The organism is Bradyrhizobium sp. STM 3566, assembly GCF_045571445.1.
Taxonomy (GTDB): domain Bacteria; phylum Pseudomonadota; class Alphaproteobacteria; order Rhizobiales; family Xanthobacteraceae; genus Bradyrhizobium; species Bradyrhizobium vignae.
On the sequence record NZ_CP120692.1, the window covers coordinates 4,458,880 to 4,515,236 of the forward strand.

Consider the following 56,357-nt stretch of genomic DNA (forward strand, 5'->3'; position numbering starts at 1 on the left):
GCGCTGACCAGCGCGCGGAGCTCGATGGCGCGCGGATCCGCGTCGATCACCTGCAGATTCACCACCGCACCGTCCCAGAGTTTTGACTCCTTCACCGCGCTTTCCAGCCAGCGCCGGATGCGCGGCACGTCGGCGCGATAATCGACGTGGAGCGCGATCACGCCGATCAGGGATGCGGTGTCGCGCGTCCAGTTCTGGAACGGCTTTTCGATGAAATAGGACAGCGGCACCACCATGCGGCGCCAGTCCCACAGCCGGATCACGACATAGGTCGAGGCGATGTCCTCGACCCAGCCCCATTCGTTCTCGATGATCACGGCGTCCTCGATGCGGATCGGCTGGGTGATCGCGATCTGCAAGCCCGCGATCAGATTGCTCAGCAGCGGCCGCGCGGCAAGACCGACGATGATGCCGGCCGCGCCGGCGGAGGCGAACAGGCTGACGCCATATTGCCTCACCGAGTCGAACGTCATCAGCGCGGTCGACGCCGTGATGATGACGATGATGGTGTCGGTGACGCGCTTGAATACGCGCACTTGCGTGACGTGCTTGCGCGCGATGAAGTTCTCTGTGACGTCGCGAAAGTTCTGCAGATAGCGCGCCGCGCTCATGTCGACGATCCGGATGGAGATCCAGCCGGTCAGGGCGATGAAGAACACGACGAACAGGCGCGTCAGCGGGGTGCGGATCATGTCGTCGAGCGGCGCAAGCGGCAGCACCAGCGCGACCGCGGCAAGGCAGAGCGCCATTTGCGCCGGGCCTGCCGTACGCTGGATGAACACACGCAAGAGCGGAAGACGGGTTCCGAAGGTGCGGTTGAGCAGCCAGGCCGCGACCCGGTGCGCGAACAGCGCGACGATGATCGCACCGGCAACCAGACTGAGACCGATGAACCATGACGGTATCCAACCAAACATCCCGTCGATGTCGGCCATGAGACCCTGCCAATTCATGAGTGTCCCCGTAATGCATTCCGTCAGCGTTCAACGCGTTGCGGCGAGCTTCGCTCCCCGGCCTCGCGCAACGCGGCATCCCACTGGTGCAACCGTCGCCGGAATGCGCTAGCTTGGCTACCCATGACTCGACGCACCGGCAGCGCTGATCTTCCTCTTCACACCGGACGAGTTCCGCCGTGGCTGGCGAGCCGCATGTCCTCGCTGGGGGCGATCGTCACCCAAGCGATCGTGCATCATTACGGCCGCGATGCGTTTCTCCAGCGCCTGTCGCATCCGTTCTGGTTCCAGTCGTTCGGCGCCGTGATGGGGATGGACTGGCACTCTTCCGGCATCACCACCTCCGTGATCGGCGCATTGAAGCGTGGGCTCGGACCGCTTCAGGACGAGCTCGGGATTTACGTCTGTGGCGGCCGAGGTCAGCATTCGCGCAAGACGCCGGATGAGCTGTTGCAACTCGGCGACCGCGTCGGATTCGACGGCATCAAGCTGACCCGTGCCAGCCGCCTGGTGGCCAAGGTCGACAGCGCCGCGGTCCAGGACGGCTTTGACCTCTACCTCCACGGCTTCTTCGTTACCGCCGACGGCAAATGGACGGTGGTGCAGCAGGGCATGAATGGCGACAAGCGGCAGGCGCGACGCTATCACTGGCATTCCGAGGCGCTGAAGAGCTTTGTCGATACGCCGCACAGCGCAATTGACGGGCCGCAACAGGGGGAGATCGTCAATCTCACCGATCATCGCGCCGATATTTCCCGGGCGGCGCAGGTCGAGCTGCTCTCCGATCTCGGCCCCGACCGCATCATCTCCGAATTCGAACGGCTCATGGAGGCCGAGTCCACGCCGGCACAAGGCACGCTGCCGCACCTGATCATGCCCGCACATCACGACGTCCGTCCCAAGGACGTGTTCGCGCGCCGCCTGCACGGCACGCTCGCCGCCGCGGCCGAGCGTGGCCCGGTCGATTTTCCGGAGCTGCTGCTGACGCCTGGCGTCGGAGCGCGCACCGTGCGCTCGCTCGCGATGGTCGCGGAGGTCGTACACGGCGCGCCCTATCGCTTCGGAGATCCCGCGCGCTTCTCGCTCGCCCATGGCGGCAAGGACCGACATCCCTACCCCGTTCCGATCAAGGTCTATGACGAGACCATTCGGGTGCTGAAGGGCGCGATCCAGAACGCGAAGCTCGGACGCGAGGAGGAGATGCAGGCGATCAAGCGCCTCGACGATCAGGCGCGACGGCTGGAGCGCACCGCACAGGGCCCTTCGGTTGCGGATTTCATCGCGGGTGAACGTGCGGCCTCACCGGATCTGGACGGCCGCTCGGTGTTCGGCTGGGAGCGCGATCTTATGCCCACAAAAAAGCGGACCGGCTGAACACCGGTCCGCAAGTTGGCGGGAGGAACCCCTCTCAGGTCTCGTCGGTCTCCGGCTCCTCCTCGAGCCGATTGGCCGCGTGATCCTGATACTGCTCGGTCTGGATGAACTTGCTGTCCATGCCACGAATGTCCGAATGCTGGGCCTTGTCGCGGTTGGACAGGACCATGTTGTCGCCGATCTTGTCCTTGGGGACTTCGGCCATGGCGCCAGTACCGTCGCCCTTGCCATGCATGCCGGATCTGAAATGCGTCTTGCTGCCATGCCCACCTGGCATCGGTCTCTCCTCTTCTTGCAGTGGTCCAGCTCTGAAGGCTCAGTGCTTCTGTTGCGCTGGCGTCGGCTTCGGCGGCTTATGGCCGCGCTGACCGGGGTTGTTGTGCTTGTTGTGGTCGCTTTCCTGGTTGAGACCGCCGCGGCTCACCGCAAACTCGCTTTGACGCGCCTCCGGGTTGGCCCGATGAACGGGCGTGTCGCGGCGGTCATGACCGGCAGCCTGCTCGAGTTCTCGCGCATCGGGAACATCAGGCTTGCGCTCAAGGATGCGCACTTGCTGCTCATGGGTCTTCTTGCCCTGCATCGTGGGCCTCCAATCTTACCGTCCCCTTCGGGGCGAACCACTCCGCGCGACATCCTTGTCGATACCGCCACCGATGTTCACGTCGTTCTCGACGTCGCCTTCGATGGTGTTCTCGCCAAAGGTGTCCTCGAGATCGTCAGACGAGATGCCCGCCATCTTCGTCCCCTTCGATCCGCCGATCAGGGGATTGTCGCGCATGTCCTTTTCAGTCGGCGCGTACAGCTTGGGTTGCTTGTTGGTCATGTCACCTGCCTCCGCCCTTTCCGGCCTCATCGTGCCTATGATGGGAATCGCGCTCTCCCCCACCGCCGGAAATCCGGCTGTGGCTGCGCTGCGGATCATCCGCCGGCGGCTTCTTCACCTCCAGTGGCGACTTGGCGTTCTCATGCGACGCGCCGGGTCCGCCCTGGCGAATGCTGTTTGGTGTCTTGGTGGATGTCGACATGAATGTCATCCTCCTCAACGATCTTGCTGATAGCCTTGATTGGTCGTGTTCTGCTTGATGTTGCCTTGCTGTCCCTGCTGGTCCGGATTCTGCACACGCCGCTGACCGTGCGGCGTCTGGTCTGCGCGGACCTGCTTGCTGTCACCAGTTCCCTTGGGGCTCTGGTTGGCATCTGGGACGGGTGGCATCTTGCTGGCCATGGGACCTCCTCGTGGAAAGCGACGCCGTGGCGCCGTCAGTGCCGCTCCCGCGCAGCGGGTGCGGAGATGTCCTTCAACGCGTCTTGCGCGCACTCGTCATCTGTCCTGCTGATGTCTGCTAGTGCAACGACACCGACCAGGCGCTTCTGACGATTGATCACCGGGAGACGCCGGATCTGGTGCGTGGCCATGACCTGCGAAGCGCCTTCGACATCGTCGTCTTCGAAGCAATAACAGACGCCCTCGGACATTACTTCGCGTACGGACGTGTTGCCCGCCGCGCGTTCCTCCGCCACCGCGCGCGTGACGATGTCCCTGTCCGTGATCATGCCGATGAGGCGATCGTTCTCGCCCACCGGCAAGGCTCCGACGTCGTCGTCGCGCATCCAGCGGGAGGCTTCCCGTATGGTCATGTTGGGATCGGCAATGTGGACGGATGATGTCATGATCTCGTGAACTTGCATGCTGGATCTCCGGTCATCTTTCGGGGTATCCGTCTGCTAACGCCGGCCTCGTGGGGAGGTTTCTGTCGGCCTAGTGCGACATACTCCTCTGATCCGTCGTGCCGGGTTCCGCGCTCCAGATCGCCCGCACGTCCTCCGGCAAAGCTTCCCTGACCTTTTCGATCTGGCCCGCGGTCAAGTGCCAGGAGAGAACATTGAACACCGCACGTGCGGCATCCTCCGTATCGACCGGTCGCCCGAACTTCAGTTTCTCCGCGATCAGCTGAAGAAACTCTTCCAGCGATCGCACCCGGTTCGGCATCGCCGATGGCCGGAACTGATCATAGTACGCGCCGCGGACCAGCAGCGGCAGCTGTGATCCCAGATGCGCCGCAAGCTCCACCGGCAGGCGATCACGTATCGCGTGCAGCACGGCCGTCGTTACGCGCCACGACTGCTGATCGTCCAAACCGATTTGCTCGCTGATCTCGTTGAGCCAGAGATGCGTCGTCTGCGCCGTCTTGTCGAACACCGGAATCGCACTGGAACTCATTGTAAACCTCCGCTTCCGGATTTCGAGGTTTGGATCACAACAGGTGCGATCACGCACCGTTCCTGGCCGAGGCGCAAACTTCAGATGAAATTTGCACTCGGAACGAGCGCGATTCCGGAGTTGCGGCTCGTCAAGCGGCCCGCTGGGCAGACATCGCCGTCATAGCGTCGTCCAGAACCGGAAGCTTCTCGATCGCGCGAAGTCCCGGCCTGCGACGCCACCGAATTTGCGAAGGCTCGACAGCGAGCCGGAGTTTCGGCCAACGCACGAACAGCGCTTCCAGCGCGCAGGCCGCCTCGATGCGCGCGAGCTGATGGCCGAGGCAGAAATGGATACCCGTGCCGAACGAGATATGGCGGTTCGGCTTACGTTCGAGATCGAGGCTCTCGGGACGATCATGCATCGCCGGATCCATGTTCGCGGCGGCGAGCATCACCATGACGCGGTCGCCCTTCTTCAGGCGCACGCCTTCGACCTCGACGTCGCGCCGCACATAGCGCGGCTTGGAGAATTGCACCGGCGAGACGAAGCGCAGGAACTCCTCGACCGCAAGCCCGACGCGACTCCAGTCCTGTTCCAGCCAGTCGCGCAGCTCGGAATTCCTCAGCAGCTCGTAGACGGAACCGCTGATGAGATGCGTTGTGGTTTCCGATCCCGCCGCGAGCAACAGAAACACCATCGAGACCATTTCATCTGGCGTGATCTGGCTGCCTTCGCGCTCGACCTGGATCAGCTCGGCAATCAGGCCCTCGCCGCCCTGCACGCGCGCGATCTGCAGCTGCGGAACGCGAACAGCAAGCGGAAGAAGCTGAGGACATTCGTCAGCGACGACATCGCGTTCGCCCAGGCGATGAACTTTGGACGATCGGCCAGCGGCAAACCCAGCAGCTCCGAGATAACGGCGAGCGGCAGGATTCGCGCGTAGCGCTGGACGAGATCGGCCGGTCGCTCCTTCGCGAATAGCCGATCGGCGAGACCTTCGGCGATGGCACGAATTCGCGGCTCCATCGCGACAATCGCGCGGCGGCGAAAAGCTTCATCCACAATGCTACGCAGCCGCGTGTGATCCGGCTCGTCCATCGTCAGCATGTTGTTGGCGATGGTCCTGACGTATCTCGGCATCCACCAGCGCAAACCCGCGACGTCGCCATCCTCCTTGCGCAGCGTGAAGGTCGCGCTGTCCTTCAGGACCTGCGCGGCGGCGTCATGTGTCGTGGTAATCCAGACATCGCCAATGAGAGGAAATCGTGTCGCGACCACGGGGCCGGACATGCGTAGTGTCGCAATCACCTTGGGCGCATCGCGAAAGAAGGCCTCGCTGGTGAAATCGAGGCGCACGACCATGGCATCACCGGACTAATTGCTGCGATCTCACCCAGATGGCGGGTGGCTCGGCCGGAGCAAGGGGACATACCTGCGTCCCTACGGCGCAGATGCCGAGAAACCGGTTAACCCCGCCCGGGTGAACGCTGCCCGCTTTTGCGCTGTTGCTGCGTGTAGGCGTCCCAATGGCTCCAGCTGCCATTGCTGAGGCTTTGCAGATCGGTTGCGAGCGGACGGCGCGTGCGCTTGTCGTGATCGGCGATCGCGCGCTCCGACTGCGCGATCTTCCGCTTGAGCTCCGCGATCGACTTCTGGGTCTGTCCGTTCCGCTTCGATGAGGCGATCTCCCCCATCGTGAAGCGCGCGGTCTCCAGCGCCTTCAACTCGGCGCGATTCTTCTTCAACTGAACCCGGTGCCAGGCGATATTGCTGTCGCTGTCCGCAACCATGTGGGAACTCCGCTGATTCGCTCCCACATAGTATCAAGCGCCGAATCGGCGCCGCAACGCCCGCCAGAGGGCGAAAATGCGGTCTCTTTCGGGCTTAGCGCTCGGCGAAAGCCTTTTCGACCACGAACTGAGCGGGCTCGCCGTGGTTGCCTTCGACAAAGCCGCGCTCGGTCAGGAGCACGCGGGTATCCGCGACCAGCGCCGGGCTGCCGCAGATCATGACGCGGTCCCGGGCGGCTTCCAGCACCGGCAGGCCGATATCGGTGAACAGCTTGCCTGACGTGATGAGGTCGGTGATGCGGCCGCGGTTGCGGAAGGGATCGCGCGTCACGGTCGGATAGTAGATCAGCTGATTGCGGATGTACTCGCCGAGCAGCTCGTCCTTCGGCAAATGCTCGGTGATCATCTCGCCATAGGCGAGCTCCTTCACGTGCCGGCAGCCGTGCAGCAGCACGACCTTTTCGAAGCGCTCGTAGGTCTCGGGGTCCTTGATCACGCTCAGGAACGGCGCGAGACCAGTGCCGGTGCCGATGAGATAGAGGTTGCGTCCCTCTTCCAGGTTGTCGATCACCAGCGTGCCGGTGGCCTTGCGGCTGACGATGATCTCGTCGCCTTCTTTCAGGTGCTGGAGGCGCGAGGTCAGCGGACCGTCCGGCACCTTGATCGAGAAGAACTCCAGCGTGTCCTCGTAATTGGCGCTGGCGACGCTGTAGGCCCGCAGCAGCGGCTTCTCGCCGACCTTGAGCCCGATCATGGTGAACTCGCCGTTGCGGAAGCGGAAGGTCGGGCTGCGGGTGGTCTTGAAGGAGAACAGCGTATCGGTCCAGTGGTGGACGCTCAAAACGCTTTCCTGATTGAAATTGCTCATTTCACCCTTCCGTTTCGCTTCTGTGCGGTTCCGAGGCGGCCAGCTATGCGTCGTTTGTACACGATCATTTGTATACTAATGAATAATCCGGCTTGATCCCGCGGTCAAGGCTGCCCAAGATCGGAAGCGTTGCAGTTAGGAATAAGGAGCCCTTTCCATGGCGCATGACGCACCCCAGGCCGCCGGACCCTCGAAGCTCGTGATCCGAAATATCGGCCTGATCCTGTCCGGCGCCTTGGAAAAGCCGATCCTGGACGGCGACACCATCGTCGCCGAGAATGGCAAGATCAGCGCGATCGGCCGCTTCGAGGACGTCAACACCGAAGGCGCGACCACCATCGTCGACGCTAACGGCACCACGGCGGCGCCTGGACTGATCGACAGTCACGTTCACCCTGTCGCCGGCGACTGGACGCCGCGCCAGAACCAGATCAACTGGATCGACAGTTACCTCCATGGCGGCGTCACCACCATGATCTCCGCCGGCGAAGTCCACATGCCCGGCCGTCCCCGCGACGTCGTCGGCCTCAAGGCCATGGCCGTGTTCGCCCAGCGCGCGTTCTGGACCCTGCGTCCCGGCGGCGTGAAGGTTCACGCCGGCGCGCCGGTGATCGAATGCGAGATGGTCGAGGAAGACTTCAAGGAGATGGCCGCCAACGGCGTCAAGCTGCTCGGCGAGGTCGGCCTCGGCGGCGTGAAGGACGGCCCGACCGCACGAAAAATGGTCGGTTGGGCGCGCAAATACGGCATCCAGAGCACGATCCACACCGGCGGCCCCTCGATCCCTGGCTCCGGCCTGATCGACAAGGACGTGGTGCTGGAGGCCGACACCGACGTGGTCGGCCACATCAATGGCGGCCACACAGCCCTGCCTGATGACCAGATCCGCTGCATCTGCGAGGGCTGCAAGCGCGGCCTCGAACTGGTGCACAACGGCAATGAGCGCTCGGCCCTGTTCACGCTGCGCACCGCGCGCGAGATGGGCGACCTGCACCGCGTCATCCTCGGCACCGACGCCCCCGCCGGCTCCGGCGTGCAGCCGCTCGGCATCTTGCGCATGGTGTCGATGCTGTCCTCGCTCGGCGAGCTTCCGGCCGAGATCGCCTTTTGTCTCGCCACCGGCAACACCGCCCGGATGCGCGCGCTCGATTGCGGCCTCATTGAAGTCGGCCGTTCCGCCGACTTCGTCATCATGGACAAGGCGCAGCACTCGCCCGGCAAGAACATTCTGGAGAGCGTCCAGCTCGGCGACCTCCCCGGCATCGGTATGACCATCATCGACGGCATCGTGCGCACCCAGCGCAGCCGCAACACGCCGCCTGCCGGCAAGGTGCCGGAGGTGGTGGCGAAGTGACGGCACGTGCCGTCATTCCGGGGCACGCGTGAGCGCGAACCCGGAAATCTCGCGCAACAATCTCCGGATTCCGGGTTCACGCGCTCTGCGCGTGTCCCGGAATGACGGTGTCATTCACCTCAACTTATTGAGCAGCGCCATCAGCGTCTCGCGCTCCTTGGCGTCGAGCGGCGCCAGAGTTTCCCGCGTGATCGCCAGCGCATTCGGCGCCAACTTCTCCGCAAGCTGCAGTCCCGCGCGGGTCAGGCTGACCAGCAGGCGCCGTCCGTCATCGGGATCCTGGCTGGTCTCGGTCAGGCCGCGCGCGGTGAGACGATCGATCACGCCCTTGATGGTCGCGACGTCCATCGCCGTCAGGCGTCCGAGCTGATTCTGCGAGCACGGGCCGGTCTCGGCGAGCTTCGACAGTGCTGCCCATTGCGTCGGCGTGAGGTTGGTGCCGATGTCGCGGGCGAAGATCGAGCTGTGACGCTGCCAGACCTGGCGCAGGATGAAGCCGACCTGCTCGTCGAGCACGTAAGGCGGTTTCGACGGTTTGACGTTCTTCTTCGCCGCCACGCTTCTCGCCATCCGTTCGCAGCCCTTCCCCTTGCCTCACAACGACAGATGCGCGTCGCGGATATCCGGACGCGCGTCGAGCTCGGCCATGGTGCCGCCGAAGCAGATGCGGCCGCGCTCGATGATGTAGGCGCGGTCCGAAATCAGTCGCGCGAAATGCAGATTCTGCTCGGAGACGACGATGCTGACGCCCTCCTTCTTCATGGTCAGGATGGCATCGACCATCTGCTCCACGATCTTCGGCGACAGGCCTTCCGACGGCTCGTCCAGCAGCACAAGCGAGGGATTGCCCATCAGCGTGCGCGCGATCGTCAGCATCTGCTGCTCGCCGCCACTCATGCGCCCGCCCGGGCGGTTCTTCATCTCGCCGAGATTTGGAAACAGCGCGAACAGTTTTTCGCGCGTCCAGTGCGGCGCGTTCGGCCGCTTCGGCTGGCGGCCGACTTCGAGGTTTTCCTCAACCGTGAGGTCGGTGAAGATGCGCCGCTCCTCCGGCACGTAGCCGAGGCCTTCGCGCACGATCTCATGGGTCGGCTTCGCCGAGACGTCCTTGCCTTCAAACATGACGCGCCCGGAGCGCTGCGCCACGAGGCCGACGATCGAGCGGAACGTCGTCGACTTGCCGGCGCCGTTACGTCCCAGCAGCGCCACCACCTCGCCCTCCCCGACCTCGAAGCCGATGTCGAACAGGATGTGCGCCGGGCCGTAGTGGCTGTTGAGGTCCTGCACAGTGAGCTTCATGTCGAGGCTCCCTCGCGATGGCGGGCATCGTAGACCAGGCCTTCCCCGAGATAGACCGCCTGCACCTGCGGATTGCCGCGCACCTCGGCCGGCGAGCCCTCGGCGATCAACGTGCCGCGGTTGAGCACGATGATACGGTCGGCATGCTCGAACACCACGTCCATGTCGTGCTCGGTGAAGAGCACGCCGATCGATTTTTCGCGCGCGATGCGCGCGGTCAGCCGCATCAGATCGACCCTCTCGCGCGGCGCCATGCCGGCGGTCGGCTCGTCCATCAGCAGCAATTTCGGCTGGTTGGCGAGCGCGACCGCAAGCTCGAGCCGCTTGAGGTCGCCATAGGCAAGCTCGCCGCAGGGACGGTCTGCGTAACCGCCCATGCCGACCAGTTCGAGCAGGCGGCCAGCCTCGCCGCGGTCGAACTTCGGCGCCGAGCCGAAGAGATTGAACAGCTGTTTCCCGTGCGAGATCAGCGCGACCTGCACGTTCTCGCGCACGGTCATCGTGGCGAAGGTCGCAGTGATCTGGAACGTGCGCCCGACCCCGAGCCGCCACACCTCACGCGGCTTCCGGCCTGTGATTTCCTCGCCGCGCAGGCGGACGTGCCCCGAGTCCGGTTTGTTCTGGCCGTTGAGCATGTCGAAGCAGGTGCTCTTGCCCGCGCCGTTCGGCCCGATCAGCGCCAGGATCTCGCCGGCCTGCAGCGAGAAGGACACACCGCGCACGGCATGGATGCCGCCATAGGATTTGGTCAGGCCTTCGACCGCGAGAAGTGGGGGTGCAACGCTCATTCGGCGGACTCGATCGGCTTGGCAAGCAAGGGGGATCCCGGCGGCGAGGACTTCCTGCGGCGCTGCGCCAGCATCTCCAGCATGCCGACGATGCCCTTGGGAAAGACGACGACGATCAGCATGATGAAGCCTCCGAGCACGAGCTTCGACAGATCGGTCTGGCTCACCAGCCAGATGTTCAAAGCCTTGTAGACGATCGCGCCGATCACCGCGCCAGACACCGTCTCGACGCCGCCGAGCAGCACCATGACCAGTGCATCGACCGACAGCGAGATACCGAGATTGTCGGGAAACACACTGCCCTTGAGGTAGGCGAACAACGCGCCGCCAATGCCGGCGGTCGTGCCCGCGATGACGAAGGCGGTCCACTGAATGCGCTTGGCATTGATGCCGATCGCCTCGCTGCGCAGAACCGAGTCGCGCGTGGCACGAAGCGCGTAGCCGAACGGCGAGAACACCATGGCCCGCAACGCGATCGTGACGAGCGCCGCGACGCCGAGCGCCAGCCAGTAGAAATGCGACGGGCTCGCCGCCCAGCTCGACGGCCAAAGGCCCAGAATGCCATTATCGCCGCCTGTTACGTTCACCCACTGGAACGCGATCGACCACACGATCTGCGCGAAAGCGAGCGTCAGCATCGCGAAATAGACGCCGGAGAGCTGCACCGCGAAGAAGCCGAACACCGCCGCGCCCAGACAGCCGAGCAACGGGCCGAGCAACAGGCACACGATCATCGGCAGCCCCGCCATCTTGGCGAGGAAGGCGATGCCATAGGCGCCGAGCCCGAAATAGGCTGCGTGACCGAACGACGCGAGCCCGCCGACCGACATCAGGAAGTGCAGGCTGACGGCAAAGATCACGAAGATCGCGATCTCCGACCCGACCGTTAGCGCGTAATTGCCGGCGAACAGCGGCAGCGTCGCCGCGATGGCCAGCGCTGCCAGTGAGGCGAGCCGCTCGTTCGACATCAGTGGCCGCCAGGGATTGACCGTGAGACCCGGCGTCTTGCGCGCCGCCGCCTCCGGTTTGCCGAACAGTCCCCAGGGACGCACGATCAGCACGACTGCCATCACCAGGAAGACCAGGATGATGGAGATCTTCGGGAAGATCAGGATGCCGAAGGCATTGAGTTCGGACACCAGCACCGCCGCAACGAAGGCGCCGACGATGCTGCCGAGGCCGCCGATCACGACGACGACGAAGACCTCGACGATGATGCGCAAATCCATGGCGTGATGCACGGCATCGCGCGGGATCTGGAGCGCACCGCCAAGAGCGGCGAGGAAGACGCCGACGGCAAACACTGATGTGAACAGCCACTTTTGATTGACACCGAGCGCGGCAACCATGTCGCGGTCCTGCGTCGCCGCGCGCACCAAGACGCCCCAGCGCGTGCGCTGGAACAAGAGCCAGAGGATGCCGAGCACCACGGGGCCAAGCACGATCAGGAACAGGTCGTAGCTCGGGATGTTTTGGCCGAAGAAGTCGATGGCGCCCTTGAACCCCGGCGCGCGGCGGCCGACGAGATCGTCGGGCCCCCAGATCAGCACGACGAGATCCTCGACCATCAAGGTCAGGCCGAAGGTCGCGAGCAGCTGGAACAGTTCAGGCGCGTGATAGATGCGCCGGAGCAGCACCATCTCGACGATGACGCCGATCAGCGCCACGGCGAGCGCGGCCAGAACGATGCTGCCCCAGAAGCCGAACGCGCCCGACAGCCGCTCGGTCAGCGTGAAGGCGACGTAGGCGCCTATCATGTAGAAGGCGCCATGCGCGAAATTCACGATCCGCGTCACGCCGAAGATGATCGACAGGCCAGACGCCACCAGGAACAGCGACGCTGCGCTGGCGAGACCGGTCAGAAACTGTACGACGTAAAAGGCCATCGGCGGTCCGGGTTGGTGTTGCGTGCCGCGGCACGCGGGTCTTGGTTCACCTCTCCCCGCTTGCGGGGAGAGGTCGAATTGCGCGACGCGCAAATTCGGGGGAGGTGGAGTCTCCGCGAGTCCCTCTGTCACCTCCCTCGCGGAGGCTCCCTCTCACCCCACCCTCTCCCCGCAAGCAGGTCGAGGGAAAAGAGATCAATCCTTCGGCCGCAGCTTCTCGATTTCGGCGTCGCTGGGCAGGTAGTCCGCACCCTTCTTGTAGGACGAATCCACCATCACGCCCTTGCCGTCCTTCAGCGCGGTCTTGCCGACGAAAGCGCCCAGCGTCGACTGGTGATCGATCTTGCGGAAGGTGATCTCGCCGAACGGCGAGCCCATCGACAGCCCTTCCGCCGCGGCGATCAGCTTCTCGGGATCTGTCGAGCTCGCCTTCGCGAGAATCGCGGCTGCCGACTTGATGGTCTGGTAGCCGACGATCGAGCCGAGACGCGGATAGTCGTTGTACTTGGCCTGATAGGCCTTGAGGAACGCATCATGCTCGGGCGTCTTGATCGAGTACCAGGGATAGCCGGTGACGATCCAGCCCTCCGGCGTCTCGTCCTTGAGCGGATCGAGATATTCCGGCTCGCCGGTCAGGAAGGAGACGACCTCGCGCCCCTTGAACAGGCCGCGGGTGTTGCCTTCGCGCACGAGCTTGACGAGATCGGCGCCGAAGGTGACGTTGAGGATCGCTTCGGGATTGGCGGCGGCGACCGCCTGCACCACCGGGCCGGCGTCGATCTTGCCCTGCGGCGGCCATTGCTCGTCGACCCACTGGATGTCCGGGCGCTTCTCCGACATCAGCTTCTTGAACACGGCAACGGCCGACTGGCCATATTCATAGTTCGGCGCGATCGTCGCCCAGCGTTTCGCCGGCAGCTTGGCGGCCGCCTCGACCAACATCGCGGCCTGCATGTAGTTGGAGGGACGCAGGCGGAAGGTGTATTTGTTGCCCTTGGACCAGGTGATGGCGTCCGTCAGCGGCTCGGCCGCGAGGAAGAACACCTTCTTCTGGTTGGCGAAGTCCGAGACCGCAAGGCCGATGTTCGACAGGAACGTGCCCGCGAGCATGGCAACGCCCTCGCTCGAGACGAGTTCGTTGGCCGCGGTCTGCGCATCCGCCGGCTTGCCGCCATCATCCTTCGAAACGACGACGAGCTTCTTGCCATTGATGCCGCCCGCCGCGTTGACCTCTTCGACGGCAAGCTGCCAGCCCTTGCGATAGGGCTCGGTGAAGGCCGGCAACAGCGAATAGCTGTTGATCTCGCCGATCTTGATGTCCTGCGCCAGGGCCGAATGAGCCATGCCGCTCGTCAGAAGCGCGAAGGCCGCGCCGACGATAGTATTTCTTGCTCGCATCCCAACCTCCAGTTTGAACTCTTTACGTATCTTATCTCAAGCCGTCTTCGCCCTTGATCTCCGCAACCGTCAGTCCGCCGACGCGCGGCAGCGGACGGCCGCTGTCGGTGACGGCGACTGCGACCATGATCTCGTTGGCACGCGGCGCGTCGTTGATCTGCACCTCCATGCCGTCGAAATGACTGCGCACGAAGGCCGCGTCCTTGTGACCGAGCGGAATGTCCAGCGTCGTGCCCGGCCCGCTGCGCTTCTTCGACGAGGGGATCAGAGCCGCGCCTTTGCCCAGCACTTTGCGCACCGGCGCGCCCATCTTGGGGTGGAGGATGGCGGCGGCATGCTCAAGCTCGCCGTTCTCGCCGACGGCCGCCGCCTTGCCGTAGCTCTGCGCCTTGGCGCCATCGATGCCGAGTGCGGCCACCGCGCGCTTAGACAAGAGTTCGCCCAGCTCCTCACCGATCGCAATCAGCGGCGAGAGATCCTCGACATATTTCCCGGCAAAGGGGTTTTCGATCACGGCAATCGCCGCCGCGCGCCGGGTCGGCGGCGAGACCTGCCGTCCCATCTCCATCTGCGTCTCTTCGACGACGGTGACGATCTTGCGGATGATCGCGCTCATGTTTCGCTTCCCCGTTCAGGCACAGACCGCGCTCTCCAGCACAAGCGGGCGCGTTCGTTGCTCTTCTATATCCTTGGTTCCGATGACAAGCATATCACCACAGAGCCGCAGCACGGCACCCTCGATCAATCCGCGATCGAACAAATGCCGTGCACATTCCGCGCCAGATTCCAGCGCGGCGGCGATATCATTCGGCGACAATTCACCGACGTCGCGGGTGACAAGACGGCCGCCGAGATCGCTGTCGGGCTGAAGCTCGTTCGCGGGCTGCCGAACAATGGCCGGATGCCCGGGCAGATCGACCGCGTTGGCGATCACGGTCGCTGCCGCATCGGCCTGCGAAGCGGTTGCCGCCAGCACCGTCACCGCATCGGCAATGCCGAGCGAAAAGCTCCGGCCGTGGCGCCCGCTGGTGGCGACGCCCCGCACCGGGTCATCCGCATCGATCTTCATCGTCCGCATCACGCCGTCGCGGTCAGGCCGATCCATCAAGCCGACCGAAAAATGCTCACCGGCGCCGAGATGAAAAGCGATGTCGCCACCGTTGTTGGCGTAAGCCCGATCCAACGTCGCAGCGTTCAGCATTGCGCTCAGAATCTCCTCCGCCACGCTGCCGGCAACGGCCGCCATCGGCGTGATGAAGCAATTAGCGGCATAGGGCGCCACCGCGGCGTGCATCCGCCGCGCCACAACGCCCGTCAGCGACGTCCGATCCTCAGCGGCGGACCGCAATTGCGGTAGCTCCGCGCAAAGCTCGTCGAGCAATCCGGTGAACCGCAGCGTCGCGGCCTCATAAGCCGCCCGCACCTCGTCCGTGCGTCCCCTCGCCTCCACGATCAGATCGATCGGACCATCCTGCAAATGCAGTCGCCGCCCATCAGACAGCAATGCGATTTGCGGGCGCCGTGTCATGCCCGCGGACCCGGAATCGGGTTCTGCCAGGACAGCTGGCGCACGTCCTCGCCGTTCTGCACTTCGGACAATGGCTTGACATAATCCATGTGCCCGCCGAGAGCGGCATAATCCGTCAGCTTCATCGTGAACTCGATCGGTGCAACCAGCGCCGGCGTCGGCACATAGCCGAACGCGCCGGAAGGCATCTGCGTCACATCGACCATGTAGGTGATCCCGCCGCCGGGCCAGACATAAACCGGCGCGCCGCCGCTGGTGACGCGCGTCAGCGCATCCTTCACCGAACGCGTCAGCCGCACCGGGTTGTCGGTGACGCCGGCGCGCAGCGAGCCGCCGGCGCCGGCCATGAACAGCACCGTGCACAGCGCCGGCTCACAATTTTCCTGGATGCGCTCGACCGAGAATTTCAAATCGGCCGGCATTTCAGTCTCGACCGGCTTCAAGGCCTCGTCGAGCACGTAATAGGACGAATGCTCCCCGGTCGTGGAGACCATCAGCATGGTCAGCCCGGGCTTTGCTTCCTTGGCATCGAACGGCCCGAGGATCGACAAGGGATCAGAGACGTTGGTGCCGCCCCAGCCCGTGCCGGGATCGGCGACCTGGAAATAGCGGCCGGGCGTCGAGCGCCGCCCCTTCATCTTGATGCCGGTGTCGGGAATGTCGAGCAGCTTGCCGGCCTGGTGCTCGCTGAGGACGCCGGTGATGTGGTCGTCGACCACGACGACCTCGTCGACCTTGCCGTGCCACTGTTTTGCGAACATGCCGATCGTCGCCGAGCCGCAGCCGACGCGCATGCGCTCTTCCTTGACGCCGTTGACGATCGGCGGTTGCCCGGCCTGCACCACCACGGTCGCGCCGCCGTCGATGGTCAGCTCCACCGCCTTGCAATTGGCGAGGTCCATCAGCGTGTCGCAGGTGACCCGCCCCTCCTTCTTGGAGCCGCCGGTCAGATGATGCACGCCGCCGAGCGACAGCATCTGCGAGCCGTATTCGCTGGTGGTGACATGGCCGACCGCCTCGCCCTGCGCGCGGACAGTCGCGGTCTCCGGCCCGAGATACCGGTCGGTGTCGATCTTCACCTTGATGCCGCAATAGGAGAAGATGCCTTCGGTGACGACGGTCACCATGTCGACGCCATCGACCTCCGCGGAGACGATGAACGGCGCCGGCTTGTAGTCGGGATAGGTCGTGCCCGCGCCGATCGCCGTCACAAAAGTCGAGGGCTCGTGGACGATCTTGCCGTCCCAGTCTTCCGTGCGGCTGAACGGAACCAGCTTGCCGCCATGCGAGACGGTGCGTTCCAGGATCACGTGAGGATCGACCCGGACAAGCTTGCCGTCGTGATTGGCATAGCGGTCACAGGCGCCCGCCGCGCCCGGTTTGATGTAGCACATCACCGGACAAGCATCGCAGCGGATCTTGTCGATGACGGCGCTCGTCGTTTCAGTCACCATGTCGGAGCCGGCGGACACTGCAGTTATCATTCGTATACGAACGATGTTGCGCGCGGTCCCCCGGGCCTGTCAAGCGGCGGTGCAGCGCAAAAGATGCCGCTGCCGCATAAAACCTCATTTGCCTATCCGCCCTGTCCACAAAGAAGGCAATCGCGTTGCAGTGCGGCATGCACGGCTTGCACGTTTGTGTACAAACGGTATCGTCCAGGCATCGAATTTCATGCGGGCTTGGGAACGAGGATGACGCAGACACCGATCCGCCTCACTGTGAACGGCAGGATCCACGAGGTCACGGCAGAGCGGGACACGCCGCTGCTCTATGTGCTGCGCAATGACCTCGCGCTCAACGGCCCCAAATATGGCTGCGGTCTCGGCGAATGCGGCACCTGCACTGTCCTGATCGACGGCGCGGCGGCGCGCTCCTGCGTGATTCCGATCGGCGGCTGCGCCGGCCGCGACGTCGTGACGCTCGAGGGCCTCGGCACCCGCGACAAGCCGGACGTCGTGCAGCAGGCCTTCATCGACGAGCAGGCCGCGCAATGCGGCTACTGCCTCAACGGCATGATCATGACCACCAAGGCGTTGCTCGCCATCAATCCGCGGCCGACCGAGCAGGAGGCGCTGGCGGCGTTACGATACAATCTCTGCCGCTGCGGCACGCATGTCGAAATCCTGCGCGCCGTGATGCGCGCATCGGGTCAGCTCGCCGAGGCCGCAGATTGATGGCCGCCCCTGTTTGGAATGGAGCTGAGCGGCCATCGGGTTCGCTCATCGTCGCCCGCACTGTGGACGAGATCACATCCGAGACCTTCGTCCGCATCACCGCAGACGGTTCGGTCACCGCCTATAACGGCCATGTCGATCTCGGCACCGGCATTCGCACCGCGCTCGGCCAGATCGTCGCCGAGGAGCTCGACGTCTCCTTCGCGCGCGTCGTGGTCGTGCTCGGCGATACGGCCGTGGTGCCGAACCAGGGCGCGACGATCGCCAGCGAGACCATCCAGATCACCGCGGTTCCCTTGCGGAAGGCCGCCGCACAAGCGCGACACTTCTTGATCGCGCACGCGGCCGAGCGGCTGGAGCTGCCGGCCGCCGATCTCAGAATCGAGGACGGCCTCGTGCGCGGCCACGACAACCGCAGCGTCAGCTATGGCGAGCTGATCGGCGGCGAAACGATTCGTCTCGAGCTTGCCGAAGATGTCATGGTGAAGGCCGTTGGCGATTACGCCATCGTCGGCCAGTCCGTGCCGCGCGTCGATCTACCCGCGAAAGCCGCAGCCGAGCTGACCTTCGTGCACGACGTCCGGGTATCAGGCATGCTGCATGGTCGTGTGGTGCGGCCGCCCTATGCCGGCGTCGATGCCGGACCGTTCGTCGGCACCAGCCTCATCGCGGTGGATGAGTCCTCGGTGCGCGACATCCCCGGGCTCGTGGCGGTGGTACGCATCGGCGATTTCGTCGGCGTCGTCGCCGAGCGCGAGGAGAATGCGATCCGCGCGGCAGAGCAGCTCAAGGTCGCCTGGAAACCGACACCCACCCTGACCGACCTCGCCGATGTGGAGACCGCGCTTCGCGCCAATCCGTCGACGCCGCGCACGCTGATCGACAAGGGCGAGGTCGAAAAGGCGATATCAGGCGCGGCCAAGCCGATGCGGCGCACTTACGTCTGGCCGTATCAGATGCACGCCTCGATCGGCCCGTCCTGTGCGGTCGCTGATTATAGGGATGGCAATATCCGCGTCTGGTCGGGCACGCAGAACCCGCACGTGCTGCGCAGCGATCTGGCGCTGCTGATCGAGCGCCCCGAGAGCGAGATCGAGGTCATCCGCCTGGAGGCCGCCGGCTGCTACGGCCGCAACTGCGCCGACGATGTCACCGCCGACGCGCTGCTGCTATCGCGCGCCGTCGGCCGTCCCGTCCGCGTACAATTGACGCGCGAGCAGGAGCACGCCTGGGAGCCCAAGGGCACCGCGCAGCTCATCGACGTCAATGGCGGGCTCGATGCCGACGGCGGCATCGCCGCTTACGATCTCGCCACGCGCTATCCCTCGAACGCCGCACCGACGCTGGCGCTGATGCTGACCGGCCGCATCTCGCCCGATCCCGCCGTGCTCCAGATGGGCGACCGCACCGCGATCCCGCCTTACGATTACGACCACATGCGCGTTGTCGCCCACGACATGGCGCCGATCGTGCGCGCCTCCTGGTTCCGCGGCGTCTCGGCGTTGCCCAATACCTTCGCCCATGAATCCTATATCGACGAGGCTGCAACCGAAGCCGGCGTCGATCCCATCGAATACCGCCTGCGCTATCTGAAAGATCAGCGCGCCGTCGATCTCGTCAATGCGGTCGCCGAACGCGCCGGCTGGACGCCGCGGCCGGTGCGCGAGGAGAAGGACGGCGAGATCGTGCACGGCCGCGGCTTTGCCTATGCGCTCTACGTCCACAGCAAGTTTCCCGGTTATGGCGCGGCGTGGTCGGCCTGGGTCGCCGACGTCGCAGTGAACAAGACGACCGGCGAGGTCAGCGTGACACGCGTCGTGGCGGGACAGGATTCCGGGTTGATGATCAACCCCGATGGCGTGCGCCACCAGATCCACGGTAACGTCATCCAGTCCACCAGCCGCGCGCTGATGGAAGAGGTCTCGTTCGAGCGCGGCGCGGTGGCGGCGCGCGAATGGGGCGCCTATCCAATCATTCCATTTCCCGACGTGCCCAAGATCGACGTCCTGATGCTGCCGCGTCAGGACCAGCCGCCGCTCGGCGTCGGCGAGTCCGCCTCGGTGCCGAGCGCGGCAGCGATTGCCAATGCAATCTTCGATGCCACCGGCGTGCGCTTCCGCGAGCCGCCGTTCACGCCTGAGCGAATCCTGAAAGGCCTGCACGGCGATGCGCCGGCGACGCCACAGGCGCTGCCCACCTCCGCTGCGTCGCGGCCGGCTCGCATCTGGCAAAATCCGTTCGCCAAACGCGCCGGCATCGTCGCGGCCGTCACAGCCGTCTGCACCGCCGCGATCGGCATCGGCGCGGCGCTTATGCCGGGACGTACCATTGCGCCGATCGCGCGGCCCGATGCGTCGGTCTATTCCGCGGCGACGATCGCGCGCGGCCAGCAGCTCGCCGCGCTCGGCAATTGTGCGGAGTGCCACACCAACATTGGCGGCGTGCTCAATGCCGGCGGTCGTGCGCTTCAGACGCCGTTCGGCACGATCTACGCGACCAATATCACGCCCGACGTCGAGACCGGCATCGGCGCCTGGTCCTACCCCGCCTTCGAGCGCGCGATGCGCGACGGCTTGCATCGCGACGGGCGCCAGCTCTATCCCGCCTTCCCCTATACGCATTTTTCCAAGACCAGCGACGCCGACCTCCAAGCGCTCTACGCTTACCTGATGGCGCAGCCTGCGGTGCGCGCGACAACACCCGCCAACACGCTCGCCTTCCCGTTCAATCTGCGCCCGCTGCTGGCGGGTTGGAACGCGCTGTTCCACCAGACGCGCGAGTTCAAGCCAGATCCCGCCAGGTCGGAAGCTTGGAATCGCGGCGCTTATCTCGTGGAAGGCCTCGGCCATTGCAGCGCCTGCCATTCGCCGCGCAACGCGCTCGGCGCCGAGCAGCGCGAGGCCTATCTCGCCGGCGGCTTCGCCGAGGGCTGGGAAGCGCCGGCGCTGACCTCGCTCTCGCACGCGCCGATCCCGTGGAGCGAGGATGAGCTCTACGCCTATTTGCGCACCGGCCATTCACGCTATCACGGCGTCGCCGCCGGCCCGATGGCACCGATCGTCAGGGACCTCAAGACCCTGCCCGATGAGGACATCCGCGCGATGGCGGTCTATCTCAATTCATTCAACGACAGCGCAGCCGAGACGCCGGATGCGCTTGCGGCACGGCTGGAAAGCGCAACGCAGGTCACCGTCGCCTCTTCAACCGGCGCGCGCCTCTATCAAGGCGCCTGCGCCGTGTGCCATGAGGTCGGCGGCCTGCCGCTGTTCGGCAGCCGGCCCTCGCTCGCGCTCAACAGCAATCTGCACAGCGCGACATCGGACAATCTCGTGCAGGTGATCCTGCACGGCATCGCCGAGCCAGCGTCGAGCGACCTCGGCTACATGCCGGCATTCAGGAACAGCTTGAGCGACGCACAGGTCGAGGAGCTCGTCACCTTCCTCCGCAGGCAGTTCGCGCCGGACAAGCCGGCATGGACCGGCGTGCGCGAGACGATCGCGCGCGTGCGAGCGTATCCGCACTAAGGCGATACGAAAAAAGCATGGCACGAGGCTCGCCTGCGGCCATCCTTCGAGACGCCCGCCTGCGGCGGGCCTTCAGGACGAGGTCGCGTTTTGCGGCGAGATATCAGACCCTCATGGTGAGGAGCCCGCCAAAGCGGGCGTCTCGAACCATGCAGGCCGAGCTCGTTCGGCACGCCCAATGTGTGCGATAAAGGAACGGAAAGAGCGATGCTGTCGGCAAGATTGCTCTAACCGTGCTTCTTCACCTCCACCGGTGGCGTACCGTGGGTGTGGAACGACTCGATCGTCTTCAATCCCCAGGCCTGGCCCTTCTTGCGCTCCTCCTCGGTCCAGACGATCGGCTTCCAGTCCGGCGCGAGGATGAGCCGCGCGCCGGCATTGGCGACTTCGACGCGATTGCCGCCGGGCTCGTAGACATAGAGGAAGAAAGTCTGCTGGATCGCGTGCTTGTGCGGGCCGGTCTCGATATGCACGCCGTTCTCCAGGAAGATGTCGGCCGCGCGAAGAATCTCCTCGCGGCTGTCGAGCGCGTAGGTGACATGGTGGAAGCGGCCGGGCACGCCCGAATGGTCGAGCGAATAGGCGAAGTCGTAGCTTTTGTTCGACATCGTCAGCCACATCGCCGCCTCGCGGCCATCATTGAGCACGATCTGCTCGGTGAGACGGCATCCGAGATAGTTCTCGAAGAACTCGCGGTTGGCCTTGATGTCGACGGCAAGGCAGTTGAGATGGTCGAGCCGGCGGACATTGACGCCGCGCGCGGGAAAGCGCTGCGCCTGGTTCTTCAGCGCTGGCCTCAGCTCCGGCGGCGCCTGATACCATTCGGTCTCGTAATAGAGCTCCACGATGTGGCCATCGGGGTCGCGGCAGCGGAAGGTCGGCCCCTGCCCCATGTCGCCGTCGATCCAGCCGATATCGAAACCGGAGCCCTTCAGCGCGGCAACCCGACGTTCCAGCGCTTGCTGACTGCGCGCGCGCAGCGCCATGTGGCCCATGCCCGACGTCTTCGACGCCGAGAGCTTGAGCGAATAGCGCTCATAGTCGTCCCAGCCGCGCAGGTAGACCGACTCGCCCTTCTGTCCGCTCACGGTCATGCCCATCACGTCGACGAAGAATTTCAGGCTCTCGTCCGGCTTGGGCGTCAACAGCTCCATATGGCCGAGATGAGCGAGATCGAGGATCGGTTCGGGCTGCATGATTTCCTCCTGGGACCTGGCGCGATCTGCCGTACCGGACGGCGCGATTGGACGCAGGGCGCAACGTCGCCCACCCGCGCCAATGGCAGTGAACTCATTTGTACTAGTGTACAAATAATTAGGTCTCGTCAACAAATCCCCGCGAGGCCCAGCTGCAAATGGCGGGCGGGCCCGGCCGGACCGGCGGGTGCTCCGAACCGCCTGCCCGAATGGTAAAATCTTCCTTAAGGTTGGCCCTCGATCCGTTGACCTGGAAAAAACAGCATCTTCCGTCAATTTCAGCCGCAAATGTGCATCAGGAACAAACCTATCGGCTGAATTGTCGCGGATTTGACGGAGCGAGCGCGCCCGGCGTTTAACCGTTTGTGCAGCGACGGCCGCGCATAGTCAGGGCAAATCCCTTGCTCTTGCCAGGTTCATCAATCGTGACATCCTTTGGACGCGTGATTTCGGTTCGCGGATCGCTCGCCCGGGTCGGGCTTCTGGCGGAAGGCCGGATGCCGATCTCGGAGGTGCGGGCGACCGTCGGCCGCTTCGTCAGCATTCGCTGCGCCAGCTCGGTCATCGTTGCCATGATCACCGAGGTCTCCTGCGAGAATCTGTCGAGCTCCGACAACTATATCGCCATCGCTTCGGTCGACCTGCTCGGCGAGATCCTCAATGCCGGCGACAAGCCGAAATTCCAGCGCGGCGTCACCAATTATCCGACCATCGGCGATGCCGTCGACCTGATCACGAGCCAGGAGCTGCGCACGATCTACGCACCGACCGGCTCGGACCAGATCAATGTCGGCTTCCTTCAGCAGGACCGCTCGGTCATCGCCTATGTCGACGTCGAGGAAATGCTGTCCAAGCATTTTGCGGTGCTGGGGTCGACCGGCGTCGGTAAATCGACCGGCGTCTCGCTCCTGCTCAACGAGATCCTGAAAGCGCGGCCGAACCTGCGCATCTTCCTGCTCGACGTGCACAACGAGTATGGCCGCTGCTTCGGCGACCGCGCGCTGGTGCTCAACCCGCGGAACCTGAAGCTGCCGTTCTGGCTGTTCAACTTCGAGGAAATCGTCGACGTGCTGTTCGGCGGCCGTGCCGGCGTGCCCGAGGAGCTCGACATCCTCGCCGAGGTGATCCCGCTCGCCAAGGGCGTCTACACCCAGTACCAGAACGCAGACCGCATCGGCCTCAAGCGCATCGATCCCAAGCAGGTCGGCTACACTGTCGACACGCCGGTCCCTTATCGCCTGGTCGACCTGCTATCGCTGATCGACGAGCGTATGGGCAAGCTCGAGAACCGTTCCTCGCGCATCATCTATCACAAGCTGATTTCGCGCATCGAGGCCGTGCGCAACGATCCGCGCTACGCCTTCATGTTCGACAACGCCAATGTCGGCGGCGACACCATGGCCGAGGTGATCAGCCATCTGTTCCGCCTGCCCGCCAACGGCAAGCCGATGACGGTGATGCAGCTCGCCGGCTTCCCGGCCGAAGTCATCGATTCCGTCGTCTCGGTGCTGTGCCGCATGGCCTTCGATTTCGGCCTGTGGAGCGATGGCGTCTCGCCGCTGCTGTTCGTCTGCGAAGAGGCGCACCGCTACGCCTCCGCCGACCGCAACATCGGCTTCGGGCCGACCCGCAAGGCGGTGTCGCGCATCGCCAAGGAGGGTCGCAAATACGGCGTCTATCTCGGCCTCATCACCCAGCGCCCCGCCGAGCTCGACGCCACCATCATCTCCCAGTGCAACACGCTGTTCACGATGCGTCTTGCCAACGACCGCGACCAGGCGCTGCTGCGCGCCGCGGTGTCGGACGCCGCCGCGAATCTCTTATCCTTCGTGCCCTCGCTCGGCACCCGCGAGGTGCTGGCGTTCGGCGAAGGCGTCGCTCTGCCGACGCGGCTGCGCTTCAAGGAGGTGCCGCCGCACCAATTGCCGCGCGGCGAGGCCACCATCTCCAGCGTGCCGTCGGTCACCTCCGGCCACGACATGCATTTCGTCGGCGCGGTGCTCGAACGCTGGCGCGGCGCCACCTCGCAGCGCGACGTGCCGAACGATCCCGTATTCTCGGCTCCGCCGGCGAAGACGCTCTCGAGCGTCGAGGCTCCGATGCTGCAACCCTCGATGGGCCTCGATCCGGACCGCTTCTCGCTGCTGAAGAAGCCGTTGCGGTAAGGTAATTCTCTTTCGCCAACCTCGTCATTGCGAGCGCAGCGAAGCAAATCCAGCGTCCGTCAGCGGCAAGATTCTGGATTTGCTTCGCTGCGCTCGCAAGGACGGACCAAGGGGCGACAGCGCTGGGCCAAGTTGAGCACGGGGCCCGCATCGACTATGGTTGCCGGCTCCAAGCCGGAATCCATGCCATGACAAAAACCGCCGCGCAACGCTTCCCCGCTCCCGCTCTCGACTCGCTCCCCGGCGACATCCGCACGCGTCTTCTCGCCGTGCAGGAGAAGAGCGGCTTCGTGCCGAATGTGTTCCTGACGCTGGCCTATCGTCCCGACGAGTTCCGCGCCTTCTTCGCCTATCACGATGCGCTGATGGAGAAGGACGGCGGCCTGACCAAGGCCGAGCGCGAAATGATCGTGGTGGCGACTTCGGCGGCGAACCAGTGCCAGTATTGCGTGATCGCGCATGGTGCGATCCTGCGCATCCGCGCCAAGAATCCGCTCATCGCCGACCAGGTCGCGGTGAACTACCGCAAGGCCGACATCACGCCGCGGCAGAAGGCAATGCTCGACTTCGCGATGAAGGTCTCGGCTGACGCGCAGCGGATCTCCGAGGGCGACTTCGCCGCGCTCGCGCCGCACGGCTTCAGCGACGACGACATCTGGGACATCGCCGCGATCTCGGCCTTCTTCGCGCTGTCGAACCGGCTGGCGAATTTCACCGGCATGCGTCCAAACGAGGAGTTCTATCTGATGGGACGGTTGCCGAAGACCTGACTGGCAAGACATGACCGAGCTCGATTGGCCCGAAATCCTGCTGCGCCTCGGCGCAGCGACGCTCGCCGGCAGTGCGATCGGTCTGAATCGCGATCTGCAGGGTAAGCCGATCGGCCTGAAGACGCTCGGCATTGTCGGGCTCTCCACCGCGGCCGTCGTGCTGCTCGCTGTCGAGTTCGCTGAGCCCGGCAGAATCAACGATGCGGCAAGCCGGGTGATCCAGGGTATCCTGACCGGGATCGGCTTTCTCGGGGCCGGCGTCATCGTCCACGAGAGCCGAGGTTTTCGCGTGAGCGGCCTGACCAGTGCGGCCTGCACCTTTCTCGCCGCCTGCCTCGGCATTGCCTGCGGCGCCGGACACTGGAAGATCGTCCTGGTCGCACTGGCGTTCGCCTTCGTGCTGCTCACAGTCGGCCGCCGCATCGAGCGCTGGCTGCACCGCGCTCTCGGTGGAAATGAGGATCCGCACCGGCCAGAGGCAAAGCCGCATACGCCCCCCCGGGGCAGCGGCTAAAATCGCAGCCGGCGGCCCCAAAGCGGCTTCAGCAGTTCGAGCGTCGTGAGCACCAGCGATCCCGCACCGAGAGTTAGCGCTTCGGCATCAACTCGAGCGTGATGTGATGCGCCGTGGTGGTACGGTACGGCGCCACTGCCCTAATCATCGTCTGCCGGACCGCACCAGCCGGGCAGATAGACCGCAGCCTTGCTTCTGGCCGCGGCCAGCGCCTTCTCGAGCGCCTTGTCGAAATTGGCTTCCACCGCCTTGCGCGAGACCTGCCGACGCAGGAAGTCGGCCCACAGGAATTCGGAGAAGGGCGTGGTGTCCTTGGCGAAGCCGCCCATGCGGCGCAACTCGCCGGCAAGGCTGCGGAACGGATCGTCCTTGAGGTCGGCGACCGATTTCGGCAGGTCGCGGAATGACCGCCGCTCGCCCTTGGCGTCGTAAGGATAGACCCATCGCTTGTTGTCCATGACGCCCCAGAACGCTTCGCGCTCGACCATCCTGAGGTCGCCGACGATCGTCACCAGCACCTCCTTGACGCCTTCATCGTGCAGCGCGCGGCCGAGATGATGATGGTCGATCACGTAGTAGCGCAAGTCGGGGCCGTAGACGACGGGGATCATGTGCTTGCCGAGCAGGTCGGCCTGCTTCGTCTTGTTGCGCTCGCGCCAGCGCTTGCGCTTCTCCTTGACCTCGCGCATGCCGACCGTCATCTGTGTCGGCCGGAGCGACAGGATCGGGACAGGATGCACTCGCGGCTCGCGCGTATTGGTCATGATCGAAAGGTCCTCGCATGGTTGCAGCTGATGGTCCGGGTTCTCGCGACTATGCCATGGGCCCTCGCGGTACAAAATCCGTTCGGGAAGGACGCGGAGATCACAAGTCGACCGATAGAGCGAGGGTACGAACCTCGTGGCCGTCATTGGGCCTGTCGTTGCAGCGCAACCCGCCCGCCCCCAGCTCGACGGCCGGTTCCCCGATCGCTCCACGCCAGCCCTGCGCACAAATAGTGCAGACGAACAAATGCACGCGAGCATTGAGAAGATTTTCTGCAACGCGCTGCTCACGTGTGCTATCTAAATCGGTGCTTCGGAGTGATCCCCGCCCCCATGAACAATCAGCGGCCCATAAGCTCTGATGACGAGCACCGGGTGCTCCAGTTCAGGCCGCGCACCCCGCCTTTCAAGGCGGCCCAGCCCGGCAGCGGCACCGTGCAACCGCTGCGCGTCGCACCTGAACGGCTGGACCTGTCGCGCTACGAGCAGCCCCGCGCCGAGCCCGACAATTTCCGCCAACGCATGCTTGCCAACATCGCGGCGCTGGCCTTCACCATCGCGCTGACCGCGATCGGGATCTGGCTCGCCGTCAGCATCGCCGACCTGCGTCGGACCCAGGATTGCGTGCTGATGGGCCGCCGCGACTGCGTCAAGATCACGACGCCGCATATTTAGGACCGGCCCGGCGCCGGCGCCTCGCCGAATGGGTCCCCAGCCGGCATCCCCAACCCTGTCCCTCGCTATCCCATGGGCCCGCCCGGCTCCATTGAACTCAGGGCGGCGCTCCGATATACGGGCTTTCGACCCGGCCAGAGGGGGGTTTGAGGGCGTCATCAGGGGCGCGATGCCCGCCCACCGTGCCACTCTGGACAATCTGAAAAATACCCGCAATATATCAAAGGCTTAGTGATGTCTTCCACATTCGATCAGGTCGCCACGATCATCGCTGAAACCTGCGACATCCCGCGCGACACGATCACGCCGGATAGCCATGCCATCGATGACCTCGGCATCGACAGCCTCGATTTCCTTGATATCGCGTTCGCGATCGACAAGCAGTTCGGCATCAAGCTGCCGCTGGAAAAGTGGACTCAAGAGGTCAACGACGGCAAAGCGACCACCGAGCAGTATTTCGTGCTGAAGAATCTGTGCGCCCGCATCGACGAACTGGTTGCGGCCAAGGGCACGAGCGCCTAAGGGCGCGGTCATGCAACTCGAATACTTCCACATGATCGATCGCATCGTCGACCTCAAGGTCGACGAGAAGACGATCGTCGTCGAAGCGCAGGTTCCGAAGGAAAGCACCATCTTCGAGGGACACTTCCCGGGCTATCCCTTGATGCCCGGCGTGCTCCTGATCGAATCGATGGCGCAGGCCTCGGGCTGGCTTCAGCTCGGCGTGTTCAAGTTCGAACGCATGCCGATCTTGGCCGCCGTGAAGGAAGCCAAGGTCCGCGGCTCGGTCTTCCCCGGCGATCTCATGAGCATCGAGGCGAGCCTCACCCATGAAGGCTCCGGCTATGCCATGACCGAGGCCAAGATCAGGGTCGGCGGCAAGCTGCGCGCGAATTCGGCGCTCACCTTCACGCTGATCCCCTTCCCCAATGCGGATATGCGCTCCCACATGGACGCGATCGCCAAGCGCGTCGGATTTCCGCAACAGGCCGTATCGCCATGACTGACACTCCCGCTTCGAAGCCGGGCCAGACCGAGGTCTGGATCACCGGCATTGGGCTCGCCACCTCGCTCGGCGAGGGCCTGGACGCCAACTGGGCCGCGCTTCAGGAGAAGCGCATCAATGTCGACGAGAAGGGCTTTGCACCCTACGTGGTGCATCCGCTGATGCCAGTTGCCTTCGACAACCAGATCCCGAAGAAGGGCGACCAGCGCCAGATGGAAGCCTGGCAGCGAATCGGCACCTATGCCGCCGGTCTTGCGCTCGATTCTGCCGGCATCAAGGGCAACAAGGACATCCTGTCGAAGATCGACATGGTGATCGCCGCCGGCGGTGGCGAGCGCGATCTCAACGTCGACAGCGGCGTGCTGACGGCCGAGGCCAAGGGCGCCAACGCGCCCGGCTTCCTCAACGAGCGGCTGATGAGCGATCTCAGGCCGACGCTGTTCCTGGCCCAGCTTTCGAACCTGCTCGCCGGCAACATCGCCATCGTGCACGGCCTGGGGGGCACATCGCGTACCTTCATGGGCGAAGAGGTCGCCGGCGCCGATGCGGCCCGCATCGCGCTTGCGCGCATCGCCTCGGGCGAGAGCGACATCGCGCTGGTCGGCGGCTCGCACAATGGCGAGCGCAAGGACTTGCTCGTCCTCTATGAATTCGGCGACTTCAATCTGAAGGACAAGTTCGCACCGGTGTGGGCGCGCAAGGACCATCCCGGCTTTGCGCTCGGCTCGGCCGGCGCGTTCCTGGTGCTGGAATCGCGGGCGCATGCGGAAGCGCGCGGCGCCAAGCCGTTCGCCAAGCTCACGAGCGTCGTTGCCGACCTCGCCCGCCGCAAACAGCCCGGCGACATGGCCGCGACGCTGGAGAAGCTTTGGGGAAAGCTGCCCAAGCGCGAGGGTAAGAGCGCGATCATATCGGGAGCGACCGGCGCCGAGCCCGCGACCTCGGAAGAACGCGGTTTCCTGAAGAATCATGCCGACCTCCCGGTCCGCTCGACCGGCACGGTGTTCGGCCACGCCATGGAGACGCAATTCCCGCTCGGAATCGCGCTCGCTGCGCTGTCGATCTCGCGTGGTGCTCTATTCCCGCCGAACGATTCAACCGGGACCGAGATTGAAATGCAGGGCGCGCCTACCCAGATCGTGGTGGTGGGAGCCGGACACTGGCGCGGCGAAGGCATGGCGCTGGTCGAGGCGGTTTAGTTAGCTCAAGCGGGGATCGACATGACTGCACCACGCGACAAACTCGGGCGTCCCGTCGTCGTCGTCACCGGCATGGGCATCATGACCTCGCTCGGTGCCGGCAAGGCCGACAATTGGGCGAAGCTCGTCGCCGGCGAATCCGGCATCCGCACCATCACCCGCTTTCCGATCGACGGGCTCAAGACCACGATGGCCGGCACGGTCGATTTCGTCAGCGTCGATCCGTTCTCCTCCACCGCCCTGTCCGAACGGATGGCCGAGCTGGTGACGCAGGAAGCGCTGGAGCAGGCCGGCATCGGCGCGAAGGCCGATTTCCCGGGTCCCCTTTTCCTTGCGGTTGCACCGGTCGAGGTCGAATGGCCGCAGCGTCGCGAACTCGGTCGCGCCGTCGGCCAGCTCGACATCACCTATGACGATTTGCTGCGCATTTCCGGCGGCGGCAAGTTCAGCGCCTACCATCATCGCTTCATGTTCGGCTCGGTCGCAGCCCATCTCGCCGAGACGTTCGGCACCAAGGGCTCGCCGATCTCGCTGTCGACGGCCTGCGCCTCGGGCGCGACCTCGATCCAGCTCGGCGTCGAGGCGATCCGCCGCGGCGAGACGGACGCCGCGCTGTGCGTCGCGACCGACGGCACCGTCAACCCGGAAGCGCTGGTGCGCTTCTCGCTGCTCTCGGCGCTGTCGACCCAGAACGATCCGCCGCAGGCGGCTTCCCGCCCCTTCTCCAAGAACCGCGATGGCTTTGTGATGGCCGAAGGCGCCGGCGCCCTGGTGCTCGAGAGCTACGAGGCGGCGACTGCGCGCGGCGCAAAGATCCTCGGCGTGATCGCTGGCTGCGGTGAGCTCACCGATTCCTTCCATCGCACCCGCTCCTCGCCCGACGGCAAGCCGATCATCGGCTGCATGAACAAGACGCTGGCCGATGCGGGCATGACGCCGGACCAGATCGACCACATCAACGCGCACGGCACCTCGACGCCCGAAAACGACAAGATGGAGTTCAACACGACATCGGCCGTGTTCGGCGAGCTTGCGCAGAAGATTCCGGTCACCTCCAACAAGTCGATGGTCGGCCACACCATCTCGGCCGCCGGCGCGGTGGAGGCGATCTTCTCGCTGCTCACGCTGGAGCATCAGCGCATTCCGCCGACGATCAACTACGAGACGCCGGATCCCACGATCCTGTTCAACGTCGTCGGCAACAAGGCGCGCGATGCCCGCGTCACCGCGGTGATGTCGAACTCGTTCGGCTTCGGCGGCCAGAACGCCTCGTTGATCCTGACCCGCGAACCGGCCTGACCGGACGCATGGCGCTGCTGACTGCGAGCACGAAGGCCCGCGCGCGGGAGGCTGCCAAGTCGCTCGGCGGAAGTCTGATCGGCGCGGCGACCGTCGCGATGCTGCGCACCACGCGCTATTTCGATCCGGTCAAGACCTCGGATTTTTTCGCGCGCGCCGTGAAGCTGATCGGCCCGCGCCTGCGCGAGCACCGCATCGGCCGCGCCAATCTCACCGCCGCCTTTCCGGAGAAATCGCCGGAGGAGATCGAACAGATCCTGATGGGCGTCTGGGACAATCTCGGCCGCGTCGGCGCCGAGTTCGCCCATATCGATCATGTCTGGGACTACGACCGCGATGTCCCGGAGAAGAGTCGGATCGAAATTTCTCCGCGCAGCATCGAGCTGTTCGACCAGATCCGCGAAGACGGCAAGCCGGCCCTGATCTTCGCCGCGCATCTGGCCAATTGGGAATTGCCGGCGCTCGCCGCCGTCGCGCACGAACTGGATACCGCGATTCTCTATCGCCGCCCGAACATCGCTTCCGCCGACCGCATCATCCAGGAGATGCGCCAGGTCAACATGGGCACGCTGATCCCGGCCGGCCGCGATGCGCCGCTGCGGCTCGCGCAGGCGCTCAAGGACGGCAAGCACGTCGCGATGCTGATCGACCAGTATCTGACCGCAGGTGTCGAGGTCACCTTCTTCGGCCGCAAGACCCGCGCCAACCCGATGCTGGCGCGCCTCTTACGCCAGATCGAATGCCCGATCCACGGCGTGCGCATCATCCGCCTGCCCGGCGGCCGCTTCCGCGGCGAGCTGACCGAGGAGATCCCGCCGGTGCGCGACGCCGAGGGCAGGATCGACATCCAGGGCACGACCCAGGCGATCACGAGCGTCGTGGAAGGCTGGGTCCGCGAGCATCCCGAGCAGTGGTTGTGGCTGCATCGAAGGTGGCGGTAGACGCTGGTGCTATTTGCTCAGCGGCCGCATTCGGACTCGGCCGGGCTCGATCACAGAAAAATGGCCCACCCAATCGTCACGGGCCAAGATTAGGTCGGCGAGGACTTGCCAATCCGCCCGGGTGCCGGCGGAGGGATGCGTAATAATACGATACCGCATGCGGCCGGTAGCGGTGACGCTTTGGCCAATTCCCCAAAGTCCTCATCGAAGGTGAGCAGGATCCGTTGTTCGTGCGAAGCCTGCGCCAATACTTCGCGATCGCTGCTACCAGGCGCCGAAGCTCTGATCCAGATGACGTCGTGACCTGATGCGCGAAGTGCATCGACCGCGGAGCCAGGAAAATTCTCGTCCGCGAGGAAACGCATCTCAAGCTGCGGTCGGGTGAACCCGTTCGGCGCTAAGGGAATCGCGCGCGTAAGCCAGACAGGCGAGAATGTCCTCGCGCGAAAGGCCTGGATAGTTGGCCAAAATGTCGGCTTCGCTCCAACCGTCTGCCATCAGTCCGATGATGAACTCGACCGCAATGCGGGTCCCGCTAATCACGGGCTTCCCAGCAAGGACATCAGGTGCGAGCGAGATGCGAGAATGCTCAGTCATCACTTGGGCTCAATCGCTGCGTTCGAGGCCCATACTAGCTCAAATTTCCATCATGCGCGATTGAGAAATTCGAGGCGCTCATACGCCCTACTGCTCCGGCAGTCCCGCATCCACCTCGGCCTGCACGACACGCTCCCAGGCCTCGACACACACCGGGCTCGCGTTCTTCATCGGCGGCGAGACGCTTTGTCTGGTCGTGCCGGGCCGCAGCTTCAATCCCTCGGCGATCGCCGCCCTCGCCTCCTCGAGGCGGCCCGTTCTCAGGTAGGCGGCCCCAAGCAGGAAGTGCGAGCGGCCGGTCCCGGGCGCGATGGCGATCGAACGCTGTAGCCAGGGCAACGCCTCCTCGTAGCGCCCCATCAAGGCATAGGTCATGCCCGCGCCGAGCAGCCAGGTCCAGCGCGAGGCCTGCGGCGTGTCGTAACGATCGGCCTGCAGGAACGTCGCGAGCGCATCGTCGAAGCGGCCGAGATAGACCTGCCCGAGGCCGATCAGATAGAGCGCAGATCCGTTCCACGGATCGAAGCTCAAGGCCTTGGCGCAGGTGACGAGACTCTCGACAAAATGGTTGGTCGCGCTGAGGAAGCGGCAATAGGCCTCGAGCACCGCAATCGAATTCGGCTTCGACCGCAGCGCCTGCTCGAGCGTCGCGTTGGCCCTGGCCTCGACCGCGACAGCCTCCTCCGGGCTGAACCAGACCATCTGGATGCCGCGCATCTGCAGCGAAGCGAGCGCAACCGCGATGTCGAGATTGTCGGGGTAGTCGCTGAGCGCCTTCTGCAGCATGGCCTGTGCCGCGCCAAAACGCTCGCGCGTGGTCTGGTTGATCGATGCGAGCGCCTGCTCCACGGCCACCTTGTCGCCGCCGGCCGACGCTCCCGCGACCGGGGCGCGCGGCACACGCGCCTCCAGAATTTCGTTGAGACGGCGCGCAAGCCCATGACCGACGCCTGCGACGAGGCGCGACTGCGCGAGCTGCGCATCCATCTCCTCCGCGGCGACCGACGCTGCGATGACCGACTGGACCTCGCCAGTCGCGGCCTTGATGATGCGCGCACGCAGCGTCCAGGACTGGTCGCGACGCTCTAGTTCGCCGCGCAGTTCGTAATCGGACGGTGTGAGGGACGCAGCAGTACCGTCGCCGCCCTTGGCCGCCAGTCGCGGCGCAACCACGCTGATGTTCTGGACCTTGGCAAAACCGTCGGTGAGGCGCGCGGTGACCTCGGCGGCCATTGCCGCGCCGCGCGCGTCCTTGCTGTCGTCAACGATCGGCATCACCGCGAGCCGCGGCGGCGTTCGCTTGAACAGGAGGTCCGGCTTCAGCACGGGCGCAGCAACCGCAAGCCCCATGACGATCACACAAAGCCCGGCGACGGCGGCAACAGTGGCCTGCCGGCTCAAGCCGAACATGGCGCGCTGCGGCCTCGCGGCGACCTCGGCCGGTGGCAGGGGCGCAACCCCGCCGGTCGGGTCCGTCGCCGTCCGCTCGGCCGGCGCCGGATCGGCGGCGGGCGCAGCCACGACCTCCGTCGCCAGCAAATAGCCGCCGCCGGAAGCGAGCTTGATCAGCTGCCGCCGCTCGTCGCCGAGCGCTGTGCGAAGCTCCCTGATGCATTGAAACAGGCTGTCCTCGCCGACATGGACGTTCGGCCAGACCGCCTCCATCAGCTCCTGCTTGCTCAGCACGCGGCCGCCGCTGGCGGCAAAGAGCCGGAGCATCTCGAAAGTCTTGGGCCGGAGCTTGATCGGCGTGCCATCGGCCCCGCGCAGCTCCGCACGCTGCTGATCCAGCTCAAAGCCGGCGAAACGAAGCAAGTGATCCCCCAACACGTCTCTCAAGGCGGCTCCATATAGCGGAAGTCTGCCGAAAATGCCCGAAAATCGGGTCTGAAACACAAATATCAGAAACTTTCAGAAATGAGCCAAGCCCTTATCAGGACACCAATCCCCACCCGATGCGAAGAATCCGGTCGAGGACTCGGACCGCGTGCTGGGGGAAGTGGTGAGGACGGGGAAAGATTATTTCAAAGCGACCCGCCACCTGCGGGCCGCGCTGCTGACGTCGTCGGCACTGGCCTTGGCCTGGACCCTGCCGGCCGGGCCGGCGCGCGCCGCGTCGGACGGCACCTGGCTCGCCTCCCCCGGCAGCAACGATTACGGCAACGGCGCCAATTGGGACGGCGGCTTCGTGCCTGTCGGCACGGCCTCGTTCGGTACCTCCAATACCACCAGCCTGGTGATTGCGATCGCCAGCGTCGGCGGCTGGACCTTCAATGCCGGCGCCTCGAACTACACGTTTGCCGTCGGCAACTCGCTGAACTTCACGGGCGCCGGCATCACCGTCAACGGCGGCAGCGTCACCATCAACATCAACGGCGGCGGAGATCTGTCTTTCTCCAACACCAGCTCGGCCGGCAGCGCCACCATCACCAACAACAACTACCTGCAGTTCTTCGGCAACAGCACGGCGGGCAACGCCTCCATCACCAACACCAGCTTCAACATGCTGTTCTTCAACGACTTCAGCACGGCAGGCGACGCCACCATCACCAACAACGTCAACGGAAATCTGTCTTTCTACAACAACAGCACGGCCGGCAGCGCCACCATCATCAACAGCGGCAACCTGCGTTTCCTCGATGCCAGCACGGCCGGAAGCGCCACCCTTATCAACAACGTCGGAGGCTCCGTCGATTTCTCGAACAGCACCGGTCCGCACGGCGACGGCAGGCTGAGCGCAGGCTCGATCGCGGGCGCCGGCGCTTACAACCTCGGCGCCAATGAGCTGACGGTCGGCTCCAACAATTCCTCGACCGAGGTCAGCGGCATCATCTGGGGCGCCGGCGGCTCGCTGGTCAAGATCGGCACCGGCACGCTGACCCTGTCGGGCGCCAATAGCTATACCGGCGGCACCACGATCAACGGCGGCACGTTGCAGCTCGGCAGTGCCAGCAGCGTCGGCACCATCCTGGGGACAGTCACCATCGGCAATGCGGGCACATTCAATGTCGTCAACGCCGACACGAGCGCTATCACTGGCATCTCGAACAGCGGCACACTCTATTTCCGCAACGCCAGCACGGCGGCAAGCGCAACCATCACCACCGACACCAACACAACGACGGCATTTTACGACACCAGCACGGCTGACAACGCGACCTTCAACAACGGCGGCTTGACGTATTTCTACAACACGAGCACGGCGGGCAGCGCCACCATCACCAACCTCACCTATGGCCAGCTCAGCTTCAACAACTCGAGCACCGCTGCAAACGCCAACATCACCAGCGGAACTTGGGGCTTCATCGGCTTCAATGATTCGAGCACGGCCGGCAGCGCCACCATCGCGAACAACATGACCAGCTTCTTGTGGTTCCACGGCACCAGCACGGCTGGCAATGCCACCATCACCAACAACGGCGGCTCCGTCATATTTTCCGACACCAGCACCGCCGGCAGCGCGACGATCAACAACAACGGACAGCTTTCCTTCACCAATTCGAGCACGGCCAGCAATGCCGTCATCACCAACACCAACTCGATCAATTTCAACCGAACCAGCACGGCCGGAAACGCAGGCATCACCAACAACAGCGTCTTGAGTTTCAGCGAATCGAGTACGGCGGCCAGCGCAACCATCACCAATAACCTCACGACGTATTTCTCCGGCGCCAGCACGGCCGGCAGCGCGGCCATCAACAACACCTATAATCTGTCCTTCAATGGCGCCAGCACGGCAGGCAATGCCGTCATCACCAACAATGGCAACGGCCCCTTCCACAGTTCCGTCGGAAGCACCTTTTTCGCGGACAACTCGACTGCGGGCAATGCGCAGTTGATCAACAACGACCTGAACGCCGTCTTCGATTTCTCCCGCAGCTCCGGCCCGAACGGCGACCACAAGCTCAGCGCCGGCTCGATCGCCGGCGTCGGCACGTTCTATCTCGGCGCCAACGCGCTGACCGTCGGCGGCAACAATTTGTCGACCGCCGTCAGCGGCGTGATCGCCGACGGCGGCGCGAGCGGCGGTACCGGCGGTTCGCTGGTGAAATCGGGCACCGGCACGCTGACGCTGTCCGGCGCCAACACCTACACCGGCGGCACCACCTTCGCCGGCGGAACGGTCAGCGTCTCCGCGGACGCCAATCTGGGCGACCTCGCGGGCAGCCTGACCTTCAACGGCGGCACCTTGCAGATATCAGGCACGGCATTCACCGCCACCGCGCGCACCATCAACTGGGGCGCAGCAGGTGGCTCGTTCGACATTGCGGACGCCGCCAACAATTTCACCGTCAGCCAGAATCTCAGCGGCGGCGCGCTGACCAAGTCCGGCGCCGGCACGCTGACCTTGACCGGCGCGGCGGGTTTTTCCGGCGCGACGGTGTCCGCCGGCACGCTGGCATTCCTCAACAGCACGGCTGGCAGCGCTGTTATCGCCAACAACGCGCAGCTGGCGTTCTACGGCAACTCCACAGCCGGCAGCGCGACCATCACCAACAGCGGCAATGTGCTGTTCGACGGCAACTCCACGGCCGGCAACGCGCAGCTCGTCAACGTCACCTCCGGCGCCGTCATCGACTTCCACACCCCCGGCCCGGGCAGCGACGGCAAGATCAGCGCCGGCTCCATCGCCGGCAACGGCCACTTCAACCTCAACGGGGCAGAGCTGACGGTCGGCGGCAACAACCTGTCGACCACCGTCACCGGCGTGCTCACCGGCGACGGAAGCGTCACCGGTACATCGCTGGTCAAGACCGGCACCGGCACGCTGACGCTGTGGGGCATCAACACCTACACCGGCGCCACGATCGTGAACGCCGGCACGCTGGCGGTGAACGGCCCGATCATCGCCTCCAGCAGCCTCACCGTGAACAGCGGCGGCACGCTCGGCGGCACCGGCACCGTCGGCAACACGACAATCGCGAGCGGCGGCACGCTGGCGCCGGGCAATTCCGTGGGCACACTCAGCGTCAGCGGCAGCCTCGCCTTCAGTGCCGGCAGCTTCTACAGGGTGGAAGTCTCCGCCACCGCCGCCGACCGGACCAATGTCTCGGGCACCGCGACGCTGACCGGCGCCACCGTGCAGGCGGTGGCGCTGCCCGGCAGCTTCCGCAGCCAGACCTACACCATTCTCAATGCGACCGGCGGCCTTGCCGGAACGAAGTTCGCCGGGCTGAGCGTGAGCGGCAGCTTCAGCCCCACCCGCAACCCGCACCTCACTTACGACGTCAACAACGTCTATCTCGTGCTCGATCCCAGCGCGATCGTGCTGCCGGCGGGCACAGGCGCCAACCAGAGCAACGTCGCCGGCGCCATCAACAAGGCGGTCGAGGGCGGCGCGACGCCGCCGGCCGGCTTCGATGCGCTGCTCAACATGGGCCAGCCGCAGCTCAACCACGGGCTCAGCCAGGTCTCCGGCCAGCCCGGCGCCGCCGGCACGCAGGCCTCGTTCAACGCCACGCAGCAGTTCATCGGCATGCTTGATCCCTTTGGCGGCGGCCGCACGGACGGCGAGCGCGGCGGCACGGCCAGCGATGGCGGGACGCTGGGCTACGCTTCCACCGCACCAAACGACGCCGGGCTACGCGAAGCCTACGCCGCAGTGACACCGCGCGAGGCGAGCGGCGAGGTCATCGACCGGCGCTGGGGCGTGTGGGCCTCCGGCTATGGCGGCGCCAGCACGTTGAACGGCAACGCCGCATCAGGTTCGAGCACCACCACCAGCCACATCTACGGCACCGTGGTCGGCGCGGACTATCGGATATCGCCGAACACGCTGGTCGGCTTTGCGCTCGGCGGCGCCGGCTACAACTTTGCGCTGTCCGACAGTCTCGGCAGCGGCCGCGCCGACCTGTTCCAGGCCGGCTTCTACGGCCGCCACAATTTTGGGCCCGCCTATATCTCAGCAGCGCTCGCCTATGGCTGGCAGGACGTCACCACCGACCGCACCGTGACGGTCTCAGGCACCGACAAGCTCACCGCCAATTTCAAGGCCAGCACCTTCTCGGGCCGCCTCGAAGGTGGCTGGCGCTTCGCACCAATCCGCGCCTCCAGCTTCGGCGTGACGCCCTACGCGGCCGCACAAGTCACCACATTCCACCTGCCCGGCTATGGCGAGACCGCGATCGCCGGCAGCAACCAGTTCGCGCTGTCCTACACCGCGCAGGACACAACAAATGTCCGCACCGAGCTCGGCGCCCGCACCGACCAGCGCTTCCTGGTCGATAACGGCGTGCTCACGCTGCGCGGCCGGCTCGCCTGGGCGCACGACACCAACACCAGCCGTCTCGTGAACGCCGTCTTCCAGACGCTGCCGGGCGCTGCCTTCACCGTCAGCGGCGCGCGTCCCGCCGCCGACTCCGCGTTGGCCGGCGGCCGGGCCGCAATGAAATGGAAAAACGGCTTATCGCTCGCAGGCACCGTCGAGGGCGAATTCTCGCGCAGCACGCAGACCTACACCGGCAACGGCACGGTGCGGTATGAGTGGTAGGAAGCGCCTTGCTCTCGCGCTGCGCCCGCACGTCGATTGAGCCAAGCCGGATCGCGACTTAAGCACCGCCACCGCCGGCAACCCGCAGATGGCGTTTCTACTGTGCATGGGGTTGTTTTGCGGAATTTCGTTTGTCGGGTCGGCTCCCAAGCCGCCTACCGCCCCGTCTTCACCTTGGTCCACAGCCGGTTGATGATGCGCTGGGTCGCCGGCTCGCGCGCCGTGATGACGAACAGCTTTGCGAGCGTCGCCTCGTCGGGATAGATGTTCTTGTCGTTCAGAATCTTCGGGTCGACCAACTTTTGGCTCGCGAGGTTGCCGTTGGCGTAGGACAGGAAGTCCGAGTTCTTGGCGGCAACGTCGGGGCGGTAGAGATAGTTGATCAGCTCGTAGGCTTCGCTGACGTTCTTGGCATCCGCGGGGATCGCGAGATTGTCGAAGAACATCTGCGCGCCCTCCTTCGGGATCGCGTAGCCGATCTCGATGCCGCTCTTGGCCTCGGCCGCGCGGGCACGCGCCTGCATGATGTCGCCGGACCAGCCGACGACGAAGCAGATCTCGCCGGTCGCGAGCGCGCTTAAGTATTCGGACGAGTGGAATTTTCGCACGGAGGGGCGGACTTTTGCCACGACATCGGCGGCCTTCTCCAGGTCCGCCTGCTTGGTCGAATTCGGATCGAGCCCGAGATAGTTCAGCGCCGCCGGGAAGATGTCGTCGGCGGAATCGAGCATGTGCACGCCGCAGTCTTTGAATTTTGCCAGGTTCTCCGGCTTGAACACGACGTCCCAGCTCTCGATCTTCGCGTCGGCACCCAGGATCTGCTTCATCTTGGCGACGTTGTAGCCGATGCCCGTCGTGCCCCACATATAGTTGGCGGCGTAGACGTTGCCGGGGTCATAGGTGGCGAGGCGCTGCGTCACCAACGGCCAGGCATTGGCGAGGTTAGGCAGCTTCGTCTTATCGAGCTTCTGGAAGATGTTCGCCTTGATCTGGCGCTGCAGGAAGTAAGCCGTGGGCACCACGACGTCGTAGCCGGACTTGCCGGCCATCAGGCGGGTCTCCAGCGTCTCATTGGCGTCGAAGGTGTCGTAGACCACCTTGATGCCGGTCTCCTTGGTGAAGGCTTCAAGGACGTCCGGCGCCATGTAGTTGGACCAGTTGTAGAAGTTGACGACTCGCTCCTCCGCGCCTGCAGGAGCGGAGAACAACGTCAGCGCTGCGGCGATGGCAAGACGAAACCTCGAGCGGCTGACGTTCGTCATCACTGGTCTACCTCTTGCGTCCACGCACCGCGTCCGACAGCCGCTCCAGCGCGGTGTCGAGGGTCTCGTCCTTCTTGGCAAAGCAGAAGCGCACCACTGATGTCACCGGGTCCTGCTCGTAGAAGGCCGAGACCGGGATCGCGGCGACCTTGTAGTCCTTCACGATGCGCCAGCAGAACTCGGTGTCGCTCTCGTTCAGCCCGAGCGGCGACAGGTCGACGGTGAGGAAGTAGGTGCCCTGCGACTTCAGCACCGGGAAGCCGAGGCTCTCCAGCCCCCTGGTCAGGCGGTCCCTGCTCCGCGTCAGATCCTGACGCATCGACAGGAAGTAGTCGTCGGACTTGCCGAGGCCGTAAGCGACGGCAGCCTGGAGGTTCGGCGCGGTGGTGAACGTCAGGAACTGGTGCACCTTGGCGGCGACGCGCAAGAGCTGTGGCGCGGCACAGACGAAGCCGATCTTCCAGCCCGTGAGCGAGAAGATCTTGCCGGCCGAGCCGACCTTGATGGTGCGCTCGCGCATGCCCGGAATGGTGATCAGCGGGATGTGCTTGTGCTCGTCGAAGGTGACGTGCTCCCAGACCTCGTCGCAGATCGCGATGACATCGAACTCCTGGCAGTAGCGCGCCAGCAGTTCGAGATCCTCGCGCGGATAGACCACCGCGGAGGGATTCAAGGGATTGTTGAAGAGCACCGCCTTGGTCTTTGAATTGAACACGCTTTTCAACATGTCCTCATTCAGCCGCCAATGGGGCGGCTCGAGGCGGACGAGGCGCGGAATGCCGCCGGCCTGACGGATGATCGGCAAATAGGAATCATAGACCGGCTGGAAGCAGACCACTTCGTCGCCGGGCTGAACCACGGCGAGGATAGCCGAGGTCAGCGCCTCGGTGCCGCCGGACGTGACCATCACCTCGCTCATCGGATCGAGCTTGAGGCCGTGCCAATGGCCGTAATGGGTCGCGATCGCCTGGCGCAGCTCCGGCAGGCCCATCATCGAGGGGTACTGGTTGTAGCCATTCAGCGAGGCCTCGGCCGCGGCGCGCCGGATGTCCTCAGGCCCGGGATCGTCGGGGAACCCCTGGCCGAGATTGATGGCATTGTTGTCGCGCGCGGCCTGCGACATCGCCTCGAAGATGGTGACGGGAAGATCGGCGAAGACCTTGTTCAAGGACGAGCTTTTGGACATCGGGCCGATCAGCCACCGACCTTGCTGGGAAGACCCGCTGCCTTCCAGCCGAGCATGCCGCCGGCCAGATGCTTGTCGTAAGGCAGGCCCGCCGCCTGCGCCGCGAGCGAGGCCGTCACCGAGCGCTTGCCCGAGCGGCAGGCGAACACGACCTCCTTGCCCGCGGAGTCGGGAATCGCCTTGGGATCGAAGGTCGAGAGCGGAACCACCACGCCATAGGGATAGGCTTCGGCCTGAACCTCATTCGGCTCACGGACGTCGACGAGCAGATAGCGCCCTTCCGCGACACCCTTGGAGACCTCGTCCGGGGTCAGATCCTGTACCTGGTTTGCCACTTCATCCTCCAACGTCGCAAGGCGCATGCCGGGCGATCCCGGCCGGCGGCAACCTCGCCTCTCGGGAAACGAAAATCAAGCGCCACAAGGGCTTGAGCCGCGCGGCGCAAGTTAAAGCTAAATCGCAGCGACTTGAAGTCCGGCTTTCGGGGTCTATGCCCGGAGATTCCGTTTCAGTTCTCACCATTCCTTCGGTGTCATTCCCCGCGACCCGGCTACGCCAAGGCTTCGCCGGGGTTGAGGTCCAGGGGCGCCGAAGCTTTAGCGTAGGCGGCAAGCGGCGAATCCAGTACGCCGCGGCTGCTCGGTGAATCACGGGCGCTTCGGAGTACTGGATCGCCCGGTCGAAACATCGGGCCGGGCGATGACAGCGATGGCGACGGATGGAGCCCCGGCTGAAAGCTAAATCGTCACCTGCGTGCCGACCTCGACGACGCGGCCGCTTGGGATCTGGAAATAGTCGGTGGCATCGTTGGCGGCGCGGCTGAGCGAGATGAACAGCCGGTCCTGCCAGCGCGGCATGCCGGAATGGGCGGCGGGCTTGAGCGCCCTTCGCGACAGGAAGAACGAGGTCGACATGATGTCGAACTGCCAGCCCAGCTTGCGGGCGATCGCCAGCGCCTTCGGCACGTTGGGCGATTCCATGAAGCCGAACTTCAGTGTCACCTTGGAGAAGGTCGGTGAGATTTGCTCCAGCCTCACCCGGTCCGCCGGATCGATCCGCGGGGTCTGCGCGGTCTCGATGGTGAGAATGACATTCTTCTCGTGCAGCACCTTGTAGTGCTTCAGACTATGCATCAGCGCGGTCGGCGCGCTGAGCGGGTCCGAGGTCAGGAACACCGCGGTACCCGGCACCCGTTGCGGCGGCCGCTTCTCCAGCATGGCGACCAGGTCGGCGAGCGGAAACTCGAGCTTGCGCGACTTCTCGAACAAGAGCCGGCTGCCGCGCCGCCAGGTGTACATCAGGATGATCATGACCGCACCGAGCGCCAGCGGCACCCAGCCGCCCTCGAAGACCTTCAAGAGATTGGCGGTCAGGAAGGTCAGGTCGAGGAACAGGAACGGCGCAATCAGCGCGCCCGCGGCGAGCGGCGACCACCGCCACCCCTTCCAGACCACGACGAAACCCATCATGGCCGTGACCACCATCGTGCCGGTGACGGAGATACCGTAGGCGGAGGCGAGCGCGGACGAGGAGCGGAACAGCAGCACCAGAAGGACCACGAAAACCAGCAACAGCTGGTTGATGCGCGGGATGAAGATCTGGCCGGAATGGGCTTCCGACGTATGGCGAATTTCAAAGCGTGGCAGCAGCCCGAGCTGGATCGCCTGCCGCGTCAAGGAATAGGCGCCGGTGATGACGGCTTGGCTCGCGATGACCGTGGCGGCAGTGGCCAGCACGACCATGGTGCCGCGAACAAAGCCTTGCGGGAAGAGCTGGAAGAACGGGCTCACGATCGCGCCGGGGTCACTGAGGACGAGCGCCCCCTGCCCGAGATAGTTCAGCGCCAGCGACGGCAGCACGATAGAGAGCCAGGCGAACTGGATCGGCCGCTTGCCGAAATGGCCGAGGTCGGCATAGAGCGCCTCGGCGCCGGTGACGGCCAGGAACACGGCGCCCAGCGTGACGAAGCCGATGATGCCATGGTGCAGCATGAAGGACACGGCATAGAGCGGGTTCAGCGCGAGCAGCACCTGCGGCTGCTGGATGATCGGATGGATCGCCGCGGCCGCAAGCACCGCGAACCACACGCACATGATCGGGCCGAAAAAGGCGGCAACGCGCGCCGTGCCACGGGATTGCACGGCGAACAGACCGGCCAGGATCACGACGGTCAGCGGAACGATATAAGGCTCGAATGTCAGGGTGACGTCCTTCATGCCCTCGATCGCCGACAGCACCGAGAGCGCCGGCGTGATCACGGCATCACCATAGAACAGGGCGCCAGAGATGATGCCGAGCAGGACGATGGTCGCCCCGCCGGTGCCAACCGCCCGCTGGGCCAGCGCCATCAGCGCCAGCGTGCCGCCCTCGCCGTTGTTGTCGGCGCGGAGCAGGATCACCACGTATTTGAGCGTCACCACGACGATGAGCGCCCAGAGGATCAGGGAAAGCACGCCGAGCACGGCCGCCGGCGTCGGCAAGCCCTCGGCGCCCGAGGCCGCCATCACCGCCTCGCGGAACGCGTAGAGCGGGCTGGTGCCGATATCGCCATAGACGACGCCAATACTGCCGAGCGTCAGGGCGCCGAAACCGGCGGTGGTATGGGCCTCGCCATGCCCGTTGGCCGCCGCCGTCTCCGGGGCGGGAACTGCTACGTCACTGGTCATGGAAGAGCCCTATGGCCTCGACAATGCTTCACGGCACAACGGCGGAAAAGCGCGCGGCTTATAGTCCTGCGCTGCCGGCATAGCCTAGCCCGATTTCGGGCCCTAGCCATGCTAATTTTGCATGGATTCACCAGTTGCGTTCAAATAGTGACTTGGGTTCCGACTTCAACCACCCGCCCGGTGGGAATCTGGAAATAGTCGGTTGCATCGTTGGCCGACCGGCTCAGCGCGATGAATAGGTGATCCTGCCAGAGCGGCATGCCCGACTGCGCCGAGGCTTTCAGCGACCTTCGCGACACGAAGAAGGAGGTCGACATGATGTCGAACTGCCAGCCCTGCTTGCGCGCGATCGCGAGCGCCTTGGGCACGTTCGGCTGCTCCATGAAGCCGAAGCGCAAGCGGACCTTGGAAAACTTGTCGCTGATCTTTTCCATCCTGAATCGCTCCGACAGATCGACCCGCGGCGTATGCGCGGTCTCGATGGTCAGGATCACGTTGTGCTCATGCAGCACCTTGTTGTGCTTGAGATTGTGCAGGAGCGCGGTCGGCACGAAAGCGGGATCGCTGGTCAGGAATACGGCGGTGCCCTTGACGATGTGCGGCGGCCGCTTCTCCAGGCTGCGGATCAGATCGTCCAGCGGCACCTCGATCCGTCGCGTCTTCTGCATCAGAATTCCAGAGCCCTTGCGCCAGGTCCAGATCGTCCCAGCCATTGCCGCGCCAAACAGCAGCGGCACCCAGGCGCCCTCGAGCAGCTTGAGTAGATTGGCGCTGAAGAAGCTCAAATCGACGACAACGAAGGGCATGATGACGGCCGCGGCCGCCGCCGCACGCCAATTCCACAATTTCCAGATCACGACGAAGCCCATGATGCCGTCGGCGACCATGGTGGTTGAGACCGCAATGCCGTAGGCCGAGGCCAGATTGCTGGGGGTGTGGAACAGCAGCACCAGCAGCATCACGCCGATCAGCAGCAAGCGGTTGACACGCGGCAGATAGATCTGGCCGGCATGGGATTCGGAGGTGTAACGCACCTCGAAACGCGGCAGGAGGCCGAGCTGCACGGCCTGATAGACCAGCGAATAGGCGCCGGTGATCACCGCTTGGCTCGCGATCACGGTTGCGGCCGTCGCAAGCCCGACCAACGGCAGCACCAGCTTCTCGGGCACCATGCGATAGAAGGAATGCTCGATCGCGCTGGGATCGGACAGCACCAGCGCCCCCTGCCCGAAATAGTTGATCAGGAGCGCGGGCAACACGAAGAACATCCAGGCCGACTGGATCGGCTTGCGGCCGAAATGGCCGAGATCGGCGTACAGCGCCTCGCCCCCCGTCACCGCCAGGAACACGGCGCCGAGTGTCACGAGGCCGATCGTGCCGTGTGACAGCACGAACTGCACCGCGTAATAGGGATTGATCGCCGCCAGCACGGAGGGGTCATCGACGATATGGACGGCCCCCATCACGGCGATGGCCGTGAACCAGACCACCATCACCGGCCCGAATGCCGAGGCGACCAGTGCGGTCCCCTTGCTCTGGACCGCGAACAGCGCCACCAGAATGAGGACGGTGAGCGGCACGACATAGTGCTCGAGCGCGGGAGTTGCGAGCTTCAGGCCTTCGACCGCCGAGAGTACCGATATCGCCGGCGTGATCATGGAATCGCCGATGAACATCGAGGCGCCGACCACGCCCAGCGCGAGCAGGAACCAGCTCCGCCGCCCGAGCGCGCGCTGGCCGAGCGCCATCAGCGAGAGCGTGCCGCCCTCCCCGTTATTGTCGGCGCGCAGCAACAGCAGGACATATTTCGCGGTGACGACGATCAGCAGTGCCCACAGGATCAGCGAGAGCACGCCGAGCACGATGACGCGTGAGACCGGCTCGCCATGGGCCGCGCCCCTGACCGCCTCGTGGAAAGCATAGAGCGGCGAGGTGCCGATATCGCCGAAGACGACGCCGATGCTCCCGAGCGTAAGGGCCCAAAAGCCTGATGTGACCGGTTGCACATCCTGAGTCTCGGTCGATGTGATGCTCGCCGTCATGAGGGTGGAAAACGCTTGGTCCCTGAATTTGATCCGGCGCCTTTTGACGCTTCCCGCGCGCCTGTCAATCGGCCTCCACCATAGCAGGCACCGGGACAGAAGCTGTGACGCCGCAGCAACGTTCATCGCCTGCGCGACGACATGCCTCAGGTAAGATGGTAACGCAAGGGGCCTATTTTCCGAGCATGATCTCGTCGGGAAAACCGGTGCCTACTTTGCGCAAACGAGGCCCTTCGGGTGCGGATCATGCTCACGGCTTCAGATTCGGCGGCAGCGGCGGATCTTCGCGCATCAGCGTGATGGTCACCCGCCGGTTGGCGGCGAGCGAGGGATCGTCCGGAAACAGCGGCTGGGTGTCCGCCTTGCCCGAGACGGCGAAAAAGTGCGACGGCGGCAGGCCCTCGCGTTCGAGGATCTGGCGCACGGCATTGGCGCGGTCGGCCGACAGATCGAAGGCGCCGTAGTCGCTGCGGGTCGGCACGAAGCCCGCCGCGGTGTGACCGGCGATGGAAACGCGGAGCGGCGTGGCCTTGAGTGGGATCGCGAGCTTCTCGACCAGGCGGCGGGTGCGGTCATAGGGCACCTTGGAGCCGTCGGCGAACATCGAGCGGCCATCCTGGTCGACGATCTCCAGGTTGAGGCCCTGCTTGGTCTCCTCGAACATGATGTGCTTGGACATCTCGGTCAGTTCCGGCATGTCCTGCAACGCCTGGCGCAGCGAGGCCGCCGCCAGCGCGAAATTGCGGTCGACCTTGACCTTGGCCCCCGACGTGCGGTCGCGGTCCTCCTGATCCGGCGTCGGCGTGTTCGAGGCGTCCTCGGGCTGAATGTGATCGACATTCTTCAGCCGCGGACGCGTCGGCAGACCGTCAGACTCGACGATGCCGGCGTAGCGCGCTTCGCTCTGCACGCCGAAGGCGTCGCGCATGGACCCTGCAACGATCTTCAGCTTGTTGGCGTCTTGCGTGGAGAACGCGACGAGCATCACGAAGAAGCTCATCATGAGGCCCATGAGGTCGGCGAAAGTCACGAACCAGCCGTGACCGCCGCCATGCGCATCGCCGCGTTTCTTCTTCGCCATGACCTAAATCCTGGTGCGCACGATCAGGCCGGCACCGGTTCACCCTCGGCGTGGCGATGCTTCTCCGGCAGGTAGGCCAGCAGCATTTCGCGCACCAAGGTCGGGCTTTTGGAGTCGCGGATCATCAGGATGCCGTCGATGATCAGGGTGCGGTTGGTCTCTTCATCCAGCAGCTTGCCATGCAGCTTGTCGGCGATGGGCAGACAGAACAGGTTCGCAACCAGCGCACCGTAGAGCGTGGCGAGCAGCGCGGTCGCCATGAACGGGCCGAGCTTGGAGGGGTCGGTCATGTTGGCGAACATCTGCACCATGCCGATCAGGGTGCCGATCATGCCGAAGGCCGGGGCGCAGTCGCCGATGGCGCGGTAGATCTTGCTGCCCTCGTCGAGGTGCATCAGGAAGTTGTCGCGGTCGCGCTCGAGATTGTCGCGGATGAAGTCGAGGTCGTAGCCGTCGGCGACGTAGCGGATGCCCTTGGCGAGGAACGGCTCGTCGGTCTCAACCTTCTCGAGACCAACCGGGCCCTGCTTGCGGGCGATCTCGGCGATGCGGGCAAGCTCGTCGACGAGATCGTGCGCCGACAGCCGGCTCATGGTGAAGGCGAACTTGGCGCCGAGCGGAAGGCCGTGCAGCAGCGCTGAAAGCGGAAAGCGGATCATGGTCGCGGAAATCGAGCCGCCGAAGATGATGATCATCGCATGTTCGGAAATGAACATGTGCAGGTCGCCGCCCATGAGGATCATCGCGGTGATGACGATGATGCCCGCCGTGAGCCCAACGCCCGTCATGATATCCATGGGAGACTCCAACCGCGAACGCAACAACGGCCGTCCTGGCCGCTGGCGCGGCCCAACCCCGAACCGCACCGGAACCCTAGAGCGCCGCCCTTAAAGCCGCGTAAAGGTTAAGTCCGGACAGTGTTCTGCGCGCCGCTGCGATTGCCGTCCAGCGATGGGAAATTTCAACACTTCGCTAACCATGAGCCGGCGCGCCACGACGTCACGTCCGCTGCGGCCCTCCGCCACATCCGGGACGAAGGATGAATTGCTATCCTGAAGCGGGGCGGCATGCTCGATCGCGGGAGCCATCGCGATGTTGACGCTCTTCGGCCTTCTCACTGCGCTGCCCGCGGCGCTGGCCTTCCACCTGCTCGAGCCGGAGCTCGTCCTGCCGGCCTTCAGCATCCTGCTCTTTGTCGAAGCCGCCTTCGCGGTGATCGCAGCGCGATTGATCCACCTCCCGGACAATGCCGAAGACATCACGCTCTGGGACCTTGCCGGCGGCTTCACCCTGATCGGATGCGCCGCCGCTGTGTTCGGTGAGCCGGACCAGGCGGCTCTGTTCCTGGCGGAACAAGGCGCCCCACGGCCGGCGTCGCGGCCGTAGGTCGTTCAACCACGCGCTTAGTGGATTTCCGCCGAGCGCTTCAGCGCGGCCTTCAGCTTCTCCAGCGAGAAGTCGGGGCTGCGGGCGATCTCCAGGATCGGCGTCTCGCGGCGGCCGCAGAGTTCGGCAGCCTCCGGCAGCTTCGCGGCGACGTCGAGCGGGATCACGATGGCGCCGTGCCGGTCGGCGTGGATCAGATCATCGGACTTCACGGTCATGCCGGCAACGCGCACTTCGCCGCCAAAGCTTTCCGCATGCACCCAGGCATGCGACGGGCCGATCGAGCCGGCGAGCGCCTGGAATCCCGGAGCCCATTGCGGGATGTCGCGGATCGAGCCGTCGGTGATCACGCCGAGGCAGCCGAGCGCCTTGTGCACGTTGCTCTGCACCTCGCCCCAGAACGCGCCATAGCCGACGTCGGGCCCGTCGATGTCCTGGATCACCGAGATGCGCGGGCCATGGCCGGTGCCGACATATTCGTAATATTCGATCCGACGCTTGGACTGCTCTTCAGCCGGGAGCGATGATTTCAGCACTGAACGGATCGTGACCGTGCGGGCATAGCCGACGATCGGCGGCAGGTCTGGGAACGGACAGACCAGTTGCTTGGTGGTGTAGCCGATCAGCCGGCGCTCGGGCGCCACGATCTCCATGGCATTGCAGATCGTCGGCGTGTCGTAGCGGCCCAGCGCCTCGAGGACGGAAGCAGGCAGCGGCCCGGTCGCGGTATCAGTCACGGCGTTCTCTCCCAGATTGGCGGCTGATTGACGCGATGCCGCCGGCACAGGGCGATATAGCCGAGATCAGGCTTCGACCCAACTCAGACGGGCCTCATGGCAGATATCCGCGCGGGGCCGCTCAGTGCAGCCGTCCGGGCCGTTCGTCGTCGTGCGGCCGCTCCGACAAATTCGCCAGCGTCGGCGCCGATGGCGGCGACGGAACTTCGGCTCCTGACGGCGCGGTGGCTTCCATCGCGCGCGCCTGGTCGCGATAGGATTTGTAGCCAAGCGGCAAAGCGAGGAGATACAGCACCGTGCCGATCGACAGCACATGCCAGGGATAGGCGATCAGGAGCGCGATGAAGACGATCACCGCGACGAAGGCCGGCAGCACCAGTTCGGGTGGGACGCGCATGCGCTTGGTCTTGCCGGAGAACACCGGCAGGCGCGACACCATCAGGAAGGCGATCAGCAGCGTATAGGCCGCCGTCACCGCTGCGGGCAGCCGGCCGAGCTCGAGGAAAGCAACGTAGATCGGCAGCAGCACCGTGATCGCGCCCGCGGGCGCCGGCACGCCGGTGAAGAAATTGGCGGCGAAGGCCGGCTTGTTCGGATCATCCATCGTGGCGTTGAAGCGCGCGAGTCGCAGGCCGCCGGAGATCGCGAACACCATGGCGGCGATCCAGCCGGCATTGCCGAGCTCGTGCAGCTGCCAGAAATACAGCATCAGGCCGGGCGCGACGCCGAAATTGACGAAGTCGGCGAGGCTGTCGAGCTCGGCGCCGAACTTGGACTGACCCTTGATCATGCGCGCGATGCGGCCGTCGATGCCATCGAGCGCGGCTGCGAACACGATGGCATAGACGGCGAGCGACATCCGCCCCTCGATCGACAGTCGGATCGAGGTCAAGCCGGCGCAGATCGCCAGCAGCGTGATGACGTTGGGCACCAGCATCCGCACCGGAATCGGTCGGAACCGCCGGCGGCGGACATCGGGATCCTTGAAGTCGTAGGGCGTCATGGCTCGTCCTTATCTTAAGGCGAGATATAGCAAGCCGCGCCCCCCTCCGCCATTGCGGCGGAGGGTCCAAAGCACCGACTATTGGTTAATTGGCGCGATAGGCGCGGCTCGGGTCGTCGCCGGCGAGGTCGGCCAAAATGGTCTCTCCGGCGATTGCGGTCTGCCCTTCCGAGACCAGCGCCTTGGTGCCGACAGGCAGGTACACATCGAGCCGCGAGCCGAAGCGGATCAGGCCGAAGCGCTCACCGGCACCGATCGCCTGCCCCTCCTTGACGAAGCAGACGATGCGCTTGGCGACGAGGCCTGCGATCTGGACCACGCCGATCCGTGCATTGGACGTCGTGATCACCAGCGAGTTGCGCTCATTGTCTTCGCTCGCCTTGTCGAGCTCGGCGTTGATGAACAGGCCGGGCCGGTAGGCAATGCGATCCACCCTGCCCGCGATCGGGCTGCGGTTCACGTGACAGTTGAACACGCTCATGAACACCGAGATGCGCGGCAATGGCCGGTCACCGAGGCCGAGCTCGGCCGGCGGCAGCGCCATGGTGATCATCGAGACGCGGCCGTCGGCCGGCGACACCACCAGCCCCTCGCGCACCGGTGTCACGCGGACGGGGTCGCGGAAGAACAGCGCGCACCACACGGTCAGGATCGTGCCGATCCATCCCAGAGGCGACCACAGCCAGAACAGGATCAGGCTTGCCAGTGCAAAGCCGCCGATGAAGGGATAACCCTCCTTGTGGATCGGCGGAATCTGACGCTGGATCGAATCGAGAATGGACATCGCTATCTGCCGCTTGGGGTTAATGGCGCGGGTCGTCGCGCGGGCTTGTTTAGGCCAGAGTTGGGATCGGAGACAAGCTCACTCCGCCGCCGCGGGCGTCGTCAGGGTGTCATCGACCGGCGGCGGCTCCCGGTTGGGCGCCGTGCTGGTGTCGGCCATCTTGGCCAGTTTCTCGCGCGCCGCCTCGGCCTCGCGCTGCCTGTTCCACATGCTGGCATAGAGGCCGCCCTGCGCGAGCAGTTTCGCGTGGGTGCCGCGTTCGGCGATGCGGCCCTGGTCCAGCACGATGATCTCGTCGGCGCCGACGATGGTCGAAAGCCGGTGCGCAATCACCAGCGAGGTGCGGTTCTTCGCCACGCGATCGAGCGCGCCCTGGATCTCGTGCTCGGTATGGGTGTCGAGCGCCGACGTCGCCTCGTCCAGCACCAGGATCGGCGGTGCCTTCAGCACGGTGCGCGCGATCGCGACGCGCTGCTTCTCGCCCCCGGACAGCTTCAGGCCGCGCTCGCCGACCTGGGTCTCGTAGCCCTTCGGCGCCATGCGGATGAAATGGTCGATCTGCGCCAGCCGCGCCGCCTCCTCGACCTCGGCATCGCTGGCGTCCCAGCGGCCGTAGCGGATGTTGTAGCGGATGGTGTCGTTGAACAGCACGGTATCTTGCGGCACCATGCCGATCGACGCGCGCAAGCTGGCCTGCATAACGTTGCGGATATCCTGGCCGTCGATCAAGATCTTGCCGCCGGAGACGTCATACAGGCGGAACAGCAGCCGCGAGATGGTCGACTTGCCTGCGCCCGACGGACCGACGATCGCGATGGTCTTGCCGGCCGGCACCTCGAAGCTGATGCCTTTCAGGATCGGCCGTGTCGGCTCGTACGCAAAGCGCACGTCCTCGAAGCGCACCGTGCCGGCGGAGATGACCAGCGGCTTCGCGTCCGGCGCATCCCTGATCTCCGCCTCTCTGCCCAGCACGTTGAACATCTTCTCGATGTCGATGATCGCCTGCTTGATCTCGCGATAGACCATGCCCATGAAATTCAACGGCTGGTACAGCTGGATCATCATGGCGTTGATCAGCACGAAATCGCCCACGGTGTTGGTGCCGTTGCGTACGCCGATCGCGCACATCAGCATGGTCGCGGTCAGACCCAGGGTGAAGATCACGGCCTGCCCGGTGTTGAGCACCGCGAGCGAGGTGTAGGTGCGGATGCTCGCCTCCTCGTAACGCTCCACCGATTTGTCGTAGCGCTGCGCCTCGCGCGCCTCGGCGCCGAAATACTTCACGGTCTCGTAGTTGAGCAGCGAGTCGATCGCCTTGGTGTTCGCCTCGGTGTCGGAATCGTTCATCTTGCGGCGGATGCCGATCCGCCACTCGGTCGCGATGTAGGTGTAGTACATGTAGAGCGCGACCGTGATCAGGGTGGCGACCACGTAACGCCAGTCGAATTGCCAGAGCAGCACCGCGAGCAGCAGCGAGACCTCGACAATGGTCGGGATCAGCTGCAGGATCACCATGCGCACGATGACCTCGATGCCCTCGCGGCCGCGCTCGAGCACGCGCGTCAGGCCACCGGTCTTGCGCTCCAGGTGAAAACGCAGCGACAGCTCGTGCATGTGGATGAAGGTGATGGTGGCGAGCTTGCGCACCGCATGCATGGCGACGCGGGCGAAGATGCCGTCGCGCCATTGCGTCAGCACCGCCATCAGGATGCGCATCGCGCCGTAACTCGCGGTCAGCAACAGCGGCGAGGCGACCACCCAGAGATGCCAGTTGTCGGCCTGTACCGGCGCGGTGTTGGCGCCGGTCAGCGCATCCGTCGCCCATTTGAAGCTGAACGGCACCGCGAGCGTGATCAGCTTGGCGGCGAGCAGCAGCACCAGCGACCAGACCACCCGCATCTTTAGGTCGAAACGATCGCCCGGCCAGATATAGGGCCACAGATGCGCCAGCGTGCCGATCAGCGTGGCCCCGGCCTGCGGTCCTGTGGCGCGAGGGTCAGGAACGTCGGCGCCGTCTAACGATTGAGGTTGGTCCATCAAGAAGCCTGAAAGCCCGCCGGATGCGGGCGCAACTGCGATTAACGATTTTCGTCCGTCATATAGAGCCTTCCCGATGCCCGCGCACCCCGCCAGATGGCGAATCTTTGATTGTTCATCGTCGTTTACCGGTAGATTTCCGGGAGTATCGAATCACCGATTGGGCTTGACGCCTCCTCGCTGCAATGCATCATGGCAACAATGAGCACGATCCAAACTGTCTGTGTCTATTGCGGCTCCGGCCCAGGAACCAATCCCCGCTTCACCGAAGGCGCCAAGGCGTTCGGCAGGGCGCTCGCCGAAAACAACATCCGCTTGGTCTATGGCGGCGGCTCGCTCGGTCTGATGGGCGCGGTCGCGACCTCCGTGCTCGACCATGGCGGCACCGTCACGGGCATCATCCCCGACTTCCTGCGGCTGCGCGAGAATGCGCTGACGCGCGTGCAGGAGATGATCGTCACGCCTGATATGCACGAGCGCAAGCGCCTGATGTTCGAACGCTCCGACGCCTTCGTGGCCCTGCCGGGCGGCGTCGGTACGCTGGAGGAGCTGGTCGAGCAGATGACCTGGAAGCAGCTCGGCCGTCATGCCAAGCCGGTGCTGCTCGCCAACATCGACAATTTCTGGGAGCCGCTGTTCTCGCTGCTGTCGCACATGCGCCAGACCGAGTTCATCCGCGCTGGCCTTTCAATCGACATCCTCAAGGCCGACCGCGTCGAGGAGATCCTGCCGAAGCTGAAAGCGGCCGCGGCACAGGTGGCCGAATCGGAAAAGCAGCTCGCCCCGGAAATGGCGCGCAAGCTGTAACGCGCTACTCTGCCGGAAACGTCACCGCCTCGATCCGGTTACCGTCGGGGTCGAAGACGAAGGCTGCGTAGTAGCGCACGCGGTCGTGCGGGCGAATGCCGGGCGCGCCGTCGGAGGCGCCGCCAGCGGATAGTGCGGCGGCGTGGAACGCATCGACTTCAGCCGTGGTTTTCGCCCGCAGGCAGATGTGCACACCGCTCTCCGCGGCTACGGGCGGCATGCCCTCGCGCAAGTTGATCCAGAACTCCGGATAGGCCTTGCCGAAGCCGACCGTTCGCGGCCGCGTGACGAGGCGCGCGAGGCCGAGGGTGCCGAGCGTCGCCTCGTAGAATTTGGCGGCGCGCTCGAGATCGCTGACGCCGACGGAGATGTGGTCGATCATTGTGCCGCGCTCCCTCCCCTCCTCATTGCAGAGTGCGTCCGCGGAGACAGTCTGGATTTGCTTCGTCGCTTCGCTCCTCGCAATGATGGCGCTTGCAGCGCCGCCGTCCCTCACGCCGGCGCGCCCGATTTCACGAGCTTGTAGATCACCGAATCCATCAGCGCCTGGAACGAGGCGTCGATGATGTTGGGGGAGACGCCGACCGTGGTCCAGCTGTCGCCGTTCTCGTCCTCGCTCTCGATCAGGACGCGCGTGACCGCGCCGGTGCCGCCATTGAGGATACGCACGCGATAATCGATCAGCTTCAAGCCCTCGATGTACTTCTGGTACTTGCCGAGATCTTTCCGCAAGGCGACGTCGAGCGCGTTCACGGGGCCGTTGCCCTCGGCCGCCGAGATCAGATGCTCGCCCGCGACGTCGACCTTGACCACCGCGAGCGCCACGGTGACGCGCTCGCCGAGCGCGTTATAGCGCTGCTCGACATTGACGTCGAACTGCTCGACTTCGAAGTAATGCGGCACCTTGCCGAGCGTGCGACGCGCCAGGAGCTCGAACGAAGCGTTGGCTGATTCATAGGCGTAGCCGGCCGCCTCGCGCTCCTTCAATTCCTCGACGAGGCGCGTCAGCTTGGGATCGCTCTTGTCGTAGGCAATGCCGGCACGGTCGAGCTCGGCAATGACATTGGAGCGGCCGGCCTGGTCGGACACCAGCACCTTGCGGTGATTGCCGACCAGTTCCGGCAGTACATGCTCATAGGTCTGCGGATCCTTCAGCACGGCGGAAGCATGGATGCCGGTCTTGGTGACGAAGGCGCTCTCGCCGACATAGGCCGCATGCCGGTTCGGCACGCGGTTGAGCATGTCGTCGAGCGTGCGCGACACCTTGACGAGCGTCGCCAGCTTCTCCGCCGTGACGCCGATCTCGAACGCGTCGGCAAAACCTTTCTTCAGCTTCAGCGTCGGGATCAGCGAGCAGAGATTGGCATTGCCACAGCGCTCGCCGAGACCGTTCAGCGTACCCTGGATCTGCCGCGCTCCGGCGCGCACCGCGGCGAGCGAATTGGCCACCGCCTGCTCGGTGTCGTTATGGGCGTGGATGCCGACATGATCGCCGGGAACGTGCTTGGTCACCTCGGTGACGATGGCCTCGACCTCATCAGGCATGGTGCCGCCGTTGGTATCGCACAGCACCACCCAGCGCGCCCCGGCCTCATAGGCCGCTTTGGCGCAAGCCAGCGCAAAGCTCGGGTCCTCCTTGTAGCCGTCGAAGAAATGCTCGCAGTCGAGCATGACCTCGCGACCGGCTGCCTTCGCCGCGGCAACGCTGTCCCGGATCGAAGCGAGGTTCTCTTCCTTGGTCGTCTCCAGCGCAACGCGCACCTGATAGGCCGACGACTTCGCCACGAAGCAGATCGCATCCGCTTTCGCTTCCAACAGGCCCGCGACGCCCGGATCGTTCGAGACCGAGCGCCCAGCCCGCCGCGTCATACCGAAGGCGGTGAAGCGCGCATGATTGAGCTTCGGCTTGGAGCCAAAGAACTCCGTGTCGAGCGGGTTGGCGCCGGGATAGCCGCCTTCGATATAGTCGATGCCGAGATCATCGAGCATCGCCGCGATGACCTGCTTGTCGGCCAGCGTGAAATCGACGCCGTTGGTCTGCGCCCCATCGCGCAGCGTGGTGTCGAACAGATAAAGACGCTGCTTGCTCATTGCCCCGCTCCGAGCGTCTTCTTCATGGTGGTGTTGGCGAGCCACTCGTCGCCCATGGTGACGCTGTTGCGCTGCTGGGCGGTGTAGCCGCGTTTGGCGAAGAAGCCTTGCGCGTTGTCGCTGGCATCGACCGACAGGCTCGTCGCTCCGCGGCCGCCGGCGAGCTTCTCCAGCGCGTCGACCAGCATGGTCGCGATGCCCTGCCCGGCCACGGCCGGATGGACATAGAGCATGCGGATGTGATCGTTGCCGCGCAGCGAGGCGAAGCCGACGGGCGAACCCTCGAGCGTTGCGATCAGCGTGAGATCGGCGGCGAGCCGCTTGCCGAACTCCTCGTCCTCCGCCGCAGCCATCCAGGCTTCCTGCTGCGCCTCGCTATAGTCGTCGCCGGTCAGCTCCTCGATGCTGGCGGTGAAGATCGCGGCGAGGATCGGCACATCGGCCGGCAGGAAAGGCCTGAGTGCGGGCTTTGGCAAAGTCTGTCCCATGGTCCTCACCACATCCCATAGAGCTTGAG

53 protein-coding genes and 1 pseudogene (1 of these 54 running past the window's edge) are annotated in these 56,357 nt (G+C 64.7%); 16 read left to right on the top strand and 38 right to left on the bottom strand.

Features of this window, described 5'->3' with window-relative positions:
- Positions 1-935: the 5' portion of a mechanosensitive ion channel family protein gene (locus tag P6U27_RS21605; protein WP_407192557.1), read on the bottom strand. 187 nt of this gene lie to the left of the window's left edge; 935 of the gene's 1,122 nt are visible here — the first part of the coding sequence; the start codon lies at positions 933-935; its stop codon lies off the left edge, out of view.
- 141 nt (positions 936-1,076) lie between these two features.
- On the opposite strand from P6U27_RS21605, the gene P6U27_RS21610 reads away from it, so the two are divergent.
- Positions 1,077-2,327, top strand: a complete 1,251-nt coding sequence (locus P6U27_RS21610; protein WP_122403795.1) for a DUF763 domain-containing protein — start codon at positions 1,077-1,079, stop codon at positions 2,325-2,327.
- A 34-nt stretch (positions 2,328-2,361) separates the two neighbouring features.
- Here the strand turns inward: P6U27_RS21610 and P6U27_RS21615 are convergent, their stop codons facing one another.
- The 10 genes and pseudogenes from P6U27_RS21615 to P6U27_RS21660 all read right to left on the bottom strand — a co-directional run bounded on the left by P6U27_RS21615 (position 2,362) and on the right by P6U27_RS21660 (position 7,188).
- Entirely contained in the window at positions 2,362-2,604 is a 243-nt protein-coding gene (locus P6U27_RS21615; protein ID WP_122403796.1) for a hypothetical protein, read from the bottom strand.
- A 39-nt stretch (positions 2,605-2,643) separates the two neighbouring features.
- A complete protein-coding gene (locus P6U27_RS21620; protein ID WP_129143154.1) occupies positions 2,644-2,907 on the bottom strand; it encodes a hypothetical protein in 264 nt (87 codons plus the stop codon).
- Positions 2,908-2,922: 15 nt separating this feature from the next.
- On the bottom strand, positions 2,923-3,150 hold the full coding sequence (locus tag P6U27_RS21625; RefSeq protein WP_122403798.1) for a hypothetical protein: 228 nt from the start codon (positions 3,148-3,150) through the stop codon (positions 2,923-2,925).
- A 1-nt stretch (position 3,151) separates the two neighbouring features.
- Positions 3,152-3,352 carry a hypothetical protein gene (locus tag P6U27_RS21630; RefSeq protein WP_122406730.1) on the bottom strand — a complete coding sequence of 67 codons (201 nt, stop codon included), beginning with the start codon at positions 3,350-3,352 and terminating at the stop codon, positions 3,152-3,154.
- A 14-nt stretch (positions 3,353-3,366) separates the two neighbouring features.
- Positions 3,367-3,552, bottom strand: a complete 186-nt coding sequence (locus P6U27_RS21635; protein ID WP_129143153.1) for a hypothetical protein — start codon at positions 3,550-3,552, stop codon at positions 3,367-3,369.
- A 35-nt stretch (positions 3,553-3,587) separates the two neighbouring features.
- Entirely contained in the window at positions 3,588-4,016 is a 429-nt protein-coding gene (locus P6U27_RS21640; RefSeq protein WP_407192558.1) for a CBS domain-containing protein, read from the bottom strand.
- Between the two features lie 70 nt (positions 4,017-4,086).
- Positions 4,087-4,548, bottom strand: a complete 462-nt coding sequence (locus tag P6U27_RS21645; RefSeq protein ID WP_407192559.1) for a DUF2267 domain-containing protein — start codon at positions 4,546-4,548, stop codon at positions 4,087-4,089.
- A gap of 130 nt (positions 4,549-4,678) precedes the next feature.
- A pseudogene (locus P6U27_RS21650) lies at positions 4,679-5,892 on the bottom strand (cytochrome P450).
- A gap of 104 nt (positions 5,893-5,996) precedes the next feature.
- Positions 5,997-6,320 (bottom strand): hypothetical protein, encoded by a 324-nt coding sequence (locus P6U27_RS21655; protein WP_122403802.1) that lies wholly within the window; start codon positions 6,318-6,320, stop codon positions 5,997-5,999.
- A gap of 94 nt (positions 6,321-6,414) precedes the next feature.
- Positions 6,415-7,188: a ferredoxin--NADP reductase gene (locus P6U27_RS21660; RefSeq protein ID WP_129143149.1), complete on the bottom strand. Its 774-nt coding sequence runs from the start codon at positions 7,186-7,188 to the stop codon at positions 6,415-6,417.
- 157 nt (positions 7,189-7,345) lie between these two features.
- On the opposite strand from P6U27_RS21660, the gene P6U27_RS21665 reads away from it, so the two are divergent.
- Positions 7,346-8,542, top strand: coding sequence for an amidohydrolase family protein (locus P6U27_RS21665; protein WP_407192560.1), 1,197 nt, complete (start codon positions 7,346-7,348; stop codon positions 8,540-8,542).
- A 114-nt stretch (positions 8,543-8,656) separates the two neighbouring features.
- Here the strand turns inward: P6U27_RS21665 and P6U27_RS21670 are convergent, their stop codons facing one another.
- The 8 genes from P6U27_RS21670 to P6U27_RS21705 form a co-directional block, all read right to left on the bottom strand.
- Positions 8,657-9,112: a MarR family winged helix-turn-helix transcriptional regulator gene (locus P6U27_RS21670; protein ID WP_122403805.1), complete on the bottom strand. Its 456-nt coding sequence runs from the start codon at positions 9,110-9,112 to the stop codon at positions 8,657-8,659.
- A 24-nt stretch (positions 9,113-9,136) separates the two neighbouring features.
- The gene (locus tag P6U27_RS21675; protein WP_407192561.1) at positions 9,137-9,841 is read right to left on the bottom strand and encodes an ABC transporter ATP-binding protein; all 705 of its coding nucleotides are present in this window, start codon (positions 9,839-9,841) and stop codon (positions 9,137-9,139) included.
- Positions 9,838-10,629 (bottom strand): ABC transporter ATP-binding protein, encoded by a 792-nt coding sequence (locus P6U27_RS21680; protein WP_407192562.1) that lies wholly within the window; start codon positions 10,627-10,629, stop codon positions 9,838-9,840. The genes P6U27_RS21675 and P6U27_RS21680 overlap by 4 nt, the downstream gene beginning before the upstream one ends.
- The gene (locus P6U27_RS21685; protein ID WP_407192563.1) at positions 10,626-12,515 is read right to left on the bottom strand and encodes an ABC transporter permease; all 1,890 of its coding nucleotides are present in this window, start codon (positions 12,513-12,515) and stop codon (positions 10,626-10,628) included. Before P6U27_RS21685 ends, P6U27_RS21680 begins: the two co-directional genes overlap by 4 nt.
- Positions 12,516-12,710: 195 nt before the next feature.
- Positions 12,711-13,913 (bottom strand): ABC transporter substrate-binding protein, encoded by a 1,203-nt coding sequence (locus P6U27_RS21690; RefSeq protein ID WP_407192564.1) that lies wholly within the window; start codon positions 13,911-13,913, stop codon positions 12,711-12,713.
- A gap of 31 nt (positions 13,914-13,944) precedes the next feature.
- The gene (locus P6U27_RS21695; RefSeq protein WP_024338309.1) at positions 13,945-14,529 is read right to left on the bottom strand and encodes an amino acid synthesis family protein; all 585 of its coding nucleotides are present in this window, start codon (positions 14,527-14,529) and stop codon (positions 13,945-13,947) included.
- A gap of 15 nt (positions 14,530-14,544) precedes the next feature.
- On the bottom strand, positions 14,545-15,441 hold the full coding sequence (locus P6U27_RS21700) for a UPF0280 family protein (RefSeq protein WP_407192565.1): 897 nt from the start codon (positions 15,439-15,441) through the stop codon (positions 14,545-14,547).
- Positions 15,438-16,895 carry a 6-hydroxynicotinate reductase gene (locus tag P6U27_RS21705; protein WP_407194469.1) on the bottom strand — a complete coding sequence of 486 codons (1,458 nt, stop codon included), beginning with the start codon at positions 16,893-16,895 and terminating at the stop codon, positions 15,438-15,440. The genes P6U27_RS21700 and P6U27_RS21705 overlap by 4 nt, the downstream gene beginning before the upstream one ends.
- Before the next feature lie 240 nt (positions 16,896-17,135).
- Here P6U27_RS21705 and P6U27_RS21710 point away from each other — a divergent pair, with 240 nt between their 5' ends.
- Together P6U27_RS21710 and P6U27_RS21715 are read left to right on the top strand one after the other, a co-directional pair.
- Positions 17,136-17,618, top strand: a complete 483-nt coding sequence (locus P6U27_RS21710) for a (2Fe-2S)-binding protein (RefSeq protein ID WP_129143145.1) — start codon at positions 17,136-17,138, stop codon at positions 17,616-17,618.
- Positions 17,618-21,142 (top strand): molybdopterin cofactor-binding domain-containing protein, encoded by a 3,525-nt coding sequence (locus tag P6U27_RS21715; RefSeq protein ID WP_407192566.1) that lies wholly within the window; start codon positions 17,618-17,620, stop codon positions 21,140-21,142. Before P6U27_RS21710 ends, P6U27_RS21715 begins: the two co-directional genes overlap by 1 nt.
- A 227-nt stretch (positions 21,143-21,369) precedes the next feature.
- Here P6U27_RS21715 and P6U27_RS21720 read toward each other — a convergent pair whose 3' ends face one another.
- Positions 21,370-22,338: a catechol 2,3-dioxygenase gene (locus P6U27_RS21720; RefSeq protein WP_407192567.1), complete on the bottom strand. Its 969-nt coding sequence runs from the start codon at positions 22,336-22,338 to the stop codon at positions 21,370-21,372.
- Between the two features lie 425 nt (positions 22,339-22,763).
- On the opposite strand from P6U27_RS21720, the gene P6U27_RS21725 reads away from it, so the two are divergent.
- The 3 genes from P6U27_RS21725 to P6U27_RS21735 all read left to right on the top strand — a co-directional run bounded on the left by P6U27_RS21725 (position 22,764) and on the right by P6U27_RS21735 (position 25,787).
- Complete coding sequence (locus tag P6U27_RS21725) at positions 22,764-24,503, top strand: ATP-binding protein (RefSeq protein ID WP_162500326.1); 1,740 nt, start codon at positions 22,764-22,766, stop codon at positions 24,501-24,503.
- Positions 24,504-24,691: 188 nt separating this feature from the next.
- Positions 24,692-25,273: a peroxidase-related enzyme gene (locus tag P6U27_RS21730; protein ID WP_407192568.1), complete on the top strand. Its 582-nt coding sequence runs from the start codon at positions 24,692-24,694 to the stop codon at positions 25,271-25,273.
- 10 nt (positions 25,274-25,283) lie between these two features.
- Positions 25,284-25,787 (top strand): MgtC/SapB family protein, encoded by a 504-nt coding sequence (locus P6U27_RS21735; RefSeq protein ID WP_122403816.1) that lies wholly within the window; start codon positions 25,284-25,286, stop codon positions 25,785-25,787.
- A 140-nt stretch (positions 25,788-25,927) separates the two neighbouring features.
- On the opposite strand, the gene P6U27_RS21740 is transcribed toward P6U27_RS21735, so the two are convergent.
- Positions 25,928-26,551, bottom strand: a complete 624-nt coding sequence (locus P6U27_RS21740) for a ParB-like protein (protein WP_122403817.1) — start codon at positions 26,549-26,551, stop codon at positions 25,928-25,930.
- 333 nt (positions 26,552-26,884) lie between these two features.
- On the opposite strand from P6U27_RS21740, the gene P6U27_RS21745 reads away from it, so the two are divergent.
- From P6U27_RS21745 to P6U27_RS21770, 6 genes are all read left to right on the top strand, one after another.
- Complete coding sequence (locus P6U27_RS21745; protein ID WP_129143141.1) at positions 26,885-27,226, top strand: hypothetical protein; 342 nt, start codon at positions 26,885-26,887, stop codon at positions 27,224-27,226.
- A gap of 234 nt (positions 27,227-27,460) precedes the next feature.
- Positions 27,461-27,748 (top strand): acyl carrier protein, encoded by a 288-nt coding sequence (locus P6U27_RS21750; protein WP_063700473.1) that lies wholly within the window; start codon positions 27,461-27,463, stop codon positions 27,746-27,748.
- Positions 27,749-27,758: 10 nt separating this feature from the next.
- Complete coding sequence (locus P6U27_RS21755) at positions 27,759-28,229, top strand: 3-hydroxyacyl-ACP dehydratase FabZ family protein (protein WP_027571684.1); 471 nt, start codon at positions 27,759-27,761, stop codon at positions 28,227-28,229.
- The gene (locus P6U27_RS21760; protein ID WP_122403820.1) at positions 28,226-29,431 is read left to right on the top strand and encodes a beta-ketoacyl-ACP synthase; all 1,206 of its coding nucleotides are present in this window, start codon (positions 28,226-28,228) and stop codon (positions 29,429-29,431) included. The genes P6U27_RS21755 and P6U27_RS21760 overlap by 4 nt, the downstream gene beginning before the upstream one ends.
- Before the next feature lie 21 nt (positions 29,432-29,452).
- Positions 29,453-30,730, top strand: coding sequence for a beta-ketoacyl-ACP synthase (locus tag P6U27_RS21765; protein WP_407192569.1), 1,278 nt, complete (start codon positions 29,453-29,455; stop codon positions 30,728-30,730).
- 8 nt (positions 30,731-30,738) lie between these two features.
- A complete protein-coding gene (locus P6U27_RS21770; RefSeq protein ID WP_122403822.1) occupies positions 30,739-31,671 on the top strand; it encodes a lipid A biosynthesis lauroyl acyltransferase in 933 nt (310 codons plus the stop codon).
- 89 nt (positions 31,672-31,760) lie between these two features.
- On the opposite strand, the gene P6U27_RS21775 is transcribed toward P6U27_RS21770, so the two are convergent.
- From P6U27_RS21775 to P6U27_RS21785, 3 genes are all read right to left on the bottom strand, one after another.
- On the bottom strand, positions 31,761-32,036 hold the full coding sequence (locus P6U27_RS21775; RefSeq protein WP_407192570.1) for a DUF5615 family PIN-like protein: 276 nt from the start codon (positions 32,034-32,036) through the stop codon (positions 31,761-31,763).
- A 1-nt stretch (position 32,037) separates the two neighbouring features.
- On the bottom strand, positions 32,038-32,268 hold the full coding sequence (locus P6U27_RS21780) for a DUF433 domain-containing protein (protein WP_122403824.1): 231 nt from the start codon (positions 32,266-32,268) through the stop codon (positions 32,038-32,040).
- 87 nt (positions 32,269-32,355) lie between these two features.
- A complete protein-coding gene (locus P6U27_RS21785; protein WP_407194470.1) occupies positions 32,356-34,098 on the bottom strand; it encodes a tetratricopeptide repeat protein in 1,743 nt (580 codons plus the stop codon).
- 157 nt (positions 34,099-34,255) lie between these two features.
- Here P6U27_RS21785 and P6U27_RS21790 point away from each other — a divergent pair, with 157 nt between their 5' ends.
- Complete coding sequence (locus P6U27_RS21790; RefSeq protein ID WP_407192571.1) at positions 34,256-38,758, top strand: autotransporter domain-containing protein; 4,503 nt, start codon at positions 34,256-34,258, stop codon at positions 38,756-38,758.
- Between the two features lie 155 nt (positions 38,759-38,913).
- Here P6U27_RS21790 and P6U27_RS21795 read toward each other — a convergent pair whose 3' ends face one another.
- The 7 genes from P6U27_RS21795 to P6U27_RS21825 all read right to left on the bottom strand — a co-directional run bounded on the left by P6U27_RS21795 (position 38,914) and on the right by P6U27_RS21825 (position 47,792).
- Entirely contained in the window at positions 38,914-40,020 is a 1,107-nt protein-coding gene (locus tag P6U27_RS21795) for a polyamine ABC transporter substrate-binding protein (RefSeq protein ID WP_407192572.1), read from the bottom strand.
- 7 nt (positions 40,021-40,027) lie between these two features.
- Positions 40,028-41,206, bottom strand: a complete 1,179-nt coding sequence (locus tag P6U27_RS21800) for an aminotransferase (RefSeq protein WP_122403829.1) — start codon at positions 41,204-41,206, stop codon at positions 40,028-40,030.
- Positions 41,207-41,214: 8 nt separating this feature from the next.
- Positions 41,215-41,541 (bottom strand): rhodanese-like domain-containing protein, encoded by a 327-nt coding sequence (locus tag P6U27_RS21805; RefSeq protein ID WP_407192573.1) that lies wholly within the window; start codon positions 41,539-41,541, stop codon positions 41,215-41,217.
- 402 nt (positions 41,542-41,943) lie between these two features.
- Positions 41,944-43,872 (bottom strand): potassium transporter Kup, encoded by a 1,929-nt coding sequence (locus P6U27_RS21810; RefSeq protein ID WP_122403831.1) that lies wholly within the window; start codon positions 43,870-43,872, stop codon positions 41,944-41,946.
- A 140-nt stretch (positions 43,873-44,012) separates the two neighbouring features.
- Complete coding sequence (locus P6U27_RS21815) at positions 44,013-45,914, bottom strand: potassium transporter Kup (RefSeq protein WP_407192574.1); 1,902 nt, start codon at positions 45,912-45,914, stop codon at positions 44,013-44,015.
- Positions 45,915-46,164: 250 nt separating this feature from the next.
- Positions 46,165-46,995 (bottom strand): flagellar motor protein MotB, encoded by an 831-nt coding sequence (locus P6U27_RS21820; RefSeq protein WP_122403833.1) that lies wholly within the window; start codon positions 46,993-46,995, stop codon positions 46,165-46,167.
- Between the two features lie 23 nt (positions 46,996-47,018).
- Positions 47,019-47,792: a motility protein A gene (locus P6U27_RS21825; RefSeq protein ID WP_080138159.1), complete on the bottom strand. Its 774-nt coding sequence runs from the start codon at positions 47,790-47,792 to the stop codon at positions 47,019-47,021.
- Between the two features lie 295 nt (positions 47,793-48,087).
- On the opposite strand from P6U27_RS21825, the gene P6U27_RS21830 reads away from it, so the two are divergent.
- The gene (locus P6U27_RS21830; RefSeq protein ID WP_122403834.1) at positions 48,088-48,381 is read left to right on the top strand and encodes a hypothetical protein; all 294 of its coding nucleotides are present in this window, start codon (positions 48,088-48,090) and stop codon (positions 48,379-48,381) included.
- A gap of 17 nt (positions 48,382-48,398) precedes the next feature.
- Here the strand turns inward: P6U27_RS21830 and P6U27_RS21835 are convergent, their stop codons facing one another.
- From P6U27_RS21835 to P6U27_RS21850, 4 genes are all read right to left on the bottom strand, one after another.
- Positions 48,399-49,118: an RraA family protein gene (locus P6U27_RS21835; protein ID WP_407192575.1), complete on the bottom strand. Its 720-nt coding sequence runs from the start codon at positions 49,116-49,118 to the stop codon at positions 48,399-48,401.
- Positions 49,119-49,239: 121 nt separating this feature from the next.
- Complete coding sequence (locus tag P6U27_RS21840) at positions 49,240-50,121, bottom strand: phosphatidylcholine/phosphatidylserine synthase (RefSeq protein ID WP_122403836.1); 882 nt, start codon at positions 50,119-50,121, stop codon at positions 49,240-49,242.
- 85 nt (positions 50,122-50,206) lie between these two features.
- Complete coding sequence (locus P6U27_RS21845; RefSeq protein ID WP_407192576.1) at positions 50,207-50,905, bottom strand: phosphatidylserine decarboxylase; 699 nt, start codon at positions 50,903-50,905, stop codon at positions 50,207-50,209.
- 78 nt (positions 50,906-50,983) lie between these two features.
- Complete coding sequence (locus tag P6U27_RS21850; RefSeq protein WP_407192577.1) at positions 50,984-52,942, bottom strand: ABCB family ABC transporter ATP-binding protein/permease; 1,959 nt, start codon at positions 52,940-52,942, stop codon at positions 50,984-50,986.
- Between the two features lie 201 nt (positions 52,943-53,143).
- Here P6U27_RS21850 and P6U27_RS21855 point away from each other — a divergent pair, with 201 nt between their 5' ends.
- Positions 53,144-53,749, top strand: coding sequence for a TIGR00730 family Rossman fold protein (locus P6U27_RS21855; RefSeq protein ID WP_162500329.1), 606 nt, complete (start codon positions 53,144-53,146; stop codon positions 53,747-53,749).
- Between the two features lie 4 nt (positions 53,750-53,753).
- On the opposite strand, the gene P6U27_RS21860 is transcribed toward P6U27_RS21855, so the two are convergent.
- The 3 genes from P6U27_RS21860 to P6U27_RS21870 form a co-directional block, all read right to left on the bottom strand.
- A complete protein-coding gene (locus tag P6U27_RS21860; RefSeq protein ID WP_122403840.1) occupies positions 53,754-54,131 on the bottom strand; it encodes a VOC family protein in 378 nt (125 codons plus the stop codon).
- A gap of 110 nt (positions 54,132-54,241) precedes the next feature.
- Entirely contained in the window at positions 54,242-55,840 is a 1,599-nt protein-coding gene (gene cimA / locus P6U27_RS21865; protein ID WP_407122101.1) for a citramalate synthase, read from the bottom strand.
- On the bottom strand, positions 55,837-56,328 hold the full coding sequence (locus tag P6U27_RS21870) for a GNAT family N-acetyltransferase (protein WP_164936832.1): 492 nt from the start codon (positions 56,326-56,328) through the stop codon (positions 55,837-55,839). Before P6U27_RS21870 ends, cimA begins: the two co-directional genes overlap by 4 nt.
- Positions 56,329-56,357: the final 29 nt, after the last annotated feature.

Coding starts and splice junctions, on each gene's coding strand:
- P6U27_RS21780 (WP_122403824.1), bottom strand. CDS start 32,268: ATGACTGAGCATTCTCGCATCTCGCTCGCACCTGATGTCCTTGCTGGG.
- P6U27_RS21620 (WP_129143154.1), bottom strand. CDS start 2,907: ATGCAGGGCAAGAAGACCCATGAGCAGCAAGTGCGCATCCTTGAGCGC.
- P6U27_RS21625 (WP_122403798.1), bottom strand. CDS start 3,150: ATGACCAACAAGCAACCCAAGCTGTACGCGCCGACTGAAAAGGACATG.
- P6U27_RS21770 (WP_122403822.1), top strand. CDS start 30,739: ATGGCGCTGCTGACTGCGAGCACGAAGGCCCGCGCGCGGGAGGCTGCC.
- P6U27_RS21715 (WP_407192566.1), top strand. CDS start 17,618: ATGGCCGCCCCTGTTTGGAATGGAGCTGAGCGGCCATCGGGTTCGCTC.
- P6U27_RS21700 (WP_407192565.1), bottom strand. CDS start 15,441: ATGACACGGCGCCCGCAAATCGCATTGCTGTCTGATGGGCGGCGACTG.
- P6U27_RS21710 (WP_129143145.1), top strand. CDS start 17,136: ATGACGCAGACACCGATCCGCCTCACTGTGAACGGCAGGATCCACGAG.
- P6U27_RS21750 (WP_063700473.1), top strand. CDS start 27,461: ATGTCTTCCACATTCGATCAGGTCGCCACGATCATCGCTGAAACCTGC.
- P6U27_RS21635 (WP_129143153.1), bottom strand. CDS start 3,552: ATGGCCAGCAAGATGCCACCCGTCCCAGATGCCAACCAGAGCCCCAAG.
- P6U27_RS21740 (WP_122403817.1), bottom strand. CDS start 26,551: ATGACCAATACGCGCGAGCCGCGAGTGCATCCTGTCCCGATCCTGTCG.
- P6U27_RS21815 (WP_407192574.1), bottom strand. CDS start 45,914: ATGACGGCGAGCATCACATCGACCGAGACTCAGGATGTGCAACCGGTC.
- P6U27_RS21705 (WP_407194469.1), bottom strand. CDS start 16,895: ATGGTGACTGAAACGACGAGCGCCGTCATCGACAAGATCCGCTGCGAT.
- P6U27_RS21760 (WP_122403820.1), top strand. CDS start 28,226: ATGACTGACACTCCCGCTTCGAAGCCGGGCCAGACCGAGGTCTGGATC.
- P6U27_RS21695 (WP_024338309.1), bottom strand. CDS start 14,529: ATGAGCGCGATCATCCGCAAGATCGTCACCGTCGTCGAAGAGACGCAG.
- P6U27_RS21810 (WP_122403831.1), bottom strand. CDS start 43,872: ATGACCAGTGACGTAGCAGTTCCCGCCCCGGAGACGGCGGCGGCCAAC.
- P6U27_RS21655 (WP_122403802.1), bottom strand. CDS start 6,320: ATGGTTGCGGACAGCGACAGCAATATCGCCTGGCACCGGGTTCAGTTG.
- P6U27_RS21720 (WP_407192567.1), bottom strand. CDS start 22,338: ATGCAGCCCGAACCGATCCTCGATCTCGCTCATCTCGGCCATATGGAG.
- P6U27_RS21825 (WP_080138159.1), bottom strand. CDS start 47,792: ATGGATATCATGACGGGCGTTGGGCTCACGGCGGGCATCATCGTCATC.
- P6U27_RS21845 (WP_407192576.1), bottom strand. CDS start 50,905: ATGTCCATTCTCGATTCGATCCAGCGTCAGATTCCGCCGATCCACAAG.
- P6U27_RS21830 (WP_122403834.1), top strand. CDS start 48,088: ATGTTGACGCTCTTCGGCCTTCTCACTGCGCTGCCCGCGGCGCTGGCC.
- P6U27_RS21670 (WP_122403805.1), bottom strand. CDS start 9,112: ATGGCGAGAAGCGTGGCGGCGAAGAAGAACGTCAAACCGTCGAAACCG.
- P6U27_RS21870 (WP_164936832.1), bottom strand. CDS start 56,328: ATGGGACAGACTTTGCCAAAGCCCGCACTCAGGCCTTTCCTGCCGGCC.
- P6U27_RS21660 (WP_129143149.1), bottom strand. CDS start 7,188: ATGAGCAATTTCAATCAGGAAAGCGTTTTGAGCGTCCACCACTGGACC.
- P6U27_RS21795 (WP_407192572.1), bottom strand. CDS start 40,020: ATGACGAACGTCAGCCGCTCGAGGTTTCGTCTTGCCATCGCCGCAGCG.
- P6U27_RS21855 (WP_162500329.1), top strand. CDS start 53,144: ATGAGCACGATCCAAACTGTCTGTGTCTATTGCGGCTCCGGCCCAGGA.
- cimA (WP_407122101.1), bottom strand. CDS start 55,840: ATGAGCAAGCAGCGTCTTTATCTGTTCGACACCACGCTGCGCGATGGG.
- P6U27_RS21640 (WP_407192558.1), bottom strand. CDS start 4,016: ATGCAAGTTCACGAGATCATGACATCATCCGTCCACATTGCCGATCCC.
- P6U27_RS21850 (WP_407192577.1), bottom strand. CDS start 52,942: ATGGACCAACCTCAATCGTTAGACGGCGCCGACGTTCCTGACCCTCGC.
- P6U27_RS21800 (WP_122403829.1), bottom strand. CDS start 41,206: ATGTCCAAAAGCTCGTCCTTGAACAAGGTCTTCGCCGATCTTCCCGTC.
- P6U27_RS21755 (WP_027571684.1), top strand. CDS start 27,759: ATGCAACTCGAATACTTCCACATGATCGATCGCATCGTCGACCTCAAG.
- P6U27_RS21630 (WP_122406730.1), bottom strand. CDS start 3,352: ATGTCGACATCCACCAAGACACCAAACAGCATTCGCCAGGGCGGACCC.
- P6U27_RS21690 (WP_407192564.1), bottom strand. CDS start 13,913: ATGCGAGCAAGAAATACTATCGTCGGCGCGGCCTTCGCGCTTCTGACG.
- P6U27_RS21665 (WP_407192560.1), top strand. CDS start 7,346: ATGGCGCATGACGCACCCCAGGCCGCCGGACCCTCGAAGCTCGTGATC.
- P6U27_RS21610 (WP_122403795.1), top strand. CDS start 1,077: ATGACTCGACGCACCGGCAGCGCTGATCTTCCTCTTCACACCGGACGA.
- P6U27_RS21730 (WP_407192568.1), top strand. CDS start 24,692: ATGACAAAAACCGCCGCGCAACGCTTCCCCGCTCCCGCTCTCGACTCG.
- P6U27_RS21685 (WP_407192563.1), bottom strand. CDS start 12,515: ATGGCCTTTTACGTCGTACAGTTTCTGACCGGTCTCGCCAGCGCAGCG.
- P6U27_RS21745 (WP_129143141.1), top strand. CDS start 26,885: ATGAACAATCAGCGGCCCATAAGCTCTGATGACGAGCACCGGGTGCTC.
- P6U27_RS21735 (WP_122403816.1), top strand. CDS start 25,284: ATGACCGAGCTCGATTGGCCCGAAATCCTGCTGCGCCTCGGCGCAGCG.
- P6U27_RS21680 (WP_407192562.1), bottom strand. CDS start 10,629: ATGAGCGTTGCACCCCCACTTCTCGCGGTCGAAGGCCTGACCAAATCC.
- P6U27_RS21820 (WP_122403833.1), bottom strand. CDS start 46,995: ATGGCGAAGAAGAAACGCGGCGATGCGCATGGCGGCGGTCACGGCTGG.
- P6U27_RS21645 (WP_407192559.1), bottom strand. CDS start 4,548: ATGAGTTCCAGTGCGATTCCGGTGTTCGACAAGACGGCGCAGACGACG.
- P6U27_RS21840 (WP_122403836.1), bottom strand. CDS start 50,121: ATGACGCCCTACGACTTCAAGGATCCCGATGTCCGCCGCCGGCGGTTC.
- P6U27_RS21675 (WP_407192561.1), bottom strand. CDS start 9,841: ATGAAGCTCACTGTGCAGGACCTCAACAGCCACTACGGCCCGGCGCAC.
- P6U27_RS21765 (WP_407192569.1), top strand. CDS start 29,453: ATGACTGCACCACGCGACAAACTCGGGCGTCCCGTCGTCGTCGTCACC.
- P6U27_RS21860 (WP_122403840.1), bottom strand. CDS start 54,131: ATGATCGACCACATCTCCGTCGGCGTCAGCGATCTCGAGCGCGCCGCC.
- P6U27_RS21775 (WP_407192570.1), bottom strand. CDS start 32,036: ATGCGTTTCCTCGCGGACGAGAATTTTCCTGGCTCCGCGGTCGATGCA.
- P6U27_RS21615 (WP_122403796.1), bottom strand. CDS start 2,604: ATGCCAGGTGGGCATGGCAGCAAGACGCATTTCAGATCCGGCATGCAT.